The following is a 57,671-nucleotide window of genomic DNA, read 5'->3' on the forward strand; positions in this document are numbered from 1 at the left end:
CGGTTTAATTGCAGGCTCCTGATCGGGCTTGCCAATCGCCAGACCCAACACAGGATACGTGTATTCAGGCAAATTCATAAGCTCGATAAGCGAGGCGACATCATTGAGCAGCGAACCGAGAATCACACAGCCAAGGCCAAGCGAATATGCGGCAGTTTCCATCGCATGCAGCGCGAGTACGGCATCATTCTGTGCTTGTGCAAACCGGTAACTGCCATTAAGCGTGAATTCGTCACTGTCGGTATCTACGCCCTTAGCGCGTGCGATGGCCGCATTGCGATGCTCGTCAAGAATGAACACATACAGTAGGGGAGCAGTTGCGATGTACTGTTGATGTCCGATTTCAGCGAGTTTCTGCTTGAGATTATCATCGGTGATGCGAATCGCCGACCAGTCGTTGAGAAACTGGCTGGACGCGGCATGTTGTGCGACAGTTTCCAGCGTGGCAATAGTGTTGTCGTCGATTGCTTCCGGCTTAAACGCGCGGATGGAACGACGATTGAGTAACGTGTCAACGGTGTCGTTATGAATCAGATCATTGGTCATAACTGTATTGTCGCGCGTGCGCTAGGCGTAGTGCAATATCCATACGCTTTCGGCGAGATTCACCGAGCTGTCGACTCACGCTCGATCACAGTGGTGTCTAGCATGTGAATGCGTTGTGGAGTACGACCTTCCAACTGATCGAGCACCATGTCAGCCATGCAAATGCCGAACTGTTCGATCGGCTGATGTACGGTAGTTAATTGCGGATGCGACGAGATCGCATCTGGGCTATCGTCGAATCCAGCAATAGCAAGATCGTCAGGAATACGTACGCCGTGCGACATCAGATACTGCATGGCACCAACTGCAATGCAATCATTACCGCACATGAGAGCGTCGATGTGATGATCGGCGAGTAGTGACGAAGCTGGTCTATTTGAGGAGCCTTCGGCTAGACGGGACAGTAGTTGTTCGATAGCAGCGCTTCCACTGCCGCGACTCCAGTCAGCGGCGGAGACGACCAGTGACGGGTCAAAATCATCTCCCATAACAGTTCTGAACCCTGCAAGACGTTCAGTTGAGCAGGGAAGAAAATCTGGTCCACAAATATACGCGATACGTCGGTAACCATTGTCGCGCATATGTTTAGTCAATGCGCACGAAGAGGCTGCGTTATCGATGTCAACGGTTGGAAACGGTGATTGTGAGCCATATCCAACTTCCGAAATGGCAATAGGGACGTTCAGCTCGCGGAATGTGTTGAAGAGCGCATCATCGGTATGAAATGAGTTGAGAATCCAGCCGTCTGCAAATCCACTCGATGCCAGACGCGCGATGCGCTCGCATGCTTGCGGCGTGTCTGCAATCAGCGTGACCAGCTGGTATCCAGCGTCGCCAAGTCGTTGGTTAGCGGTGACCATGATGGTGCTGATGTTTGGATCTGTGATGATGGAATCTGTTTCGCCATGTACAACGAAGGCGACGGTTTGCGTACGTTGCCGTACCAACGATCGTGCCGCATTATTAGGCGTGTACTGCGTGGCTTTGACGGCTGCGGCGATACGCCGGGCTGCTTTGGCGGACACATGCGGATTGCCATTGAGATAGCGCGACACGGTGGCGTAGGAGACGCCAGAGGCTGCTGCGACGTCCATGATGGTAGGCTTACGCGTCGGCTCGACAGACTGTTGGGCAATAGCTGGCGCGTTGAGTGTCTCAGTGTTGTCTTCGCTGACAAGAGTCATGACTGTCCTTTCGTATGACCATGCTATTGCTGCTTCCTGTTGGTGATTGTATCGCGAGGACTATGTGAGTTTGTTCATGGTCTGGTGCGCTGCTCCGACACGCCATAGATTTGTAAACCTTTACAACAGTGTTATTCTCATGCTTGTAAACGTTTACGAAAATACTATCAACAAACCAAAGTAAGGTTCACCGTAGTCAAAGAAGACGGCCGATTCGCTCTATCGCAGAATGATTCGGACGGAAAGGGATAACTATGAACAACAACGTCAACGGACGTCGTGCACGAATTGCACGAGCGGGAGCATTAGCCACAGTGTCTGCACTGTTCTTAGCGGGCTGCTCTATGGGAGCGCCATCATCATCGACCACCAATAATGCACAGTCTGGCGGCAAGCTGACGGTATGGGTTATGCAGGGTGATCAGAGTGCGGATACGTTGAAGGCGATTAATGATAGGTTCACCAAGGAGACGGGTGCCAAGGTTGATGTTCAGACGCAGCAGTGGACTGATATCAATACCAAGGTGACGACTGCGCTGTCTACCGACACTCCGCCGGATGTTATCGATTTTGGTAACACGCAGGTGGCGGGTTTTGCTGATAGTGGTGGCATTATGGATTTGACGGAGTATGCCGACGATATTCGTCAGGGTAACACGTGGCTGTCTGGTCTTGAGGAGCCGGCCACTATTGATGGCAAGTTGTATGGCATCCCCGCGCTAGGTGCGGCTCGTGCGGTGGTTTACAACAAGAAGGTGTGGTCTGCGGCGGGTATTGACAAGGCTCCGACTTCGTATGCGGAGTTGGAATCGGATTTGCAGAAGCTCAAGGATGCGAACGCCGGTGGTGATTTCACCCCGTTCTATTTGCCGGGTCGTGATTGGAAGTCTGCTGTTCAATGGATTTGGGATGCGGGCGGTGATTTTGCCGAGCAACATGATGGTGCGTGGTCTAGCAGTTTGTCCAGCGAGAAGTCTTTGAAGGGGCTTGATGATTGGGTCCAGTTCCAGCACAAGTGGTCGTCCGAGGCGTCTCGTGCGCTTGACACGGATAGTCCCGATATTTCGCAGCTTATGGCCGAAGGCAAGGTGGGTGCGATTATCAATAACAGTGCGAGTATTCGTACTATTCGCGAGTTCAATCATGATATTCAGGCCGATGATTTGGGTTCGTTCCCGATGCCGGGCTTGAGTGGTAAGAGTCAGCCGTCCATGATGGCTGGCTCGGTATGGGGTGTCGCGCAGAAAAGCCGGAACAAGGATCTCGCGGTCAAGTGGATCAAGATCGCTGCAAGTCCCGAGATTCAGAGTGATTACGTGTTCGGCAAGGATGGCTGGATGCCCAACTATGTTGAAGGTCTTGATAAGGCTATGGCGTCTGACGATTTTCCCGCATACCTGACTGGCTTCTTCGAGTCCGCTAAGCGCACCAAGGCAACGCCGGCGTCGCCGCAGTGGCTGACCATCGAGAACGACGGTTCCTTGCAGTTTTTCAAGGACATCGCCACCGGTTCGCAGGACGCGGCAACGGCGGCCAAATCGTTCGATGATCATGCGAACAGCTTGTACTCGAAGTAGTAGGGAACAACTGTCATGAGTATGGTTCAATCGACGGCGCAAGCCGTTCCTGCGGTGAGACGTCGCCGTAATTTGACGCCTGTGTGGCTGTTGACCCCGGCCGGTGTGATCATCCTCGCGCTGGTCGTGGTCCCTCTGATCTTCTTGATCTTCACGTCGTTCACGGACTTCAATCAGAAGACTCTGTTCACTGGATCATTCAACATCGTCGGCTTCGACCAGTACCAGACCGTGCTGACGGACCCCGAGTTCTATAAGGCGCTTGCCCGCACGTTCGTGTTCACGGCCGTGCTCGTGGCTGGTAGCGTGCTGGCTGGTATGGGTGTGGCTCAGTTGATGACTAAATTGGGGCCGGTGATGCGTTGGCTGGTCACGTTCGTGCTGATTTTCGCGTGGGCCATGCCGAACGTTGCCTCCTCGGTGGTGTGGAAGTGGTTGTTCCAGCCGGGTTATGGCGTGTTCAACTGGCTGCTGACTCAGACTCGTTTGTTTGGGGATGTGACGAACCTGTCGTGGACGGATAACACGTGGCTTACGTTCCTGGAGATCTGGCTGTTGATTGTCTGGCAAGCCGTGCCGTATATCGCGATCAACCTGTATGCGGCGACCACGCAGGTGGATAAGTCCTGTCTTGAGGCAGCTCAGTTGGATGGTTGTTCGAAGTTGCGCTGCTACTGGCAGATCACCGTACCACTGATCAAGCCGAGTCTGATGGTGATCACGATGTTGTCGGTGATCTGGGACTTCAACGTGTTCAACCAGATATGGCTCATCTCCCAAGGTGGGCCGCGGGAGACGACCGCGACGATCGGTATCTTCACGTATAAGAAAGCGTTCGTGTCGTTCGATATCGGTACTGGTGCCGCCGCGAGCGTGCTGGTCACGATCATCCTGCTCGCCTTGACGAGTGTGTATATTCGCTACCTGCTCAAATCCGGGGAGGACCTGTGATCATGAACACCACAACCGTAAACCGCGTTGCCGCTCCGCGTGCCAAGCGCAATGCTTCCACGGAAATCCGCCGCATCGGCACGATCATCCTGGCCGTCATATTCTGCATCGTGTGGATTTTCCCGGTCTACTGGATGTTCGTCACGTCGATCAAACCACGCAACCAGATCATGACCGAAACCCCGGTGTTCTGGCCCGGCAAACTGTCACTGGACAATTTCGTGGTGGCCGTCACCCAAACCTCGTTCCTGACGAACCTCAAGAACAGTGTGATCGTCACCGCCATCTCGATTGTCCTGTCGATCATTCTCGCGTTCTTCGCGTGCGCGGCGTTAACCCTCTACCGGTTCCGCGGCCGCAAGGCGATCATGGTGTTCGTCTTGGCTATCCAGATGACCTCGGGTGGTATCATCCCGCAGTTCATCATCTTCAACCAGTTCGGCCTGTTGAACAAGTACAGTGGTCTGATCCTCGCGTACATCGCGATGGTTCTACCGTTCGCGATTTGGAACATGCGTGGCTTCTTCCTCAACATCCCCAAGGATATCTTCGAGTCCGCGGCTGTCGAGGGAGCTAACGACTGGCAGATCCTGTGGAAGATCACCTTCCCGCTGGCAGCTCCCGGCATCGTGTCCACGTCCGTGTTCGCGTTCATCAACGCGTGGAACGACTACATGACCGCGTACACGTTCATGAAGGACCAGTCCAAATACACGCTGCCCGTGTGGCTGTCCTCGTTCTCCACACCCACCATGGGCACCGACTTCGGCGGACAGATGGCCGCATCCGTTATCTTCTCCCTACCCGTCGTGATCTTCTTCATGATCATCCAACGCAACATCATGAAAGGCGTCACCACCGGAGCCGTCAAATAACCCAACCATCTGGGAAAGTAATCGAGCTACAGATTATTCATAACTCAAGGAATGATCATGAGTACACAACACAATCACGGTCGAGACGATGCTCAACAGCTAGCTCTCATACCGCAGCCCACACAAGTAACATATGCTGACGAAATAGTGCCGCTTGGCTCGCAGGTGATAATCACATGGACGACATCAACTACACCGTTCACTGCGATTGCAGACACACTCGTAACGTTAATCGAACAGATTCAAAGCGAGTGCGACGCTCTCGGCATCCCGGTGCGGTCATCGACACGTCAGTATACTGTGTTTGAACAGGCCGAGCTCGATAGCACCGTGATTGTGCTAGACATCGACCAATCGCGCGCGTCCAACGCTTATACGCTCGAGATTACGCCAGCCACAGATCAACAAGAACATGTCAGAGTCGCAACTGCAGCTCGTGTACACGTGAAAAGCGGTGGATTAGAAGGACTGCGCTACGGTGTGCAGACATTACGTCAGATTCTGCACCAATCGAATGGTCGTGTGCCATGCATGCTTGTTGATGATAAACCAGCGTTTGCTTTGCGTGGCTACAGTCTCGATGTGACGCGTGGGCGCGTGCCAACGCTTGCGTTCCTCATGTGGTTTGCTGATCAGCTTGCCTACTACAAATACAATCAACTCCAACTCTATGTAGAGCATACGTTTGCTTTTGACGAGCTTGCTGAAGCATGGCGTGGCTCTGATCCACTCACTGCTGATGACATTGTGCAATTTGATGAATACTGTGCGCGACTTGGTATCGAACTAGTTCCATCACTTGCCACATTCGGTCACATGTACATGAACCTGCGTTCACGATCACATCGGGAACTTGGCGAGTTTCCTGAACAAGCAGATCGTCCATTTGGATTCATTGAGCGTATGGAACATCACACGCTCAATGCTGCTGATCCGCAAGCATTAGCATTTGCTCAACGGCTGATTGGCGAATATGCGTCGTTGTATCGTTCTCGACTGTTTAACATCGGTGGCGATGAAACTTTCGACCTCGGTCGAGGCCAGTCCGCAACGGTTGGCGCGATGAGCGGCAAGAGTGCCCTATATGCGAGATTCGTAGCGGGATTGTGCGACCCGTTAGAAGGCATGGGGCGTCGGCCGATGCTCTGGGCTGATATAGCGCTTGAATCACCGGATGTGCTCGATCTGCTACCAGATGACGTTATTATGCTCAACTGGATGTACGAGCCTGAGATTGACGAGGAACGTATTGTACGGATTGCTCGCACTGGCCGGACGCAAATCGTATGCCCAGCAGTACGCGCGTGGAGTCGATTCTTGCCAGATTATGAAGGCGCGTGGTTGAACATACTGCACATGGCACAAGCTGGTCTGCATTATGGCGCGTATGGTTTGCTCGTCACTGACTGGGGTGATTACGGAGCTATTAACGATCCTCGTATGAGTGTGCCTGCAATGTGCTACGGGGCACAGCAAGCATGGAGTCCCGGTTCAGTCGAATTTGAGGACATGAATTGCCGCGTGTCAACGTTGGCTTTACCGACGCTGTCTGCTGCACATGGTTCGTCGACTGGCTCAGAATCGCGCGAACATGTATGTTCTTGTACGTTGTCGACCGACTTGATGAGCGTGCTGTGTGAAGCGTCGCAATGCGTGTCCTTCCCGTGGGATCTTGCAGTGCAATGGCTTGAGCTCGATGCTGGCAATGGCATGATTAATGATGACGTTGCCGACTATGTGGAACGTAGTCATGCTGGAACTGTGTCGTTAGAACGTGGTGTAGGGTGTGCTCTTGCTCGACGTCGTCTATTGGAAGCTCATGCTGAGAAAATTAAATCATGGCAAGATGCTAATCGCCGACTGCAGTGCTGCGAATGCGGTTTGACCGGTGACCTAGCATTTATACGTGTGCTCATTGACGGGCAGCGACTATTCAACCAGCTGGGCGTAATGTTGCTGGCTATGCCATCCGACAATGGTATTGATCATGATAATCCAATGAAGATAGCTGCATTACAAGCTGAGCGTGATCAATTGGCTGCGCAACTTGAATCGTGGCTTACCGCATATCGCACCACATGGTTGGAGGTCGGTCGGTATGCTGAATTTGATCGGATTCGGCATGTAATTTGGTCGTTCAGCGATATATTGCGTGCCGGCTCGTATTAGATTCGTTTGCCATCTTGGCTCCCCTTGTCAGGGAGCCAAGATCGCGGCACTAGCTTCATATACTGAAATGCCAGCCAGAGTACATCAGAGTAAACCAAGCACGACGAGTCCAACAACATATGTTCCTGTGATAGCGCAAAACATGATGTCAACGGGCTTCACGTGTAGTGCGTGCCAGCGCGTGCGGTGGATGCCTTCCTCGTAGCATCGCGCGTCGAGAGCGAGACTGAGATTGTCGGCGTGACGAATAGCGCCGGCAAACATTGGCACGCACAGTGCGGTCATTGCTTGTAATCGTGCGGTGAGTGAGCCAGTTTCGATACTGCCGCCACGCGCGGCTTGTGCGTCCGCAATCGCTTTCGCTTCCGCGCCGAGAGTCGGTAGGAACCGCAGTGCAAGACTCATCACTAGTGCGATTTCCTGCGTATGCATGCCAAGATGACGCAGTGGAGACAGTAATGAACCGAATCCATCAGTGAGTTCAGTTGGTGTAGTGGTTTGCATCAGTATTGCGCCGAGAATAATCACGAGCGCAAAACGCAGCGCGTACAGGATTGCGATAGTGATGCCATCGTCAGTAATCGGTATCGGGCCGAGTTGTATGAGCGTGTTGCCGGTGCGCACGAAGAATATGTTGAGCGCTCCCATGACGATAAACATCGCGAGAAACATATGCACGGAGGCAAGCAATCGCAACGGATTGAGTCGACCGGCGGCAATGATCGCGCCGACCATGATCGCGCCGAGTGCAAGTTGGGCTGGCGTATTAATTGCGAACGCCGTGAACATCAGCACAAGGAACGTGACCATCTTGGCGCGCGGGTCTAGCTGAGTGACGATGTTGCTGCGATGACTGTGCACGGTATTAGCTTCGGGGATATTGGTTTCGGCTTTCATCTCATGAACGGTGGCATTGGGAACGGCAGTGTGCTTGTGCCGATTGCCTGCTGTTGCTTGCGTACCGATCGCCGTACCGATCGTAATAATACGATCAGCTACAGCATGTGCTTCATCAAGCGAATGCGTGACAATAAGTACAGTCACACCCTGCTTGTGCAGAGTCTGAATTAACTCATGAATACGTGCGGTTGCAGTCTCATCGAGGCTAGCCGTTGGCTCGTCCATTACCAGTATGCTCGGTCGACATGCGATAACACCAGCAATCGCCACGAGTCGTTGCTGACCACCTGACAAACTGAACGGTGAACGATCGGCAAGATGCTCGATATGGAGTAATTGCAGTGCGTCATGCACGCGTGCGCTGATTTCAGTTTCGTTGAGCCGTTGGTTGCGAGGACCGTACGCCACGTCATCGGCTACAGTGTCGGCAAACAGCTGCCGTTCAGGATGCTGCATAACGAAACCGACCGTGCGGCGTAGAGTTTCACGTTGTTTACGGTTGAGCATGCGCGGTGATCGACGATGCTGGCTGTTATGTGTGTGTTGATCGGTTGCGACAGGAATATTGGCAACCGTGATCGACCCTTCATTCGGCTGATCGAGTGCGCAAATCAGCCGTGCCAGTGTGGACTTGCCTGCACCGTTTGCGCCCATAATCGCTACGGTTTCGCCTGCATTGACCGTCAATGAGAGATCGCAGATCGCAGGCGCATCTGAACCGGGGTATTGGTAGGTGAGATGATCAATAACGATGGCAGGCTGCAAGGATTGCTGAGTGTGCTGAATCTGTGTGGAATGCACGTGGTGGTGTGCAGATTGAGTCGGTTGTGCGGCAATAGGGGAGTCCGCCGCTATTGTGTGCTCAGATAATTCAAGGATGTGTGACTCATCCGAATCATGGTTGTGCGGTTCATGGGCATGCTCCTGCCTATACATCTCATCTTCGAGGGACTTCTCACGCGATGGCATAATACCGGTTTCAGACCATCGCGTGAACGGAACAATCCCATTGCGATTATCATCATTTCGGTTATCGACGTTGACAATGTTCCCATTGACCATGTGTATTATGCGATCAGCTCGCATCGCTTCATCATGGTGATGCGTCACATGCACGATTGTCGTGCCGTGTGCGTGCAACTCGTCGAGAATACGCATCACTTCTGCGCGCGCAACAGGATCAAGCATCGCGGTCGGCTCATCTAGTATGAGCATGGAAGGATGCATCGCCAACATACCGGCAATAGCGATGCGCTGCTGCTGACCACCACTCATGCGCGTCGGGTCGTCGTATCGGTGAGCAGTCATATCTACTTGTGTTAACGACTCATCGATACGTCTGCCGATTTCAGATCGATCTGTGCCGAGATTTTCCGGTCCGAATGCAACATCGTCTTCGCTGATTGTAGTAACGAGTTGATCTTCCGGATTTTGGAATACGGCACCGATATTGCGGCGCGCGGCACGATATTCAGCAGGATTTGCGCCTGCGTCACCATCGCTATTGAACACGTCATGACCAAGCAAAGTGATATGTCCAGCGTCTGGCGCGCTAAGGCCAGCAATAAGTCGTGCAAGCGTAGATTTACCGGAACCATTCGGTCCGGTAAGACACACGTATTCACCGGCGTGGATAGTTAGGTTGACCTCGTTTAGAGCCCAGCTTGCGCCGCCGTCGTAGCTGAATCGAATATCGGTGAGGATTGCTGCGTCAATCATACTGAGCCTTGAGAAAAATGAATGAACAAGAACGGAAATTGTGGGCATGGACTGCTTGCTGACATACGAAAGTTGTGGGTCTGCACTGTTCACAAACAAGATTGTGGGTGTGGACTGTTTATGAAAAGAGTCGTATCGACAGTTTCGTAGACAGTCCACACCCACAACTGAACAATAGCCGTCAGTCGATGCCCACAGTCAGCTATGGTAGGACTTTAGCGATCGAGCAGGTTGGTGATCGGCTTGTAAATCAGGAACGTTACCACACCGTGGATTGCGAACTTGAGTAAATTAAACGGCAGCAGCGCTGGCACGATGAGAGCAGCAACTTGAGCGACGGTCATGTGTGCGTAAATCGGAGTGACAATAAGATTGCCAACAATCGCAACGATCAGTGCGCATACTGCGCCGACGATCAGACCAATGATAGCGCCATTACGAGTACGATTCTTGCGGTAGATGATCGCGGCCGGCACAGACAGGAACAATGCGACGAGCACGGCCATCAACGTACCCCACGGATCGAGGAAGAGATGCGGTACGAAACCAAGTACGCTCACGATCGCAGCAGCAGCCGGTCCGAACGCGAAGCCAGCGATTAACGCGACGATGCCTGACGGATCGTATTTCAGCCATTGAATGCCCGGAATGATTGGAAATTCAAGGAAACTTGTGGCCATTGCCAGTGCGACAAACAGTGCGTACATGGCAATGCGTCGGGTTGACCAACGACCGGAGTCAGCTACGCCTGTCGAATGTGCAGTATCCGGACGCGACGAAGTAGTGGAATTAGTGGTATGTGAAGAGACACTCATATTGAGCTCCGTTTCTTCCATCCGGACTCTAACCGTTGGCCCCGGATTTACACCGGATCAGCCGCTTGCGCGGGTCGCGGGCTTGCGCTTAAGACCGGCCGTTATGGAATCGACCGTGCGGTTACCGCCAGTAAGGAATTTCACCTTCCCTGAAACTTACGTTGCCTATGTATACGCTACAGTCTGGATTTTTATGTGCCGCATGTTCACTGTGCGGAATACGGCAGTCTGTGGTCGGGTTAATATACGTGCCGTCCGTTTTAGTAACAGTCACATGTTCAGTGGCCTACGTTTCCGCGCTTAGCTTACGTTTGAAACCATGCTTATCGGTTTGTGCACCGTTTGGTTTGCGATACCGGACGCGATATCTGACGCTGTTTTTTAGTCTGATATTTAGTAATATGCACCGTTATTGACCTCCGTTATTGACCTCTATGCATGGCGCGTGATTACGCGCCATTACACTGTTCTATGCAGGTTGATCAGCTATGATAAGTGCTACGAACGTGTGGAGGACTGATGAACCATGAAGACAATGAGCCGAGCAATAGTCGACGGGGCCAATCGGGGGTTGCGCATCGCAACCACGTCGAACCCGAGCCACGAGTTTCAGCGTATTCGCCAGACGATTCTAGCGGCGAACGTGCAACGCTCGTCGGCCGAACAGGTCAAACAAGCGATGGCAGAAGCAGCCAGTCGAGTGATCAACACACGTTGATTGCTCGCGCATCCTACTGGGAGGGCAATGTTCCTTCTCCAGAGGATATGGCTGCGTTTAAAAAGGTTGAGCCGACTTTCCCCGAGCGTATTATGCGTATGACTGAACAGACCGTGGATACGCAGAATCGGGCGTTGAAGACGACAACTACGCTTGAAGCGTGGGCTACGGCTATTACTGTAATTGGTTACACTGTATTACCGTAGGTGTTGGCTGGCGTGCTCGCGTTTACTGGACATGATGTTACCGCGTCTATTGCAGCGCTTGCAGGACTCGCGGAAACTGGCCCGAAGATCATTGACGCCATCAAAGAACATTCCGACAAGTCCAACAAGGATGAGTAACATCATTTTCGGTGTCTTTGACTCGTATACGTCAGATTTGTATGAGCACTCCCGTGCGCACTTAGCCGGTGCTGGATTCTAAGCCGGTCTCCTACATGTCGAGCGGGGTGTTTTTTCTCATATTCGTTGGCATATGGAAAGCCGCCCCCGTCACCACTTTCATGCCCACATTTTGCGGGAAAGAGCGACAATAAGAGAACAATAGATGAAAAACAAAAAGCCGCTCAGCCCTACTCTCGTAAGGCTTTGCGGCTTATTTCCGCCGAAGCGGAATAGTGGAGATGCGGGGAATTGAACCCCGGTCCGATAACCGAACCCTCAGTCTTCTACGTGCGTAGTCTGCTGGCCGTGCGGCAATTTTTCTGCCCCCATCTCTGTCGCAGACAACCGATGGCGAGCATATTCGCAGTTAAAGTCCCGATGCAACCCTGCAACTCAGCTACATCAGCAAGTCTTCTAAACGACGCTCAGCATCCTCCCAAAGACGAAGAGAAGTGAACGGAGCGGCTGCTCACTGGTTAATCCTGGCGCGAAGCTCAGGCAGCGAGAGCGAACTCAGTGCGGTTAGATTTAGCACTTATTCTTTTGCCGGGGTCATCCACGAGTGGACCCGGCGTTCTCGGCACGCTTCCCTGCGACGAACAGGTCACCGTCGAAACCGATCATCCCCAATCTTGAATTATCAAGCTTCCGCTTACGCGGACATTTCAATATACATCGTTACGTGACGAATGTCAATTCTCAGCGGTGTGGATTGGCTTGCTTTCTACTGACGGCTTTCTGTGCGAGGAAAGCACAAAGAGAGTTACCAGCAGAAAGCAAGGCAATCCACGACATAAGTGAGCTGTAATCAGCTTTCGGCAACCGCCTGAATAGCGACCGCCCCTACAAAGTTAATTGGCTGGCTGAAATTCGGCTGGAAGAACAGGTCTGCACCTGCCAACTGGTCAATCGTAAAACCAGCCTCAATCGCAACAGACACAACATTAGCCGCTTGTGAAATGTCATGTTTCGACAGGAACTGTGCGCCGAGAATACGTCGTGTGACCGGACTCCATACGATTGTGGCAGTCACTGGTGTGGTAGTGAGCATAAAGTCCGGTCGATAATCCTGAGTGATCGTTGCAGACCGAGCTGCTAATCCACGCCGTTGCGCACCACCCAGCGTCAAACCGGTCGCGCTCATCGCTAAATCGTATAGCTGCACTGCACTTGTCGCCTGTGTGCCAGCGTAGCGTTTTGTAGCGCGGTCAATATTTTCGCCGATAAGCAGACCTTGCCGCACTGCGTTTGTAGCGAGCGGAATATAGTCGTCGGCACCGGTTGGATTGTAGCGTACGGTCGCACTGTCGCCAGCTGCAAACACGTCCTCAAGTACGATGTTATCTGGCAGTGAAGCATGCATGTAATCGTCAATAACAATCGCACCATTAGCCAACATGCGCAGTTGATCGCGGAACAGTGCAGTATTCGGACGGAATCCTGCGCCAAGAATCGCCACATCAGCCGTATATTCGCCTCGCTCGGTTACCACGGTCACGCCGCTGCCGTCCACGCCGTCCGAGCCAACCGCCGACCGGAACGCAATAACTTTCTGTCCCAGTGCAAGCGTTACGCCATGCGATTCAAACGCGCGTTCTACATCGTCACTGATCGCAGCGTCGAAATTGTTTGCTAACACGCGGGGCAGCGCATCCACCAGTGTTGTTGCCACACCGATTTCGCTGAACTGTTCGGCTAATTCTGCGCCGATGTACCCCGCGCCGATCACGACCGCCGATTTCGCGCTCTTCGCGCGCTCTTTAATCGCCAGCGCGTGATCCCAGTTCTTGCACAACATGACTGTGCCTGCTGCCATTGCCTCGTCTAAGCCATCAATCGGTGGAATTACCGGTGCAGAACCGGTGGTAATCACTAGCTTGTCGAACGTGTATTCGCTCACTTCGCCGGTTTCCAAATCCTTCGCATGTAGCGTTTTACCGGTTACGTCAACGTCGAGCACATCGTGACGTATGTGCATAGTGGCACCAGCCTCAGCGAGTGCTTCAGGCGACGAGTAGAACATTTTCTTCGGGTCAGACACATGATCGCCAACCCACAAGGCAATGCCGCAGGACAGGAACGACAGTGAGCTGTTGCGCTCAAATACGTGCACTGTCCAATCTGGATGTTGCTTAAGAATTGATGTAGCGGCGAATGTTCCGGCGTGCGTGCATCCGACGATAGCGACGGTAGTCATATAAGTGCTCCTTTGCTTGGGAGGGCGTCATTGTCAGGACACTATTGTGCCATTACCTCGCCCGTTTCGCGGGTAGGTGCCAGTAATCCCGCGCGTCGCGAGTGGATAGGCGGATAGTAGATCCAGAGCTTCCACAACGAATATCAGTGAATCGATTCCATATTTTATTCCACAATATGCAGTTTCTCGAACAAGCTGCATGTTTTGTGCGGTATGGTATATCGGTTAATGTTTGCGCTCCCAGCGAAACGTGAGTGGGAACGCAAACAAAATACTCCAGCGGAACATTCCAGCGGACACTGTGAAAACAGCGGAAACAGCGGAAAAGAAGGGTCATCATGACGGATCTGACCACCAAGGCCATCCATGCAGGTTACGATCGCGCGGCTAATGCGCGCGCAGCAAATGTGCCGATCTACGCGTCGGCGGCATTTGATCTGGAGAATGCTGAACGTGGTCGCGCACTGGCTGCTGGCGAACTGGATGGTTTCGAGTATTCGCGTGTCGCAAATCCGACTGTTGACGTGCTCGAACGCCGTCTCGCCGCGCTTGAAGGCGGTATTGGTGCGGTAGCTGTTTCCTCTGGTATGGCCGCTGTTTCTTACGCACTGATGTGCGTGGGGGAGAGCGGCGGCCGCATCATCGCATCAAAGAACTTGTATGGTGCATCGGTTGACGCACTCGTTGATTTTCTGCCCGAGTTTGGTATCCACGCAGATTTCGTAACTGACATCAACGATCTTGCGGAAGTTGAGTCGAAGATTGGACCGGATACGCGCGCAATCTACACGGAAACCGTCGCCAATCCGAGCACGGAAATCGCTGATCTTGAGCCGCTCGCAGATCTCGCGCACCGACACGGTATCGCGTTGATCGTAGATAATACGGTACCAACTCCGTATCTGCTTCGGCCGATCGAATTCGGTGCCGATATTGTCGTCCACTCGACTACGAAAGGCATCACCGGTCACGGCAACGCAATCGGCGGTGCTATTATCGACGCTGGACACTTCGACTGGGCCAACGGCCGTTTCCCGCAGTTTACTAGGCCGCAGCAAGTCATCGCCGACGCTGACGGAAAACCGCGCACGTTCGCTGGGGCGTTTGGTAGCGAGGCGTTCATTCGTCGCATTCGTATCAAGTATCTGCGTACGTTTGGCGCGGTACAGAGTCCATTTAACGCGTATTTAACGCTCGTTGGTCTTGAAACATTGCCTGAACGCGTGTCCCGTCAGGTAGCAACTGCCACGACGGTTGCACGTCATTTGACGCGCACGCCGCACGTACTCACAGTCAACTATTCAGGACTTGGAGACACGCCGCAGTACGCGCTTGCCGCAAAGTATTTGCCACACGGCGTCGGCCAGATTCTCTCGTTCACAGTAGATGGCGATCGTGCGAACGTGCAGCGTATTCTCGACGGTACCAAACTGTTCTCGTATGTGCCGAATATTGGTGACGCACGCTCACTGATTGTCGATCCGGCGAATATTACGCATCGTGAAGTACCGGATGATGTGCGTCGCGCGGCTGGAGTAACGAGTAACTTGATTCGTTTGTCTATCGGCTTGGAAAGCGCTGATGATTTGATCGCCGATCTCGATCAGGCGATCGCAAACGCGTACTGAGCATACTGATTGGACGTATTGAGCAGCAACTGACTTATGTTGCGTGTGCAGTAACTCGCTACGAGTAGCTCTCGGCTCTCCTTGCCAGGGGAGCTGTCGACGAAGTCGACTGAGGGGTAGTCACATCTTCGGAACGTTCTAAGGGTGTTGCCACCCATCAGTCATTTACGCTGGCTGCTAAGGGGTAGCGACTCATTAACGTATTAATAACGCAGAATACTAGTCAGTTACGAGTCGAGTCGCGATACAAGTTGTAGCCGATCATAACCAACGCATATAGCCACGCCGCACGCATGCTGGGCGATGTCAGGTATGCTCAGAATCGTTCAGTTTCATACGACATCTCAAGGGGGTGCATCATGACGAGGTTCAACACACAGCTGGTCCACGGACTGCCAGTGAACGATAACAATACTGGCGCCGTCAACCCGCCAATTTACAACTCATCCACTTATGCTTACGAATCGGTCGACACGATGCCCCGCTGGGATTACGCTCGCAGTGGCAATCCGACTCGCGACTTCCTCGAACGGCAGATTGCGCAGCTTGAGCATGGCACACGTGGTTTTGCGTTCGCGTCCGGACTTGCGGCGATTCACGCGGTATTGTCAATTTTTAAGCCGGGCGATCGTATTATCGTCGGCAAGAATATTTACGGTGGTACGTATTCGCTGTTTAACGAGTATTTTGCTGAGCGTGGCATTACGTTTGAAGCAGTTGATACTGCGGATTATGACGCGCTTGACGCTGCGGTGTCCGGTCGTGCTCGTGTGACGTTCGACGGGCGTGAGCTAGCTCAGACGAGTGCTGCGAAAGCCGTGTATTTCGAGGTACTCACCAATCCGCTGTTGCAAGTCAACAATGTGAACCGTATTTCGGCGATCGCTCATCGTTATGGTGCTATTTCGATCGTGGATAATACGTTTGTGACGCCGTATTTGCAGCAGCCGTTGGATTTAGGAGCGGATGTGGTAGTTCATTCGGCTACCAAGTATTTGGCTGGTCATTCTGAAGTGACTGCTGGCTTGGTTGTTGTGCTGGATGATGAGATTGGTCGCAGTATTTACTTTGCACAAAATCGTTTCGGCGGTGTGCTTGCTCCGGCGGAGTGTAACGATGTGCGTCGCGGTATTCAGACACTTGCGTTGCGTATGGATCGTCAGCAGGAAAATGCGCAAGCTATTGCCGAATATCTGCTGGTACATCCTTTGGTTAAGTCAGTGCATTATCCGGGTGTGCGCGCAGATCGTGCGCACGTACTTGCTGAAAACGGGCTTCGTGGTTTTGGTGGCGTGCTGTCGTTTGAAGTGGTGCCCGGTGTGGACCCGGGTGTTGTGCTTGATAATCTGCACATTTTCCGTCTTGCGGTAAGTCTCGGTGCGGTAGAAAGCCTTGCTGAGTTGCCGTGTCGGATGACTCATTTTGAACTGCCAAAAGCTGAACGTCTCAAAGTGGGTATTACTGATGAGCTGGTTCGTTTGGCTGTCGGTATTGAGGATGCATCTGATCTGATCGAAGACTTGGGGCAAGCGTTCGACAAGGCGTATGAAGCGTACCTTAAGAATCACGCCGAACTCGATACCTTCAGCCAAGTCGCCTCCGGCGTTTTTGCGTAAGCCTTGTGACGATTGCGTATGCGCGCACAGGTAGTTGATGAAAGCGCACGCGTTGTACGTTCGGGTAGTACGTTCGTTTGACATGGTCACTTTGAAGATTGGGAAGCCGCAATAGGCGGAATAATCGGATAGATTGGAGTGACGTTTTTCCATGACGCAAGGCACACTGAATCAGCAATCGCAGGTGACGAACGAGGATAGTAATACCCGTGGTACCAGCGATTGCGAGTCGCGTATACTCGACGGATTTGCGACGCGTAGCGTCCACGCTGGCTACACCCCGGACGATAACCGCGATTCCTCATCTGTGCCGTTGTATCAGTCTGTGGCTTATGGCATGGAAACTGCTGAACGTGGAGATGCGCTCGCAGGTGGTGAAACTGCGGGTTTTTCATATTCGCGTGTGGCGAATCCAACTGTTGCTGTACTTGAGCAGCGTCTCGCTGCGTTGGAAGGTGGGTCGAGTGCGGTCGCAGTGGGCAGCGGTATGGCTGCCGTATCGTACGCACTGCTGTGCGCGGCAGAAGGTGGCGGACGTATTATTTCGCCTACTGATTTATACGGTGCGTCGGTTGATGCGATGGAAACGTTCTTCCCTCAGTTCGGTATTCACACAGATTTCGTGCACGATATCAACGATCTAGCAGAAGTCGAGTCAACAATTGGTCCAGATACGCGCGCGATTTTCGCTGAATCGGTCGCCAATCCATCCACGGAAATCACAGATCTCAAACCGCTCGCTGATCTTGCGCACCGTCACGGTATTCCACTCATCGTTGACAACACAATACCCACACCATACTTGTTGCGCCCTATCGAATTTGGTGCTGATGTTGTCGTTCATTCGACTACGAAAGGCATCACCGGTCACGGCAATGCGCTCGGCGGTGTGATTATTGACGCTGGACATTTCGATTGGGCTAACGGGCGCTTCCCGCAGTTTACAGCCAACGAACTTGTCGTCAGTGACGAACGCCACGGTCAATGGCATAGTTTTGCCTCACGATTCGGCAAGGACGCGTACATTCGCCGCATTCGTATCAAATATGTGCGCACGTTCGGCGCAGTTATGGCCCCGTTTAACGCATACTTGTCTCTCGTCGGACTCGAAACAATCTCTCAACGTGTTCGCCAACAGACTGTGTCTGCGTTGGCCGTTGCCGAACATCTACGCACACTACCGCACGTCACTCACGTCAACTATTCCGGTCTTGCGGATCATCCACAACATGCGCTCGCCGAACAGTACTTGCCGCACGGCGTCGGACAAATCCTCTCGTTCACAGTCGACGGCGACGAAACCAACGTGTATCGCATCCTTGACCATACTAAACTCTTCTCATACGTGCCGAACATTGGTGACGCGCGCTCATTAATCGTCAACCCGTCGCGTATTACACATCGTGAAGTTCCCGAAGTATACCGAATTGCTGCTGGAGTGAGCGATAATCTCATCCGATTATCGATCGGACTAGAAGACGTGGCTGATTTGAACGCCGATCTCGACCAAGCCATCGCGAACGCTTACTAACGCGTGTTTCGATACTCATACACCACTAGCGAGGAGCTATGATGAGCAACCTGCAGCAGCTTCAGGATGAACTGGAAACGCACTACCGTTGGTTTCACCAGCATCCAGAACCGTCGTATCAAGAGTTCGCAACGACCGAACATATTCGGCAGATTCTCACCAGTCACGGTATCGAAATTCTCGACAGCGGACTGAAGACCGGACTTATAGCACGTATCACAGGTACTGCAGAACCTGACACAACGCTAGGTGCAGGACACGTTATCGCTATCCGCGGTGATATTGACGCGCTGCCGATCACGGAGGACACTGGACTGTCATACGCATCACTCAACCCCGGATGGTTGCACGGATGCGGGCACGACTATAACCTCACTACCGCGCTCGGTGCCGCGCTACTGCTCAACGAACGTCGAGATACGTTTGCCGGAACCGTCAAAGTAATTTTCCAACCAGCAGAAGAAGTTGCCGCCACCAAAGACACTCCGACCGGTGCAGTAACCGTACTCAACACCGGTGCACTCGACGATGTCGAAGCATACTACGGTGTACACGATACGAATACCGCTGAACCCGGTGAATTTGCGATCGCTACAGGTCCAGATTCTGGTGCCGTTGACAAGTTCCGCATGCGCATTCATGGACGCGGAACACACGCCGCTCATCCTGACCGCGGTATTAATCCAATTCGCACGCTCGGCGCACTCATCGACGCTATTCAGTCCATCGCTGGGCAAGACGTTGACCCTACACATCCGCGGGTTGTCACCCTCACACACGTCGAATCCGGTAGCACATGGAACGTTATTGCTGACGACGCATTCCTCGAAGGCACCGCACGCACCGCATTCCCAGAAGATCGTACGATCATCCACGATCGAATTGCCGCGCTCGCAAACGGACTTGCTGCCGCCTACGATACTGCGATCGATTTTCAATGGGAGTACGGTTCACCATCTGTCGTTAACGACCCGCAATGGGCCGCATTGGCTGCCGGAACTGCCGCTGACCTCGGCTTATCTGTCGTGCCACCAACACCGAGCCTTGGCGGCGAGGACTTTTCCTACTACTTACAGCATGCGCCCGGCGCGTTCATCCGTATCGGCGTCGGCAATGCAGAACGGCCCATGCATGGCGCAACCTTCTACGCGAACCTTGACGCGCTTGCCGACGGTGCAAATCTACTGGCGACTGTTGCTCTTCGCACGTTGGCACAACTTGATGCGTGAGAATGCTCGACGAACCGTATATTTGACGGTGCGTATGCGGGTGCGTGCGCACGTACACGCATGTGTACTATGCTGGGCGATTCCTGCGACGGGCTGATAGGATAGAACTTGTAACCGGCATCGAAGACGGTGCCGGCAGACAATAAGGAAGGGGACCCCCATGCTGGGTGGTGAAGTCACGAACCTATTACTTGCAGCTGTCGTCATTGTTGTTGTCATTATTGTGCTCGCTTCTGCGATTTTTGTTGTACCGCAGCAGCAGGCGTATATTATTGAACGATTCGGTAAATTCCACAAAGTACAGTTCGCTGGTATTCACGCGCGTATTCCGCTCGTTGATCGCATTGCCACGAAAACTAACATGCGCGTCAGCCAGCTCAACGTGCAACTTGAAACCAAAACACTCGACAACGTGTTCGTTACTGTGGTCGCGAGTACACAATTCCGTGTGAACGCTGAAAACGTGGCTACCGCATACTACGAACTGCGCGACCCTGCAGGACAGCTACGCTCATACATGGAAGATGCATTGCGCTCCGCAATTCCAGCATTAACCTTGGATGATGCATTCGCCCGCAAAGACGATGTTGCGTTCGACGTGCAGAAAACCGTCGGCAATGAGATGGCACGTTTCGGCTTCACTGTCGTCAAAACGCTGATCACTGCGATTGATCCGTCGCCTCAAGTGAAGAATGCGATGGATTCTATTAACGCCGCACAGCGTGAAAAGGAAGCCACTCGCCAGCGCGCAGAAGCACAGCGTATTCAAATCGAAACGCAGGCTGCTGCAGAAGCTGAGAAAACTCGCCTGCAAGGTGAAGGTCAGGCCAACTATCGTCGTGAAATCGCGAACGGTATCGTTGACCAGATCAAGAGCCTGCAAGCCGTCGGCATGAACATTAACGATGTCAACAATGTTGTGCTGTTCAACCAGTATCTCGACGTGATGCGCTCGCTGTCTGAGTCGAAGAACGCGAAGACAGTCGTACTGCCGAGCGCAACGCCTGGCGGTTATGAGACGCTTTACCGGCAGATTACTGAAGCTATGCTTACTGCTAACGAAACTAAAGGTGACAGTGACACGGACGCCGGAGTGAGTTCATCAATCAAGTAACGGTGTGCCCAAATTTCGCTGCTGAAGTGGCTGCATACCAGTTTCATTTGAAGCGTGCCGGGTGCCCAGATACGCGTCTGGGCACCTACAATGGGCACTATGGGTAAGATGATTGTCAATTGCCTGCCGCTTACGGATGCGGAAAAGCAGAAGTTTCGTGATGCAATCGCCGGAACTAACACGAAGCAGGAGTTTGTTGGTATTTCCGCACAACGCGGCATGATGGGATGGAAAGCAAGCGTACCAGATGAGCTGCGCGCAACAGCCACCGCTGTTATCGGCAACATTCCTCCCACTGACTGCGTCCAGTATCCGCAACTTGACTGGTTGCAAACGTGGAGTGCAGGCGTTGACCCATATCTCAAACCCGGTGTGTTGAACGATCATGTGCAGGTCACCAATGCGACCGGAGCATACGGCCAGAGCGTTGCCGAGCATCTGTTCGCCATGATGTGGTCGCTCATGAAAAACATCCCCATGTATGCGCGCCAGCAGAGTGAAGCTCGCTGGCATGATCTGGGAACTGCACTCACACCAGTCGGAGCAACGGTGCTCATCATCGGCACTGGTGATATCGGTTCGCATTTCGCGACATTATGCAAAGCAGTTGGCGCGCATACGATCGGCGTGCGACGCAAAGCTACCCAACCTGCAAACGGTATCGATGACATGCACGGATTCGATGAACTGGACTCGCTATTACCTACAGCTGATGTAGTGGCGATGGCTGTGCCAGCTTCACCAGACACTACGCATCTCATTGACGGGCGTCGACTCATGCTCATGAAATCTACGGCAGTACTACTTAACGCTGGACGTGGGTCAGCTATCGACCCGATCGCGTTAGCGCGAGCGCTTTCTGAAGATCAACTGCATGGCGCAGGATTGGATGTCACCGAGCCTGAGCCATTGCCTGCTGACAGTCCACTGTGGCATGAACCGCACTGTTTGATTACACCGCATGTAGCTGGTGGTAATCACTTGGCTTCTACTGAACAGCGTATCATTGCGATTGCGCTTGATAATGTGCGTCGTTACGCGCATGATGAGCCGCTCGCTAATCGGCGACGCTAAACGGTGCGGTGAGAATGAACAATGACAAGCATGCATAACATTGCTCGCGTGGATGCGAATAACGATAGTATTATCCGCATCCGCGCTACGGTTACCGGCATGGTTCAGGGTGTAGGATTCCGCTACTACACGGTCGAGCAAGCGCGCAAGCTTGCTGTATCAGGCTGGGTGTGCAACCGGCTTAACGGCTCAGTGGAGGTTGAAGCGCAAGGTTCTCGCGCCGATATCGCTCAGTTGATTTCATGGTTGAAAGTCGGTCCGCGATGGGCTCGCGTAGATCAAGTTCAAGTTACTGAGATCCCATGCGAGACTGGCCGTGATGCGCGCACGCGTTTTCGCGTTGTTGCCGATTACTAGGATTCTCGTGCGTGTAGTGGCGGTTTTCTCTCGCTGACAGTGGTCTCAGCGAGAGAAAACCGCCACTATATGATAGGGCTTAGCTCGCGAGGAATGCGGGGATAGCTTCGGCAGCTGCATAGCCTGCTCGATACATGCGTTCTAGCCCTTCAAACGACTTACTGAGCGTAGATAAACCGTATAAGCTTTCAGGCGCAAGAATCAGTACGCGCCCATCCTGCTCATACTGTTTCGCCAACGCGACCTCATCGTTATACGTCTGATATCGGTTCAACAGTCGCTCGGCCGCAGCCGGATACGTATGACGCAAAATACGAGCTGGAGCAATATCCTTCTTCTGCTCTCGTAGCACATCTTTTAATCGTGTCAAAATCAGTACCACGCGATCATAACCATCGTCCAGCGCTTTCTGAACCGGCACAGGATCGGCAATACCGCCATCGAAATACGGCACTCCATCAATTACATACGGCTCGCACGCCACCGGTACTGCGCTGGAGGCTTTCATAATATCGAAATCGTCATAATGCACGTCAGACTTGTCAAAATACTTCGCTGAGCCATCGCGTGCATCGCAAGCGATTACCGTAAATCCAGTCGGATTCGCTTCAAATGCCTCAAAATCTACCGGATACTCACCATCATGATTACTTAACGTGCCGTATACGTAATCAAGATTCGCAAAATTGTGGTTCTTCACAAACGAGTCAAAGCTCGCATACTCTTTGCGAAACGCATACTCGGTGTAAAACTTGTGATTACGGCCGTGCTGACCGGCGATAAACGACACCATGTTCGCACTGCCAGCGGAAACGCCATAGCAGTGGTCGAACGTAATGCCTCCCTCTTGACAGCGGTCCATCACGCCGGCGCCGAAAATCGCGCGGAATCCACCGCCAACGTCGATCAATGCCGTTCTGTGCTGTGACTCAGTCATGATCATCCCCTCTCATGCATCTGCTCCTGAATCTATATAAGGTCGAGCTTACGTGTTGCGTCGGGACATGTTAGTCGATACGTGACTTTTGTATGCAAGTATTGGGCGGTTGCCGACCAGTTATCTAGTGCATCTCATCTAGTGTTCTAGTGCGTCAACAAATCATGTGAAAGCGTCGCAATACGCTCGCTTGAATCGGAATTTGCAAGTTCAACACTGCCAGCAGCATCATCCGGCGCAAGCCGTCCCAACGACTCAAGTACAACCCCAAGGTGCCGTATCGTACCCTCGTTACCGTCAATAATTGCCGTTGATGAGGGCAACAGTTCGCGAAAATAGTTGCGATAAAACACGAAATGCGTGCATCCGAGCACGACCGAATCAACCGCAGACAAGTCATACTGGTCAAAATAACGGTGCAACGTACGCATCACAAGATCATGATCATTGAGATGTCCCTGCTCGACAATTTCCACCAAATCTGGGCATGGCTGAGGATAAATCGTATTCGTTGCTTTGAACCGGTCCATCAGCGCGGCGAACTTGTGCTCGCGTAACGTGAGCGGTGTCGCAGCTACGATCACACGTTGCGGAACATGAGATGGAACGTGAGTAGTAGAAACACTGCTATGTCCAGTCTGATCATTGTGGTGAGTGTGAACATCGTGAGCATTGTGACCACTGCGATCACCGCGATCACATGCGACTTTCAACGCTGGCTCCATACCAATAATCGGTATGTCATACTGCTCGCGTAAATCATTCACCGCCGCTGACGTGGCTGTATTGCACGCGATCACCACAGCTTTCACACCCTGTTTCACGAAACGTTCCACGATGGCGAAACTCAGTGCGCGCACTTCATCAGGCGTTTTCGTACCGTACGGTGCGTTCGCTGAGTCACCGAAATAGAGGACTCGTTCGTGCGGCATATCGTGTACGAGCTGTCGCACTACTGAAATACCACCTAATCCGGAATCGAACACGCCGATTGGTGCCGTTGAAGCCATCGCTTTGCCCTTTCCTTGTTTCAGACATTCAGATATATGGACGTTCCCCAGACTACTCCGCTTATCAGCCGCTAGAGTGAAACCATGAGTATTCCGCACGTTGTGTACAAGGCCCACGCTACGGGCAATGATTTTGTTGTATATGCTGATCCGACTGGCGTTTATGAGCCGACTGCTGATGAAGTGCGTTTTCTGTGCGACCGGCATTTCGGTATTGGCGGCGACGGGCTGATTCGTCTTGCACATCCAAGTGATGTGTCTGATGTGACTGCTGAACGTGCCGCTGAAATGGCGGCCGATGGTGCCGACTGGTTTATGGATTATCGCAATGCTGACGGTTCGCTCGCGGAAATGTGCGGCAATGGTACGCGTGCGATCACGTTATTTGCACAGCGGCAAGGGTATGCACAGCCGGCCGGGGGAGCACCATTTCGGCTTGGTACACGGGCTGGAGTGAAAACGTTGACCTCACTGGGGGCTGTAGACGGGTTTGGTCGTGACGTATTCCGCGTGGATATGGGTGCGTGGAAGCGTGGGGAAACGGATGCGTTTGACGTGACAATTCCCGGCACAGACGGTTCAGCGAAGGGCACGTTCGTTGATATGGGCAATCCGCATGTAGTAGCGGTGATTGAAGATTCGTTCGCGACGCTGCCGCCGGTTGAAGATCTTGATTTGACGGTGAAACCAGTAGTGGCCCCTGTCTTGGAATCGGATCAGAACGTTGAGTTTGTGCGTATTGACGATATTGATGAGAGTACCGGTAGTGGAGAGGCTACCATGCGCGTCAACGAGCGCGGCTGTGGGGAGACATTGTCGTGTGGCACTGGCTTATGCGCGACCGGTATTACGCTTCGTGCGAAAACGGGTATTGATCATTGGACGATTACTGTGCGCGGCGGCACATTACGCGTTGACGTAACTGATACCAACGTTACGCTCACCGGTGCTGCAACACTAGTCGGTCGTATCGAACTGCTGTAGCAGATAGCAGGGCCGCTCACTTCGCCTACAGGCAGTCCACTGGACTGCCTGTTTAACGGCTCAGCGCGATAACACACCGTCATTTAGTGGTTTACGTTGTGGTGCGTGAGTGTGGTGACGTGTGTGGTATCAAGGCGTACTGAGGGAAGCGGTACTCAGTACCGCGACCGAGGTGCAATGAAGATAGCACACCGTCGTTCGTCGGTTTATGTTGTGGTGCGTGAGTGTGGTGACGTGTGTGGTATCAAGGCGTACTGAGGGAAGCGGTACTCAGTACCGCGACCGAAGAACAACGCAGATAACACACCGTCACCGCACTCACGCAAAGATGGCTGCGCCGTCCTTGACTAATATCACGACAATAATCGCGATAATCCAGATCACGTCAACAAGCAGATCGTAGTTGAGCCGGTAATAGGTGCGCAATGTGCGGGTGCGAGCTGGTAATCCTTGTACGGTAACGGTGGCGTGGCTTAATGCCATGAATTGGATGGTGGTGGAGAACATGAGTGCGAGGCACCACGGGCACAGGGCGTTGATGACGAACAGTGATTGTGTGGTGAGCCAGTACGAGTAGGCGATTGCGGCGAGTCCGCCGAACCATGTGCAGGCGGCGAACCAGCGTGGTACTTGTACGCGCGCGAGCCCGATAACTGCGACGGTGACGAATACCGATTCGGCAGCGATGCCGAAGAACGCGTTGGGGTAGCTGAGCCCCGCGAATTTGATGATTTCAGATTGCCATGATTGGGCTACGGTTGAGCAGGAGAGTACGGCGTTGATATCGCAGTCGAGAATTTGGTTGGGATTGCGCGCGAGTTTGAGTGTTTCAGCTGACAGGACGAATGAGACGACCAGTGCGATAGCGGATGCGATGAGCATAATCAGATACGTCCATGTGGAAGCATGTCGCCATCCGCGTGGCGTATCAGTATCGGCAATGACAGTGCTGTTTGTATCCTGTTCGCTGGTCATATTCGGTGTCCTTTTGTATGTTGTGGCATGTCTTTCGGCATGGTGATGACCTGTTTCAGATTACGATGGTCGTATGACTCGTATTGTTATACCTGCTGAACCGCCGCGCACGGGATGGGATATTCACTGCCACACGGTGTTTTCTGATGGTACGCAAACGCCTGATGATTTGGTTGCTGAGGCGTCGCGTATTGGTTTGGAAGGCGTGGGTATTTCCGATCATGATACGACTGCTGGTTGGTCGGATGCGCAGACTGCGTCGAGAAAGTACGGATTGCCGCTTCTGCGTGGTACGGAAATTACTGCGGATGATGAAGGCGTGTCAGTGCATATGCTTGCGTTTCAATATGATCCGCGGAGTCGTCATATTTGCGAGTTGTTTGAGACGACGCGTGCTTCACGGTTGCAGCGAGTGAAGCGCATGGTGGAGTTGTTGTCACAGGATTACCCGATTACTTGGCAGAGTGTACTTGAGCAGGTTCGTGAGGGGGATAGGACGACGGTTGGTCGCCCCCATATTGCGGATGCTCTGGTGGCGGCTGGCGTGTATGAGACGCGTTCGGATGCGTTTGCTGATGTGGTGAGTACGAGGAGTAAATATTATATTCCGACGCCGTCGCCGAGCACGCATGAAGTGGTTCGTGCAGTAGGTGAGGCTGGTGGTGTGACGGTGATTGCTCACCCGGGTGACCCGAGTCGTAACGCACGGCTGCTTTCAGATGAGCAGATTATTCGGCTGATTGGTGATGGTTTGGATGGTCTTGAAGTATGGCATCGTGGTAATCCACCGCAACAGCGTGCGCGATTGCTTGATATTGCGCGACGCTACGATTTGCTCGTGACGGGCGGCTCTGACTGGCATGGTAAGGGCAAACCGAACGTGCTGGGTGAGTGCCTAACTGATGCTGCTACGGTTGCTGAGATCGTACGCCGTGGTGCCATCCCTCTTTGGCGCTAAAATTTTGGCGCCAAAAATGGCTCCCCTTGTCAGGGGAGCCAAGATAAACCTTCCTAGTCAGCTACGCTGACAGGCAAGCCAAAAGTGGCGGTCACAGTGCGCCGAAACCTACGGCATGCTTGGTCTGCGAGCCGATAATTGCATATCCGAGTGCGTCGGCTGGCACAACAATGTGACGGCCTTTGTCATCGGTCAGCTGAATTGGCTGATGATCGGCGATGGCTTTGCCGATCACCGCGTTCACTTCATCCGCATCCTGATCGGTGCTGAACGTGACAGCGCGGGCCACGTTGCGAATACCCAGTTCGATATCCATAATGCTCCTTACTGTGTCGTCGCCGATAGATACCTCGATCGGCGTTTATACTGTGAACTATTGTGCCAAGCGGGGCGCCCGACGGCACGGGTTACGCTTTCGGCGTGGTCTCGCCAGTGTCATCGTTATCGTCGGCATCTCCTGACTCATCGGTACTGCGCGTCGCGCTTACCGAAGATTCAACCGCATCAGACGGTGTGCCCGTTCCTGCGCTGGGAGCCACTGTACGCACAATGCCGGTGCGTGAAGCCAGCCCAAGCTGAGCATCACGTAACGCTCGTTCCTCTTGCTCAAGCAGTGGGATAAGCATGGTTTGTGCATCCTGATCGTGCGGCGCAGATTGCGTGTGCAGACGATCTCGATACGGTTGGGAGCGGTATACCGGTTGACGATCTCCGGTCGTATCGTCATCAGACTGTGCATTATTCGACGACTCAGTCGCGAACATCGCTTGCGCTTCAGTAGGACTGATAGCCATCGTCGGTGTGCTCGACGGTGACCATGACTGCGGCGATACTGAAGCCTTCGGCGTAGACGTAGGTGTATGGTCCTCCGTCGAGTCCGATACAGCGTCGCCAGCAGTCCCAGCAGTAGCAGTAATATGCCCGGAACCAGTGCGGTCCATGTCTCCGGTTGCATCATTGACCATAGGGGAGTCATTCGTCACATCAACCTGATGAGCCGCAGCTTGCTGCATACGCTCATGTGCTTGTGCTAGTCGCCGTTCGCTCTCGTTGAGCAACGTGCCTACCGTAATCGTGGATGGCGGACGATGATCGTCAGTGCGATCATCAACATCATCTGCGGCATAGTTCGCGCGCCGTGACGACGACGGGGACGACGAAGATACTGTGGATGCAGATTGTTGCGTAACCACACCCAACTGATGTGCTAGTCGATCCACTTGCGCTTTGAACTGCATAATTTTGACATTATCCGCACGGTTCAATGCCTGAATAAAGTCACCAACTTGTTCCATCTGCAGCCACAGGTTGGCGCGCAACATAATCAGATCGTCAAGTCGAGAACCCATCATGCGACCGTACGCTGCCAATACTGCGTTACGATGTTCCTCGTCTAGCTTGGCGAAAATCCAAGCCAAATCGCGCGCAGGATCGTTGACTTGCATACCTTGCCAGTTGGTCACCGCGGTGATCGTTGACCCCGAATACAGTACGTCACCGTCTACGAAACCACCGTGTACAAAACATGTATCGAACGACCATAAACCGTCTGTGCCGATAATACGCGACCAACTGCCAGTGATCTCCGGTGGAATATGACCAGCAGAACGCAATCGCGCGATCCAACTGGACAGTTGCGCATGAATACGCGCAGTATCAAACGCCGGGTATCCAGCCGTGCGTACCATCGTGGCCGGCAGACGGTGAATCGCGCCGATTGCAGTACCTATCGCCGAACAATCATCTAACGTGAGCAGATCAAGATTACGTGCCACGCCATCAAGATGGTTGATCGCCATCACCGCAGTCAAGCCAGTAGGTCCCTTACCTGAACCGTCTTCAAACGCAGCAACTTGATCAAGTGAAAATCCCAATCCGCCAGGTTCACGCGCTTGTCCCAGTGTGCGCGCCGCTTTCACACGAGCGCTCAGTCGTGTCCGTCCGGCATCTGTGCTGGACGCAAACACGTCATATTGCCGACCGGTGACATCTAATATAATCGCCTGATCAATACTCGCAGCCGCATCTGAGGCGTTCGCGGAACTGGCAGCACGCACTCCGGCCACGGTAATCTTCGGCATAGCTGCACAGGCGAGGGCCGCCAACTGGAATTTGCTTCGTTCACTCACAGTTACACCCTAATACATCCCGTGGTGTAATTGGCAACTATTCACGCCGTAATTGCATGGAGAAACACGCGAGATCAGGTTCACTTAGGCAGTGTGACTGACACAATGGAGCGCATGAATGCGGCAGATACCATGCTCGAAGGGCTCGACGAGGCGCAGCGTCAGGCGGCGACTACGTTGCACGGCCCTGTGCGTATTATTGCGGGCGCTGGCGCAGGCAAAACGCGTACGGTTACGCGGCGTATTGCCTACGCGTGCTCAAGTGAGCAGTGGGACCCATCTGGCGTGCTGGCTGTGACGTTTTCTGTAAAAGCTGCTGCTGAGATGCGCGAACGGTTGCGTCAACTTGGTGTTGGTGACGCGGTGAGCGCGGCAACGTTTCATTCGGCCGCGTTACAACAGTTGCGGCGTGTCTGGGAGGATGTGTGTGACGGTCCGTTCCCGCATGTTGCTGACGATGGTGAGCCGAAACGCATTATTGACGTAGCGTTGCGTCGCGCATGCGGTGATCTTGAAACTGACGAGTTGACGTTGCGTAATGTGCACGATGAGATTAACTGGGCGAAAGTGTCGCTGATCGCGCCCGCTGATTACCCACGCGTGTGCGCGGCGTTGCATCGTCGTCCGCCTGCTGAGCTTGATGCGCAACGTTTCGCTGATGTGATTGACTGTTACGAGCAGGAAAAAACTGCGCGTGGTTTGATTGATTTTGACGATATTCTGCTGATCTGCTGCCATGTGCTTGACGAGTTTGATGAAGCGGCGGCTTTGATCAGACAGTCGGTTCGCTGGCTGACGGTGGACGAATATCAGGATGTGTCGCCGCTGCAACATCGGCTGATGATGCTATGGCTGGGCGAGGGAGAGAATCGCAATGTGTGCGTGGTCGGTGACCCTGCACAAACTATTTATTCGTTTGCGGGAGCGAGTAGTTATGATTTGCTTGCCTTCGCTGACCAGTTTGGTTCACTCGCTGCTGATGTGAGTCTTACCACTGACTATCGTTCTACGCCGCAGATCGTGGGGTATGCGAATCGTGTGCTCGCTCAGTCGCCGAATCGTGCAGATTATTTGCGACTGACTTCGGCACGTGAAGATGGTGTACGCGTGGGGCACACGGTCTATGAGTCGGATATGGATGAAGCGCGTGGTGTTGCTGGTCGTATTGCTCGCATGGTGTCGCGGGGAGTTGATCCTGCGGATTGCGCGGTGCTGACGCGTATTAATGCGCAACAGCCGGTGATTGGTGCTGCTTTGCGTGGAGTCGGATTGCGATATCGCGTGCGGCGTGATGCCGGATGGTCGGCGGATGCGATGGGTGGGGACCCGGTTGCGCGTCAAACGTTGCTTACCTCTTTGGGGGCGGATGATACTGCGCGGCTAGGCGCGGTTACGATATCGACGATTCATGCCTCGAAAGGCTTGGAATTTAAGCATGTGTTCGTGATTGGCTGTTCGGAAGGATTACTGCCGTACGGCTCACCTATGGATGGCGATGCACTCGAAGAAGAGCGGCGTTTAACCTATGTGGCTGTCACGCGTGCTGAAGACAGTCTGCACGTCTCCTATGCACGCACTAAAGACGGTTTCAGTGCGCGCCCGCGAGTCCCAAGCCGATTCCTCTAATGACTCGCCAACAACTACACTCCCATGGTGCGGTAATTTCCCCATGATGCGGTAAAACTCCCATGATGCGGTTTGGCAAAATGGCTTAATTCCGCCATTCTTTGATATGCGACCATTTTGCGTTTACCGCACCATGAGAGTTTTACCGCACCATGAATCGGGGAACTCCTAGTCCTTGTTCGGCTCAGCGGTATCGTCGCCGCCTTCTTCGCCGAGCAACTTGCTCAGTTCAGCATCCCAATCAACGCTAGAGGATGATGTGCCGGTATTCGTAGCAGAATCTGCTCCAGCAGTATCATCATGTACACCATCATTGCCAGCTGCATCCGCGCCAGCCGAATCCCCCGGCAATACCGGTAACAAATCAGGATGTCCCCACTTCGCATCACGTGCGTCCATCCCATCTTGAGTGCCAATCTGCTCCCAGAGAGCTGCCGCTTCACGCATACGTCGCGGACGCAACTCCAGACCGAGCAACGACTCAAACGTCCGCTCTGCAGGACCACCAATCGCACGCTCGCGACGAATCATCTCACGCAGCTGTTCGATATGCGCGATATGGGCCATACCAGCACGCCATACCACACAGTCAACCCAACCTTCCACCAACGCAAGCAGCGTCTCCAGCGATGTCTTCGCCTCTTTCTGTTCGGGCGTGTCGGCAATACCAACTTTAGTTAAGTTCACTGCGCCAGAAATCGACTCCGGGTCCATCGCGCCTGCTTCGCGCAGTTGCTCCTCCATCGCATCCAAATCAATATTCACGCCACGCGCATACTTGCCAATAAGCGCTTCAAATCGCGGCATAAGCCACGGTACTGAAGCGAACAGACGCGCATGAGCAACTTCGCGCAACGCAAGGAACGCCATAACCTCGTCCACTGCAATATCAAGCGACTTCGCGTATTCCTCAACATTCTGCACGATCAAACCGCCTGCCGGATTGGACAGCAGTGCAATGCCTTGATCAAAACTGCCGTGCACTTCATGCGACAAGTCGCCAGCAGCATGACCCAACTGCATAGCAAACGAAGTATTGCCTAACAGTCGCATCAACTGTGCCGGGTCTTTCATACCTTCCGGAATCGGAATCGACACAGGGCCAGCAAACACACCAGCAATCTCACCCTCAAACGAGCCACCAAGCCGTTCTGAAATCACCGACGCCAGCGCTTCATTCATCGACTCAGCCACCGGGGCTGCAAACTTTGCCCACGCGTCAATCGTGCCCTCAACCCAGCCGGCACGAGTCAATACTTCAGGCTCGCCAGCTACTGGATTCATTTCACACACCGTATCGAGCCACAGGTTCGCTTCACTCATCGCACGACGTGCCGCAGCACCGCTCTGCGCACTCACTGTTGAAAGCGAGCCCTCGCCGTTCGCTTGCTGCAATGCGATCGACTTTGCTAGCTTCACGTTAATCGGCCCCTCAGCAACCGTCTGCTGCATCTCACTCGGTGTGTTGAGCCCACCCGCTGTAAACGCTTGCATCAGCGCCTGTACTTCGCTTGGCTTCGGCAACTTGGATGGGTCCTGACTCATCAGTTGATCTTTAATCGCATCAGGTAGGTCATTGAGCTGTTTGAAGGCCATCTCGCCTTGAATTGGGCCAAAACATTCGATCAGCCACTGGTGGATTGCGTTCTCGTCCATAGTCCGTTCCCTGCTTCATGTGTTAACGTCAGTTGGTTCCATAGTATTGGAGGTATGCCGAAAATGCACCTGAAACGCCAGCCTCACGCCAAAGGCATATTTCATAACGACCGTCGCACGCCACGCGTGTCATGGTCAACGTTCTTGCGTCACCCCGTGGCTTCGATCAAGTCATATCTTGGTATCGGTGTGGTGGTGCCGGCGCGATACTTTACTGGTGCGTTTGCTGTGCTGCTGTCGATTATCGTGCTCTGTTTGCCGAGTGCGTATGCGGTCGAAGGCCCGGGGCCGACTGCCGATGTGCTCGGTGAGACGGACGGCAAAACCGTTATTACGGTTACCGGAGCCGACACACATCACGATTCCGGCAAATTGTTACTGGTTACCGTGAACGCGTCTGGCGTGCCGGGCTATCCAGTCACCAATGCGGAAACATTGTTCGCATGGCTTGACCCGAATCATACGGTTATGCCGCAGGAAGCTGTGGTCCCGGTAGGACAGAGCGCTGAAGAATACCAGCGTGAAAGTGAGCAGGAGATGACATCGTCGCAGGATGCGGCAGCGGCTGCGGCACTTGCATATGCGGCAACGCTTGGTGTGAACGCGGATGGTGTGAACGTCACTATGCACGTCGATGATATTGGCGGACCGTCTGCTGGCATGATGTATGCACTTGGACTCATCGACAAGCTCACTGCTGCCAACGAGACAGGCGGTGCGACGATTGCTGGCACTGGCACGATGGACAAGTCTGGCAAGGTTGGTGCGATCGGCGGTATTCGACTCAAAATGATCGGTGCGAAACGCGATGGCGCGACGTGGTTCCTTGCTCCTGAATCAAATTGTGATGAAGTCGTTGGCCATGTGCCCGACGGCTTGCGCGATGTGAAAGTCGCGACACTTGATGAGGCGTATCAAGCGCTTGCCGCTATCGGCGAGGGCAAAGGCGACACGCTGGCTCATTGCACTGTGAAGTGAAAGTTGATATTGGCCTATTGTGCGGCGCGTCGAGATATTTTTACGGTTTTATTGGCGTTATACGACCGCTCCGTGAGACGCGCCGCGCGTGTTAACGTGGCTGTTCGCCTCGGTTTGCTAATGTATGTCCCGTGAATCAAACGGCATCTGATAACGCTGAAGAGTTCGGTTTCCACGCGGGCGACATCGTCCAAGAGTGGATGTGGGACGAGGACGTGGATGATTCTATCCGCGCCAAGATTGAGAATTTGACTGGCGAAGATCTGGTCGATGAGGATTACGATTCCGCTGTTGACGGCGTCATTATTTGGTGGCGTGACGGCGATGACGAGGATGAGCTATCCGACACCATCGTGGATGCGTATGCGGTACTTGGTGATGATGGCCCGCTGTGGGTGCTAACGCCTAAGCCGGGACGCCCGGGCGCAGCGAGTTCCAGCACGGTGCAGTCTGCTGCAAAAACTGCTGGTATGAACGCTGCGACTCCGCTGACGATCAGCAAGGACTGGAACGGCATTCGCCTGCGAGCTTTCGGCAAAGGCCGCTGAGCTGGTTTCGAATGCAGACAATGAGCACAAGTGAAGTAAGTAGATAAGCGTAAGGCCGTCAACAAACTCATTGCTGACGGCCTTACGCTTATCCCACCAAGTGGGCGATGAGGGGCTCGAACCCCCGACATCCACCGTGTAAAGGTGGCGCTCTAGCCAACTGAGCTAATCGCCCGCGAGCTACTACTGTAGCGTATACGGTAGGACTGGCGCGACACGCCAATAATTTCAGTATGTACGCGCGTTGCTGGTCGTTGACATCCATGAGTCGAAACTGCAACGTACAGTAAAGTTGTTAACACTATCCACAGGAGGTCGATATCCGATGGCGCAGGAAGCTGAAGCCGAACGCGGTGGCTCATCCATCGCCCGTGCCGGGAAACGTAAGTTGGGATACGATACCGGGCAGGTTGATGCGTTCCTGAACCGAGCACACGCGCTGTATGACGGTGATGCAGCTTCGTTGACGCAGCAGGATATTCAGAACGTATCGTTTGATCTAGCCAAGGATGGCTATGATATTGCGCAAGTTGATGCTGCACTGTCGCGTTTGGAACGTGCTGTAGTAGATCGTCAAACTTCTGCGCAGATTTCCGATCAAGGGCGTGTTGCGTGGCGTGCACAGACCGAAGAGTTGTACCGCCAGATTGCTCATCACGCCGAGCGTGCTGAACGAGAGCGTTTTGCTGACGGTCGCAAAGGTCAACCATCATATGATCGTAAACAAGTGGATCGCTTGATTGACGATGTGGTAGACAAGGCTACCGCTGACTTAGATCTCAGCGGTGCTAGCCATAACAATACTGATAGCTTGGCAAATATTACGTCCGTGACCGTGAGTAATGCCGTTTTTACGCAGCGTAAAGGCGCTCGCGGCTACGATGAGCGACAAGTAGATTATTTCCTCAATGCGTGCGTGCAATTATTGAGTCGTTTGGAATCTTTTGCACGAGTATCTGACCTAGTACAAAACGATCAAGATAGCGAAACGCAGTTTGCGCCGCAACAAGAAAGCAATACGCCGCAAGGCGCTGTTGCGCCGCTATTCCCCGCGGCAACTGCTACGGCAACTGCCGCTCAGGATGCTGGTGCGATCATGCCTGCATCTGATAATGCGTCGAGCGATTCGTCGTTTGATGCACTACACAAAGCGGAACAGGCAATTTTTGCTGCTCCTGCAGCATCAGCTGCTGTCAGCGCACAGGCTTCAGTTGCAACAGCAACGGAATCTAATGTCGTTGATACGCCTGCTGCCCCGCAGCCACCGTCATTCGCTCCGCATGACCATGATCAGTCTGCTGCCTCGCAGCCGGCTGAACCAACGCAGCCAGCTGTCAATGACTACTTTGCTGGTCAAGGTGATTCATCGTTGGCGCAGCTTGCACACATGGCTGAGGAATCGCAAGAGAGAACTGATGCTCCGAGCATATTCCGCCCACATATGCCAGCGTTAACAACGCCGATGGTACCTGACGCATCAACTGTACTCGCGTCCGCTGCTACTTCGTCGGCTGAAACGGAAGCTACCGATAAGACTACCGCCGACAAGGTCGAACCGAGCGTTGCGCCGCAGCAGAATGTCACCTCACATGAGTCTGCTAACACTGCTTCAGCTAACGTGACGGATATGCCGGTGTCATTCGCGCCGGCAGTCAAGCCAGCACATACAACGCCACGCGGCAGAGTCAGCCAATCCGTAGCACAGCCGGTCGCCGTCGTATCTACGCCGTCACAGCCGGTAGCACCGCAGCAGTCTGTGTCCCAGCCGGTGCAGCCAGTAGTGCCAGTACAACCGGTACAAGAAACCGCACAGCCGTTGCAGCCAATTGTTGTACAGCCAGCTGTTGTACAGCCAGCGGTATCGTCAACGCAGCAAACTGTGCCGCAAACTGCACAGCAAAACAGCGCAAACGATGCTCACGACAAGGATGACAGTGGTGTATTCCCATCCTTGTTCCCGCAAATCGACACTGACATCCCTGATTTGTCGTTCCCGTCGCTGTATGGCGATGACGACGACAAGAAGTAATTACACGGCCGGCGACATACCATCGCCGGCCGATTGCATGCTGATATGTCATGCCGTACGAATACGCATCAATAAGTAAATCAAAGTAACCATCGTCACATCATAAGAGGAAGGCACCGTGAAACAACAGGCATCAGTCGTCATCCTCGGATCTACTGGATCCATTGGCACGCAAGGACTTGACGTTATCTCACGTCATCCTGAACGATTCACTGTCACTGGTTTAGCGGCTGGCGGCGCACATGTGCAGTTGCTTGCGCGTCAGGTTGCACAATTCCACGTACCGCAGGTCGCGGTATACGATCGTGCTGCAGCCAAACCACTGCGCGAAGCACTTGACCGATTGGGTGCAACATACGCCAGTGTGCAAGCCGGTCCAGATGCGGTTATCGGCCTCGCTGGATGTGGTGCAACCGTGGTACTCAACGGTATTACGGGGTCAATTGGCTTAGCTCCTTCGATTGCGGCATTGCAAGCGGGATCGCAACTTGCATTGGCGAACAAAGAGTCAGTGGTTGCTGGTGGGCATTTGTTGTTCAGTGCCCAAACTCGTGACAATCAGATTAATCCCGTGGATTCTGAGCATTCCGCAATCTGGCAGTCACTGCGTTCTGGCACGCACGGTGAGGTGAGTAAGCTGATCGTCACTGCATCTGGTGGCCCGTTCCGTGGCTGGACGCGCGATCGCATGACTGATATCACGCCGGAACAAGCACTACATCATCCGACGTGGCATATGGGTCCGGTTGTCACGATTAACTCGTCGACATTGATGAATAAGGGCCTTGAAGTGATCGAGGCGAGTCGCCTGTTTAACGTGCCGCCAGATCGTATTGAAGTGACCGTACATCCGCAGTCGATTGTTCACTCGATGGTTCAGTTCTGTGACGGCGCGACAATCTGCCAAGCATCGCCACCGGATATGCGTCTTCCAATTGCACTTGGTTTGTCTGCTCCTGACCGTTTGCGTAATGTGGCTGCTGCGTGCGATTGGACGAAGGCTGCAAGCTGGACGTTTGAACCGTTGGATGATGAAGCATTCCCGGCTGTTTCCTTGGCGCGGCATTGCTTGAGAGCGTCGGAAAAGCATACTGCGGTGCTCAACGCGGCAAACGAACAGGCGGTTCACGCGTTTCTCGACCATCGTCTGCCATATTTGGGTATTGTCGATACAGTGAAGCGTGTACTTGACGACATGGATAGCGAATTGCGCGGCGCGCCACTGTTTGAATCCGTGGAGGAAATGAGTCAGATCGAGCAAGAAGCCCGCCGACGCGCTGACGATCTGATAAACAAGCAGTAGTGCCATTCAGTGATATCACAGATAACGGGCCGTGCGAGATGCGCCGGCCCGTTATCATGACCGTATAGGGGATTGAACCAGATCATGAATCCGTCGAATAGTGCCGCGAATAGTGCCGCGGTGAGCGAGCCGCCAGCCGATAAGCCGTTCCGTAAAACTGGTGCCGCTGCGATTAGTGAATCACCGTTGCATCCACGTCGTAAGTCTCGCCGCATCATGGTCGGTCCTGTTCCAGTCGGTGGTGGCGCTCCTATTTCAGTGCAGTCAATGACGAACACGCTGACTGCCAACGTGCCTGCCACGCTTCAACAAATTGCTGAACTGACGGCTGCTGGTTGCGATATTGTGCGTGTTGCTGTGCCGAGCCAAGATGATGCAGACGCGTTGCCTGAGCTCGTGCGCAAGTCGCCAATTCCGGTTATTGCCGACATCCATTTCCAGTCAAAGTATGTTTTTCAGGCGATTGACGCCGGTTGTGCTGCGGTTCGCGTCAATCCTGGTAATATTCGCAAATTTGACGAGGTCGGCCCCTCTATTTGTAGAGCGGCCACAGATGCTGGTATTTCACTGCGTATTGGCGTTAACGCTGGCTCACTCGATAAAGACCTGTACGCTAAGTATGGCGGTCCGACGCCTGAGGCTCTGGTGGCGAGCGCGTTGAAGGAAGCGCACATGTTTGAAGATGTTGGCTTCCATGATTTCAAAATTTCAGTAAAGCACCATGATGTTATTACGATGGTGCAAACGTATCGGCTGCTCGCATCAAAGGGTGATTGGCCGTTGCATCTTGGTGTGACCGAAGCTGGTCCCGCGTGGCAGGGTACGATTAAATCGTGTCTCGCGTTCGGCGCGTTACTGGCAGAAGGTATTGGTGATACGATCCGTGTGTCGCTGTCTGCGCCTCCAGTTGAAGAGGTGAAAGTCGGTTGCAAACTGCTTGAGTACATGGGTTTGCGCCAACGCAAGTTTGATATTATTTCCTGCCCGAGTTGCGGTCGTGCGCAGGTGGATGTTATTCAGCTGGCTTCCGCGGTGACCGAAGGACTGAAAAATATTACGGCTCCGATCCGCGTGGCTGTTATGGGCTGTATTGTGAACGGTCCTGGCGAGGCTCGTGAAGCTGATCTTGGTGTTGCTTCCGGCAATGGTAAGGGACAGATTTTTATTAAGGGTAAGGTTATTAAAACTGTTCCTGAAGATCAGATTGTCGACACGCTGCTGACGATTGCGAACGATCTCGCTGCGCAAATGGAAGCAGACGGTCAAGTGCCTACGGGCGCAACCGGTCCAGTTGTCATCCCGATTCAACATCCAAATCGGTGATACAGCACACTGCAGCGCCGACACGGCCGTGGAGTCTCGGCCGTAGGCTTATGTTACGGTTACCAATCGCAGTGATTCTGCTTGGCGCGTTGGTATATATTTCGAATGCGACTACAGTCCCGTGGAATAATGAGCCAACCGGTCAGACTATTGCCACGCTGAGTGCTGATACAGCGGTAACCTTCGATAATCCTTCGCATATTACGTTGCATACAACCGGTGATTTCGCAGTAGAAGAGCGCGATATTACGTTCGATGCAACTCGCCCGTCTACCGGTGAAATTCAACGTATTCATATGCGCATTCGTATGCCTCAAACTCGCGAAGGTGGACCTCAAGTTCCGAGCAGCGGTTTGTCCGGTATTGTATTTATGCATGGAGCTGGGCATGGGGGTACGCCTGACGATTCGTTTGGTGATATTGCGTCCAGTATGACATCGGCTGGTTTCGTTACCGCTGTTATTGACAAGCCGATTTGGTCTACGAACGATCTGACACGCGATTATCCAGCATCAGCTGCTGCCTACGATCAGGCCGTCAATCTGTTGCGTGCAATGCCGCAAGTTGACGATACTCAAGTTGGCATATACGCGACTTCCGAATCCACATGGATTGCCAACTATCTGCTCGAACAAGACGCTCATATTGCGTTTCAAATACTGCTCAGCCCGATGGTGTATACGCCACGACAGTCGCTCGGCTTTCTTGCCGCACAAGATTTCGCTCTCGTTGGCGCGAACGACGGTTACCAGTCTATCGTGCGCCGCGTGTTCAACGCGGACACAAGTCTCCTTGGATTTACAAACTTCGACTTGCAGGGCTTACTTAATCCTCGTGCGTATGCAATACCCACGTTCGTAGCGTACGGGTCGAAAGATGTGATGACTGCACAAGTTGACGGCACGCAGACGATATTGGAACTGGCACATCAAGCGGGTAATCGCAATGTGACTGTGCGTTCCTACCCTATTGCAAATCATGTCATGCGATTGGGCAGTAATGAGGAAGTTGGTACGCCGTTCGCTGACGAATACGTTACTGATATCACTAACTGGGCTGCTGGCATAACTGCAGGGCTGACGCAGACGAGCGAACGTGTGGCAGGCGGAACGATCTATCAGTCGATTGCTGTGCCAGACGACTTACAGTCACGGCGTGGATTAACTGTATACGGCCTTGGACTGCATGTTTCGATGATCGTGACGTTGCTCGTTGACTTGGTTGTGGCGATTATCGCAATGATTCGTTCGATACGATGGCGCATACACATGCGACGAGCGCTACGGCGAGGCGAGGAGATTCTAAGGCAACCGACGACCGCGCTCGGTTTCTCACATGGATTCGGTACCGCATTACTGACCTTAACCTTGACTACATGGGGCACAGTGCTTCTGTTTGCAGCAGGTCTTGGCCAAGTGATTATGGGCGTAGTCCAACTCGCATGGGGTTCAGCTCCTGATGAGCATCCCGGTATTATGCAATGGAGTTGGCCAGTTATTCAAGTTGTTTGTACGCTCGTAGTATGGGCGTGGAGTGGCGTATTTGCGAGATTAATCGAAGTTGCTTCTGACCGTGGTATTCTCGCATGGCCACCACGTAAAGGGTCCATACATGATATTGTTACTGGCCGTGAACCGGTGCTTGCTTCCACTCGGCTCGGCCGCGTATTGTTCTGGACCACTGTTGCGGCTATGCTGCATATCCTGCTCTTTTTCGCATTCTGGGGCTTATTCGTGTACTGACATTCGCGTGCGATACCTCGGGAAAGGATGATGCTATGCCGCTCTACCGCGATGAAGCCGTGGTATTACGTACTGCCAAACTTGGCGAAGCTGACCGTATTATCACCATGCTCACGCAGCGACATGGTAAAATTCGTGCCGTTGCTAAAGGAGTACGCAAAATAAAATCCCGCTTCGGGGCTCGGCTTGAACCATTCATGCGAGTCGACGTGCTCATTGCAACAGGCCGCTCCCTTGACGTTGTTTCACAAGCTGACTCGATCGCCGCATATGCAGCACCAATTAGCGCCGACTACGATGCGTACGTGGCTGCCGGCGTCATTGTAGAAACCGCTGACAAACTTGTGTCTGCTGAACATGAGCGTACGGACGCTCAATATCAGCTGTTAATCGGCGCGCTCAACGCGCTTGCCAAACACGCGCATCGAGCTGACAAGATCGGCGACTCATACGTGATGCGTGCGCTCGCGCTCGCTGGATGGTTGCCGCGATTATCCGCGTGTGTAGTGTGCGGAGAACCGGTGGGAGTGCCCGCGTATGTGTCGGTGGCTGCTGGCGGTGTAATGTGCGCGTCTGATCGTACACCGGATGCGCATCGAGTTGAATTGACGGTATTACGTCAGTTTGCAGCATTGGTTCGTGGAGATTGGACGGTGTTGGATGCGGGGGAGTTGTTGCCCGAGACTCGCCGACTGGTGGAGGAGTGGAGCGAATATTATATGGAGCGTCCGATTCGTTCGCTGCGCTTGCTACATTAGCGCTTATGGCTTTTGAGAACGTCGACTACACATCGCTGGATATTCCGGCAGCACCTTTTTCTAATCCATCTATTATTCCTGATTTTCCAAAGAACAAGGTGCCACGCCATGTGGGCGTGATTATGGACGGTAACGGTCGGTGGGCGAAACAGCGTGGCATGATTCGTACCAACGGTCATCAGGCTGCTGAGCCGGTCGTGTTCGATACGATTGCAGGCGCGATTGAAGCGGGCGTACGCTATTTGAGTTTGTACACGTTTTCTACTGAGAACTGGAAGCGTAGTCCGCAAGAAGTACGTTTTCTGATGGGTTTCTCGCGTGAGATTATTCACCGCCGTGTGGCTCAGATGGATGACTGGGGTGTGCGCGTACGCTGGTCGGGCCGTCGGCCGAAACTGTGGAAGTCAGTGATTGACGAGCTTGAAGTTGCGATGGAACGCACGAAGAACAATAAGGTTATCGACGTCGTGTTCTGTATTAATTACGGTGGTCGTGCGGAAATTGCGGACGCGTGCGCAGCAATTGCGCGCGAAGTGCGCGACGGTCGACTTTCTGGCGATCGCGTGACGGAAAAGATGATTGCGGATCATCTGTACAATCCGGATATTCCTGACTGTGATCTTGTGATTCGCACGTCTGGAGAGCAGCGTACTAGTAACTTCCTTCCGTGGGAGGCTGCGTATGCTGAACTTGATTTCGTTCCCGAATTATTCCCTGATTGTGGCCGCGAAGTGTTATGGCGTTCGATTGATCACTATATTCACCGCGATCGCCGTTTTGGAAACGCCAAATAGGCGCCATTTACGTGGCTCCCCTGACAGGGGAGCCACGAACAACTACTCAAGTCCGATGGACTTCAAGTGGTGAATTTTCAGCGAATCTACCTTGAGTGAGCCGGACTCAGCCACGAGTTTGATCGCGCGTGGTCCTTCCGCTGCGTACACGTATGAGCTCAACACTTGATGCCCGTGGTTCACATATACTTCGACTGAGCCACGATCCACGAATACACGCAGTTCCAGCTTGCCAGTGAGCTCGTCAACATCCAACGGTGCAGTCCGGTACCCACGGTCACCATATGTCATGGCACTGCGATCGACTACTACGCGACCAAGCTGGTCATCATAGCCGATCGCCGTATACGCGCCGTTTTCAGTCGCCTGTACACGCAATCCTGCACGCTCAGCAGTAGATGAATCTAAATCAATAGTCATCTCGATTTCTACAGCTTCAGCATCATCCAGCAGGAGTTTGTCGCCGTCCTGTTCCAGCGTAATCGTGCCGAGATCAATCGTATTCTCACGTAACTCTTCAATCTCTGCCACTGGTGCAGTATGGATATCACCACAGCGATCACCGAGGGTAATTTCGCGTGGAAGCGTGAGCTGACCGCACCAGCCGTCAGCTTGCATAGGAACTGGCTCGATGAACGGGCTCATCCAGCCGTACATGATCTGGCGACCGTTACCAGTGACCTCATCTGTATCGCCGGGAACTGTATTGAACGACTGTGGTGCATAGAAGTTGTGCCCGCAATCCCACGGGCGAAACTCAGTTTCTGGAACGAACTGTTCGCCCGGCGTCCACGAACCGATCTGATAACCGGCGTTGTTCACGTTGCGATTATCGAAGCCGTGCTTCTTCGCGCCCATCGCCGAGTAGCCAAGAACCCATTTCTCATTGCCTTGCGCATCGTTGATTGGGAAGAAATCAGGACATTCGAGCATGAACACGTCTGGATCAGGATGCTCAAACAATACAGTTTTGAACATCCAGTTGATCATGTCGTCTGACGTGTATAGCCACATTTGGCCGCGCTTTGCAGCTGAGGATACGCCGAATGTCATGTACCATGTACCGCCAGTTTTCCAGACCTTTGGATCACGGAAGTGGTGGTTGACTTGTTCTGTCGGGCAATCGACAACCATACCGAGCTTGGTGATATGCGTAATCTCATCGTTACCTGGCTCGGCAAGCATCTGCACCTGCCAGTCGCCGCTTGTACTATCGTTGCTGTCAATCCAGCGGTGACCAGTGTAGTAGAAGCGCAGCTTGCCGTCATCGCCGATTACAGCAGAGCCAGAGAATACGCCGTTTCTCTCTTGCTCAAGACTTGGTGCGAAGGCGATCGGTTCGCGACGCCATGTCACCATGTCAGCTGAAGAAACATGTCCCCAATGCATTGGTCCCCACTGAGTACTGTAGGGGTGGAGCTGATAGAAAACGTGCCAACGGCCCTTGTAGAAGCACAAGCCGTTAGGATCGTTAATCCAGCCGCCGTTGGAAGCGATGTGGAATTTCGGATACCAGCGGTTATTACGCGTCGCGGCGAGCGCAGTAACGCCAGCTTCAGCTTTGGCAAGTTGTTCGTCATGGTCAGCGAATGGAGTGTAAATGGGAGCGTCACTCATCTATGAGGTTCCTTTCGTGAGGTTTTGACGCTTGATATTGTATGGAGTCAATCGTTTGACGTCAACTAGTCACGCCCCGCGTGTCGAACCGGTTCGTGGCATGGTGGCGTAGTTGGTGTAGCTATGCCTTCACTGCAAAATCGCTCATTGCTTGATTATGCGCGTACAGAAGCTTTTTCGATTAATGCACAATGGATCTGCGCTGGTACTGTTGCATCAAGTGGCGGCAGAGGTGTAGTTGTCTGCGGCATAACCAAGGTGTCAGGCACTCCGCCTTCGATGAGGGATACGAGTTTCATGGTTGCCCAATAGCCCATTTCGTAATGTGGCAGTTCAACGGTCGTTAATCGTGGGATCAATGTTTGTGCGAATATTTGATGGTTATCAACGCCGATTACTGACACATCTTTACCAATGATGAGGCCACGTCGCGCTGCACATTCGTACACGTACCATGCGCGCGCATCGTTAAAACAGAAGAATCCGTCTGGATGCTCGCGATCAAACAGATCACTTACTGCACGCAATGCAGTCTCGTCGTCATCAACGTTGACAACAAGCCGATCATCAAACTGAATATTGCCATTGTCAAGTGCTTGTCGGTATCCAGCGAATCGTCCGTGTTGCGCGAATGTTGTGTCAGGCGCTCCAATATAAGCGATGCGACGACACCCAGCAGCAATGAGTCGAGCAGTTGCATCAAGTCCAATAGTGAACTCGTCCGGTTCTATGCTAGAAAAACGCCCTTGTTTGTCGGTAGCGTCCACCAGTACGAGTGGGTAGTCTACAAGCGCTTGTGGTACGTCGGTGTACTGATTAGACATCTTCGCATAGAGTACTCCGTCCACGCCATACCGTGCGAGCATTGCGATGCTATCCGCTTCGGCGCGTTGATTGTCGGCGTTGACGGTCAGCAGCATGTATCCAAGAGCGATCGCAGCTTCTTGTGCACCGAGAATAATACCGCCGGCGAACGGGGTAGTAGCAATATGTTCACTGACGAAACCGAGAATACGAGTACGCCCAGTACGCAATGACCGTGCCAGCGGATTCGATATATAACCGAGGCGTTGTGCAGTGTCGCGCACTTGTGCTGCGGTTAGTCGGTTCACGCGTCCAGCGTCACGACCATTGAGTACCAGCGATACGGTGGAGATTGAGACACCGGTTGCGGTTGCAATGTCCTTCATTGTCGTCATATGTCACACGATACACGCGAGATGAGCGTAACGGTGTTATGCACTAAAACGTGGTTGTTGCCCGCGTTGAGATTGCGGCGTATCTTTCCAGATAATGTATGTAGATAGATGACTTTGTGATTAGGAAAGTCTTTTAATGCTAATTGCACTATCTGATTGAACAAAAGGACATCCAAAGGTGCTCCAAATAACTGCTGGTCGAATGTACCATTAAGTTACTTGACTGCAATCGTTCGATGCATGGCCAACCATACAATAAAGCAAGTAAGTATGGGCTACTGGGGAGAAGAGGTAGAAATGGCGCGGGATGCGGCATCGGATACACAGCAAGCGCAACCAGAACAACAACTATCCCATTGCTCTCCACAAGCAATCCAAGTGCGCGGCGCACGCGTGCACAATCTCAAAAACATCAACATTGACATTCCACTCGGAGAGCTGGTTGGTATCGCAGGCGTATCTGGTTCAGGTAAAAGTTCGCTCGCACTTGGCGTACTCTATGCGGAAGGCTCCCGCCGCTATCTTGAAGCACTGTCAACTTATACTCGCCGTCGGCTCACGCAAGCAAGCCGCGCACAAGTAGATGACGTACGATATGTGCCGGCCGCATTGGCGTTGCACCAGCGGCCGGGCGTGCCATCTATTCGTTCAACGTTCGGCACGATGAGTGAACTGCTCAACAGCTTGCGTTTACTGTTCTCACGTTGTGCCACGCATGTGTGTCCGCAATGCGGTACTCGTCACGAACCGACGCTTGATGTCGCTGCGGGCCTGCCGCTTACCTGCCAGCAATGCGGCAAACAGTTTTATGCTCCCGGCGCGGAAGATCTCGCGTTCAACTCTGGTGGCGCGTGTCCAACCTGCTCTGGCACGGGCATTGTACGCGAAGTTAATCGTGCAGCACTCGTACTTGACGAGAGTAAATCCATTGATGACGGTGCGGTACTGCCGTGGGGCTCTCTCATGTGGGATCTTATGAAACAAGTGTGCGGCGCAATGGGCGTACGCACGAACATACCATTTCGTAACTTAACGCCTCAAGAACGTGACATTGTGTTCAACGGTCCAGCTATCAAGAAACATATCTTGTATCGGCCGAAGAAAGGCGATGATTTCGCTGAACTGGACTTCACGTATTACAACGCCGTGTATACGGTTGAAAATGCGCTCGCGAAAGCCAAAGATGAGAAGGGACTTAAGCGTGTGGCTCGATTCTTGAAAGAATCATCATGCCATGATTGCAACGGCACTCGGCTTAATAAAACTGCACGTCAACCTCACATACTTGGCATTAATCTTGCGCAGGCGAGCGCGATGACACTCGATACTGCGGTATCTTGGGTGCGCGGCGTGCCGGATACGCTGCCGCACGATATGCGGCAAATGGCTACTAATATTGGCGAATCATTCCTCGATACAGCGCGTCGACTGCTTGAACTTGGACTTGGCTACCTGTCCCTTGATCGTGCTGGCTCAACACTGTCGACAGGTGAGCGTCAACGTGTGCAATTGGCTCGTGCGGTTCGCAATCGTACGACTGGTGTGTTGTATGTGCTTGACGAACCGTCGATTGGTTTGCATCCAGCGAACGTCGAGGGGCTGCTTGGTGTGATGCATGATCTTGTTGCAGATGGCAATTCTGTGGTTGTTGTTGATCATGATGTGAACGTGCTTAAAGCTGCAGATCATCTTATCGAGATGGGACCGGTTGCCGGTGCAAATGGCGGTCATGTGATTGCGCAGGGCAGTGTACGGGACGTCTCAAGCAATCAGCACAGTCGTATCGCACCGTTCTTGTCGGCGGACGGTCAAACGCGTATTCGATCGCGCGTTGCGCAAAGCAGTATGTTTGCGCTTGGTCGTATTCATCTTGAATCTGGTCAACTCCATACGGTTCATCCGCTCAGTGTTGATATACCGCGTGGCCGTTTGGTTGCGGTCACTGGTCCGTCTGGTTCGGGTAAAACTACGCTGGTATTAGAAACGCTTATTCCTGCGCTGAAAGCTCAGGCTGCTGGAGAACCGCTGCCTGCGCATGTGCACAGTATTGATGCTGATGGTATTGTGCGTGCGAATCTGATTGATGCTACGCCGATCGGTGCGAATGTGCGCTCTACTGTTGCCACATATTGCGGCGTGCATGATGAGTTACGTCGCGCATTCGCGCGTAGTGATGAAGCCAAAGCGGCGGGTCGTAAAGCTGGCGATTTCTCCTACAATACTGGCAAACTGCGTTGTCCTACTTGTGATGGCACGGGAACGATTTCACTTGACGTACAGTTTTTGCCTGATGTGACGATCGCTTGTCCGGATTGTCGTGGCGGACGGTATGCGAGTGAAGCGAATTGTATTCACTGGATTGCTCAAGATGGTCGCGCGTTCACGTTGCCGCAGATGATGGCGATGAGCATAGATGAAGCGTTAGCAGTGAGCACGAACTTGCGGCGCGCGCACAGTGAACTAGAGACGTTGCATGATCTTGGTTTGGGATATCTCACGTTGGGGGAGCCGACTCCATCACTGTCGGGTGGGGAAGCGCAGCGACTCAAACTCTCCAGTGAGATGGGTCGCACGCAGTTGGATGCGGTGTTTGTGTTCGATGAGCCGACTATTGGATTGCATCCGCTTGACGTGCGCGTACTACTTGGCGTGTTTGATCGGCTGGTTTCGGCTGGTGCGACGGTAATCGTGATCGAACATGATCTTGACGTGATCGCTAATGCTGATTGGATTATCGACTTGGGACCGGGTGGAGGCGAGCGTGGTGGTCGTATTGTCGCTACTGGTACGCCTGAACAGATCGCTGCTGAACCGGAGAGCTTGACTGGACAGTACTTGTCGGTGCATTAAGCGGAAAACGTTGGAAGTGCAAGGAACGTATACGAGCGTATGTAAGGCACGTATAGTTTACGCAGTCTGCAACTACGCTACGCTCGAAACCGTGAGGTAAGTTCGACCTGAACTACTAGACTAGTGACAGTTTGAGCATTGAATTTGAGGAATGAGGGAAACGGATTCATGTCATACGAGCATCCGAACCGGAATAACGAGACTATTCGTGACGTTGAACGCAACATTATGTCGCGTCCGCCGGAGCATAACACGACCAACATGGACCTCGACCGGATGACGCTCATTCTTGACCTGTTCGGCCATCCTGAAGAGTCGTTCCGTGTCATCCACGTTACTGGTACAAATGGCAAGGGGTCTACTGCGCGCATGGCTGAAGCAATTTGCCGAGCGTACGGTATGCGCACTGGTTTGTACACGTCGCCGCATCTTGAACGTATTAACGAACGTATTGCCATTGACGGTCAGGAACTATCCGACGACGATTTCATTGATATTTGGGATCAAGTCAAAGATCTTGTTGACCTTGTGGACGCGAAAATGAACGAACAAGGTAAACCTCGCATGAGCTTCTTTGAAGTACTCACGGCAATGGCAATCTGGAAGTTTGCTGACGCTCCGGTTGACGTGGCGATTGTTGAAGTTGGCATGGGCGGCCGTTTGGACGCGACGAACGTGCTCAACGCTGATGCTGCGGTGATTGGGCCCGTCGATATGGATCACATGATGTGGCTTGGCGACACGGTCGAAAAGATCGCTGCAGAAAAAGCTGGCATTATCAAGCCGGGTTGTACCGCGATTATCGGCGCCCAGCCACACGAAGAAGAAGTCATGCCTATTCTCGAAGAGGCGGCTCGCTGCAATCATGCCACGCTCGTACGTGACGGTTACGAGATGGAAGTTGTCTCACGCATGCCGGCTGTCGGTGGACAGGTTGCTACGTTATCGACGCCATTAGGCACGTATACAGATGTACCGATTGCCAAGTTTGGAGAGCATCAGGCGCATAATGCGCTCGCCGCGCTTGCTGCTGCCGAAACGGTTATTCCAGTCTCCGGCGCACTAGACGGTGATCTTGTCGGCGAAGCGTTAAGCGGTGTGAAGATTCCAGGTCGTATTGAACAAGTGCGTACGTCGCCAACCATTATTATTGACGGCGGCCATAACGTGAACGCGGCTGAATCGTTACGTGCAGCTATCGAAGAAAACTATGATTTCCAGCAGCTTGTTGGCGTTGTCGCGATGATGGGCGACAAGCAGGTCGAAGAATATCTCGGTGTGCTTGAACCGGTGTTGAACAAGATTGTGGTCACGGAAAATTCGTGGCGTGAGCGTGTCATGCCGGCTGAAGAACTGGAAAAAATTGCGGTGCGCGTATTTGGACGTGACCGTGTGATTCGCGAAGATTCTCTGCCTGATGCGATTCAAAAAGCTGTGGACATGGTTGACGTGGAAGATGAATTGGGTGTCGGCTACGGTCATGGTGTACTGATTTGCGGCAGTTTCGTCACGGCCGGCGATGCGCGTACCTTGCTTAAGGAGCGTATGAACACAGATTTAGCGAAGCCGAAAGCTGAGCGTGTTGAACCTGACCTTGGAACTGGTCCAATCGTTCGCGAAGACAATGCGCGCGATACCGATGATGCAGCTGATCGTGATTTTGCAACGGATGCGAATCCTGATTTTGATCTGGACGATTTTGGTGATTTCGGACTGTCAAAGCTCGCGAAACAAGCTGCTGAAGACGACAATGCTGCGGATGCCGAAAATAAGAACGCTGACGATACGGACGCTGCTGACTCTTCATCCAAGTAGACCACACCATCTGTTGAGCCAACCACGATATGTATCTTAAGGAACTCACACTTAAAGGATTTAAATCATTCGCTTCGCCCACCACGTTGCGCTTTGAACCCGGTATTACGGCTGTCGTCGGACCAAACGGTTCCGGCAAGTCGAATATCGTCGACGCGCTAACGTGGGTGATGGGCGAGCAAGGTGCGAAGAACCTGCGCGGTACCTCAATGGAGGACGTGATTTTCGCGGGCACATCATCGCGTCCGCCGCTCGGACGCGCGCAAGTGTCGCTCACTATCGACAACACTGATCACGCGCTTGACATTGATTATACGGAAGTAACCATCTCGCGTACCATCTTCCGCAATGGTGGTTCTGAGTATGCGATCAACGGCACATCTTGCCGACTGCTCGATATTCAAGAACTGTTAAGTGATACTGGTCTCGGCCAACAGATGCATGTCATCGTCGGTCAGGGACGACTTGACGCTATTCTCAAAGCTGACCCGAGCGGCCATCGCGCGTTTATCGAAGAAGCTGCTGGCATTCTCAAACATCGCAAACGCAAAGAACGCGCACTACGTAAGCTCGCCAATACGGAAGCGAACTTGTCTCGGCTGGACGATCTACTTGGGGAAATTCGTCGTCAACTCGGCCCACTCGGTCGTCAAGCGCGCGTCTCTCGCCGAGCAGATGGTATTCAAGTTACTTTGCGTGACGCTCGTTCGCGTATTCTCGCTGACGACGCTCACCAGTCAGCCAGCGAACGTGAACGTGTACGCACTGAACTGACTGAAGTTCGCACGCAGCTGGGAACCACACGTCAGCAGCTCGCGCATCTCAAAGTACGCATCGAACAAGTTGAGTCGATGACATCCGCAACGTCACCTGCGATTGCACAAGCGAATCAACAGTGGCATGAGCTGTCACGTATTCACGAACGGTTGCAGTCACTGGCATCCGTGGCTGATGAACGTGCGCGATCGCTTGATGAGCGTATCGTCACCAATCTCGGTGAAGACCCAGCGTTGCTAACTAGTCGCGCAAACGAACTCGACGCGCAGCATACGCAGCAACAACAAGTAGCGCAAGAAGCGCGACTCGCGTTCGACAAAGCTACCGAGTATCGTGCAGATCACGAGAAGCGTCTTGCATCAGTGCGTCAAACATTGACTGAGTTGCGTCGTACAGCACAGCAACGGGAAACGAGAATCGCGAATCTACGCGAAATGATCGCGCGAGAAGAGTCAGCTGTACAACTTGCTGCAACGCGAAGCAATGATTTCACCGTACAGCGTGACGAATTAGTACATCGGCATGATGCGGCGGTTCGTCAACGCGACGAGCTGGAACGAACGATGCACGATGATGAAGCTGATGATGCAACGAGCGCGTTAGATGAAGCACGCCGCACATTGTCCGCCGCACAGGATGCACTCAACGAAGTACAAGATCAGCAGCGTGAGCTTAATGCGAAAATCATTTCACTGACGGCCAAAGCTGATGCGTTACGAGACACGTTAGACAGTCGCAATGCAACTGGAGCGCTCGAACGGGACTCCGGCGTGGATGTACTTGCTCGGCTCTCTGACTGCATTCACATTGAAGACGGTTGGGAAGAAGCTATTGCGCATGCGCTTGGCGCGTTTTCGGGCGCACTCGTTGTGGCACAACGGTCGAATATGTTGCATGCGCTCGAACGAGCGCGTGAAGACAAGCTTGGCCGAGCTGTAGTACTCACGCCGAGCACTGATGACCAGTACGATATTGCAGATGACAGCGGCAGTGTGCGTTGCGCGGCATCGCTGGTAACTGCAAATTCGGCTGCATCAGATCAGACACTGGCTGATGGTGTGGTGCGCGCAGTTCGCTCGTTACTTGCGGATGTGGCAGTCGCTGAAACATTGGAACAAGCGGATGCGATTATCTCGACGTGTGCGGCAGATGATCAGCCGGATCAACATAAGGACGGTAGGGTAGTGCCGTCTCGATTCAGGGTTGTCGTTACGCAAGCTGGTGAAATCATTACTGCAGTGGGCGGAGCAGGTGGTTCTTCGTCCTCGCATAGTGATCTTGCACTCGTTGCGCGACGTGACAAAGCACTCGCACGAGTCAACGAACTGCGCCAACAACTTGCCGCACTTGACACGAAAGTTGAGCAAGCTCGTGCTCAACGCGATCGCGCACGGCTCGCTGTCGATCACGCTGCAACCGCGCGTGCCGAAGCTCGACTTGCTGCCAAACAGCAACAGCAGATGCTCAACACTACTCATGATCGCATCGCCGATCTTGAACGGCAAATACGCGCATTTAATAACAAGATTGCCGCAAGTGATGAATCGCGCGACGATCATCAGCTCAAAGTTGATGATCTCAATCGTGCGCTCGCTGCCGCGCAAGCTGGCGATGGTCCAGAAGATGACGCTGACGAATTAACCGCGCACGAACACGAACTGGAACAGGCGTTGACCTCGGCTCGTGAGCAAGAGATGACTGCGAAAATCGCTTGGAATGATGCTAATCGTAAGAGCGATTCACTCGAACGACAAGTCGGATTGTTACGTGACCAAGCGCAAGAAGCTGCTACACGTCGAGCGCGACTGACTGCGGAAAATGACAAGCGCCGCGAGCAGGCGGCACATATTCGACAAGTTGCTGCGCATGCGCGAGCGGTAGCGGAACTTGTCAATCAGTCGATTACTGATGTTGCCGCACATCGTGACGAATTGCAGCAAACCGCATCCAGCCATGACGAAGAATTAAAAACCTTGCGCGCGCAACGCGATGAGCTTGAACCAGTCGTTAACGATCTCGATAAGCGTGAGCATACGCTCGATGTGACTAGAGAGCGACTCGCCACCGAATACGGGCAGACTAGTCAAAAGATTGCAGACGAACTGGGCGTGAGTGTGGACGAGCTTATCCGTGAGTTCGGGCCTGATCAACCGGTGCCAGTATTGGACGATAATGGACTGCCAGTACCGATTGAGGGTGACGTTGACACTGACGTTGCTGATGGCTCTGCTATCGAGACAGGTGACGATAGCCACGAACCGCAATATCGTACAGTCCCATACGTGCGCAGCGAACAGATCGTACGATACGAGAAAGCGAAACGCGACCTATCAGCGCTCGGCAAAGTTAACCCGCTCGCTGCGGAAGAATACGATGCATTACAAACGCGCAACCAGTATTTGCACGATCAACGTGATGACGTGGCACATTCGCGCGATGATCTCATGCAGCTAGTTCATGATTTGGATGCGACTATGGTTGACGTGTTCCGCCGCGCATTCGACGATACGGCTACCGCATTCGAGCAAGTGTTCGCCACGCTGTTCCCGGGTGGTACTGGTCGGCTGCGTTTGGAAAATCCAGATGATCTGTTGACAACTGGCGTGATCGTCGAAGCATCACCAGCTGGTAAGCGAGTCAAACAGTTGAGCTTATTATCTGGCGGCGAGCGATCATTAACTGCGCTCGCATTACTGTTTGCGATTTTTACCGCTCGGCCAAGCCCGTTCTATGTTATGGATGAGGTTGAAGCCGCGCTTGACGACGTGAATTTAACCCGTTTGATCAATGCGTTACGTCAACTGCGTGAGCATGCGCAGCTAATTATTATCACGCATCAGCAACGCACCATGAGTATTGCTGACGCGCTATACGGTGTAACCATGCGTGCCGATGGTGTGACTGCCGTAGTGAGCCAGCGACTTGTTAATCGTTCCTAGCTTTTGCGCTGCTGATGCGCTTCGCGGGTCGCTAAGCGCGCCCGCTCACTTCGCCTACGGACAGTCCACTGGACTGTCCGCTTCACGGCTCAGCAGCAGCGCACCATGAGTATTGCTGACGCGCTATACAACCATGCGTGCCGATGGTGTAACCGCCGTAGTGAGCCAGCGCTTAAACGCAACCCAGTAAAGAAAGGCTCCCCTTGTCAGGGGAGCCAAGACCGGTATGAATTACTTTGTCATATCGCGGTAGATTGGGCTGTTCTGCCAGTTGAACTCGAAGTTCTTCAAGTTCTTATTCGCCACGCCGTTCGCGTTCGTGTAATACAGCGGCACGCTCGGCAGATCATTGAGCAGAATCTCCTCAGCAGCCTGATAATCTTTAATCGCTGCGTCCGTCGACGACTCCTGATTACCCTTCGCGAGCAGAGCATCAAACTCAGGATTCTTGTAATCACCCGTGTTTGCGCCGTTACCATCAGCTGCGGAAGTCGCATACAGTGACGTCAGATAATTCTCAATCGACGGATAATCTGGCGACCAACCCATACGGTGCGGCTTGTGTAGCGTACGACCATCGGTTACTTCACTCAGTTCAGCGCCGGTGGCAAAAATCTGCGTAGCCGCATCAATACCGAGCGTGTTCTTGATCGAGTTAATCACTGCATCCCACATGCTCTTCATGCCGCCATCAGTGTTGTACGCAATCTCAAACGTGCCATCCCACGGTGAAATCTTATTAGCCTCAGCCCACAGCTCCTTCGCCTTATCAGGGTTGTACGAGAGGTTCTCAACACCCTTGAGTGACTCAGAATGGCCGTTAATAGCCGGAGCTGTGAAATCAGTAGCAGGCGTGCACAGTCCAGACATAATTTTGTCGCAGATCTGCTCACGGTTGATCGCCATCGAAATAGCCTGACGACGCAACTGGCCTTCCTTACCCGGGCCAAAATGCGGATAATCTTGCGTGATCACAAACAGTGAGATCGATGAACCAGCTTTGTTATACACTTGCACATTCTTGGCGGTCTTCAAGTTCCCAGCTACCGTTGCAGGTACGGAATCCATGACGTCAAGGTTGCCAGAAAGCACATCAGCATATGCTGATTGTGGGCTCGTGTACAGGATAAAGTTCACGCCAGCATTCTTCGCGGGGAAGTTACCCTTGTAATCAGGATTCTTCACCACGTCGATTTCCTTGTTATGCTCCCACTTAACAAACTTATATGCGCCGTTACCGATCGGCTTCTCAGCAAATCCCTTCGGGTCTTTAAAGAATGCTTCCGGCAGTGGAGCAAAACCAGTGTAGCCAACCTTGATCGGGAAATTCGAGTCCGGGGTCGACAGATCAACAGTGAATGTATTGTCATCTACGACTTTAAGACCATCAAGTTGCGCGTCTGAGGCAACGCCTTTAGCCTGCAGCTTGTCATAGCCTTTGATATTCGAGAAGAAGTTTGCGTTGATCTGTGCGTTTGTTGCGTTTGCGGCGTAGCTCCACGCTTTAGTGAACGATTCTGAGGTTACTGGCGTACCATCAGTGAACTTCCACCCATCCTTCAGCGTGATCGTGAACTGGGTGGCATTATCGTTAGATTTGATTTCCTTGGCAACCTCGTTGACTGGCTTGCCACTGGCATCGAAGGCGACCAGTTGCGAGAAGATCAAATCAAGCACCTTACCGCCGGTCGTAGCATTCGTGTTGCCGGGTAACAGTGCCGTGGCTGGCTCGGAGTTCATAGCGGTAATCGTGCCGCCATCGGCCGATCCACCGGTCTTGGACGCGTTATTCGATTGTGCACCGCAACCGGCTAACGCGAGCATCATTGCAGTTGCTGCGGCGATCGCCGACAGCACCTTGGAAGGATTGATATGCATGGTTCTCCTTTCCTCTGACTCCATGCCGATGATTTAGGCATAGTGTCTTAACAATTCCTGTATGTTACGGGAATATGTCCGAGGGAAGAACGCATTGTTCACTCTGTAATACGGCGCAATAGCGGAGTGGCGGAAATGTCTCACTGAGCGTCGCTCAGTGAGACATTTCCGCCACTCACAGGAACCGTGAACGCAGTAGCCGAACTCTGACGCGGGATACTATCAAGACCTACTTGCGCAATGAACGACGCACATGCTGTACCGCAGACAGGGTGCTGTAGAACACCTTATGCAACGGCACATCGCGTCCAGGGGCGACCGGTGTTACTTCCTCGGTGAATTTGGTCTTAAACTCATTAAGACCTTTCAACGATGGCGCAAAATCAGAACCGATGCCCATCAGATCGTATGCGGTAATACCTTGTGCACCGAGCATGCAGCACTCCTGATACAAGAGCTTGTCAGTCACATGCAGTCGCATCACCTCAGAGCGCATGCCAGCATAGTAACGCACCGCATGCGTACCGTTGACTGTCACAATTGACCATGCGACGACATGCCCATCGATTCGCGCTGCAAACACGCGACAGTGATTCTCACCGAGTGCGCCGATCATGTCCGCATAGTCGCCAATCGGTGCCGGAGTAAACCCATCACGGGCACCAGTCTCAACCATCACATCGTAATATTGCGAGAAATCAGCGAGCGCTTGCGTTGTCTCATCCGCGCACTCAGCGGGGCATTCGCGCAGTGCCTTACGCACGTCGCGACGTCCGCGACGCTTCATGCGCGCAAGAATCGCATCGTCGCCACCGGTTACGTCAATCACCACAGTTTGATCGTAGGGAACTGTCGACAGCACTGGTACCGTGCCGTCAGCAAACCATAAATCAATGCGCAGGAACACGACGTTATGGTCGCGTTCGCGCACTGCTTTCGCCAGTGCGTCCATGACTTCGCGTTCTTCTGCCTGACTTGGTTTGGTAATCCATGTTGGCCCATGTAATGAGCGTAGATAGTGATAGCCGTGCGTTTCAAAATCGATGAACGAAATGAACGCGATCGTCTCGCTGTCGCGGCGGATGAGATATGCGCCCCACGGTGTACGGCCTGGAATATCGGCTTGGTAGCGTGCCCAAATATCGGTTTGTTCGATAGGCAGTGTGATGCCAGCGTCGCTAGCGGCCTGTTCCAGCTCGGTTGTAGTAACGGATTCAAGCGTAATCAATGAAAAACTCCCTGCTCAGTTGCCGTTAGAAAGGTTGAACATGCGTTCGACAATATGGTCGTCGCCTTCGAATGGCACGTGCTTGTTGTGATCCTTGATCCAGCGTTCGTTGCCCTTGCCAATAATGAGGAGGACATTGAAACGATCGGCATGGGCGCGTGCGTCGTAGACTGCGTTCATAATCGCGGTTGGACGGTCGGAAATTACCGTGGAGGTCATGTTCGGCACAGTAATGTAAGACTGCATTTCCATGCAGATATCGATGAACGGTTCAGTGTCGGTGTCTTCGGCGGTGAAAATGAAGTTGTGGATACGCTTTTCAGCGGCCTTCACAATCTCCTTGCGTCGATCGTATGCTTTGTTGCCGGCTGAACCGGTGATCAGTGTGATACGCGGGTTGTGTGCGCCGTATCGTTCATATACAAAGTCAAGCAGTGCGGTGACGGACGCGTAATTATGCGCGTAGTCAACGATTGCGATGGTGTTCGATTGGGGGTCGCGGAACTGTTCCATGCGGCCAGCGATACGAACTGATTCCATTGCGTGTAGCGCGTTCGTTGCATCGGTCGGTACTCCGGCAGCATGGGCGATGCTGACGGCTGCAGCAGCGTTGAGATAATTGAAATCACCGTCGATGGACAGGTGATATTCGCCCAGATCAATCCCGTCAATTGCGATATGGTACGCGCTGTGCGCATCGTCGGATGGCCATGCGATGGTATTTGCCGCAGTGCCGCTATCTTTACCCTCGTTATGCAACGCGAACGAAGTCGCAGTGACATGGTGCACGGCTGTGTCCTGCTGAACGAGATCGACGTGAGCCATGTCTGCGCCATACACAAGTTGTTTTGTATTCGCAATAATCTGTCGCTTGCAGTACAGGTAATCCTCGAACGTTGGATGCTCGATCGGACTGATGTGATCGGGGGAGATGTTGAGGAATCCGGCTACGTCAAACGTCAATCCATACACGCGGTCGACTTTGTATGCTTGCGAAGAGACTTCCATCACGAGATAACGCATACCATTATC

Annotated in this window: 43 protein-coding genes, 1 tRNA gene, 1 other RNA gene and 1 riboswitch (2 of these 46 cut by a window edge); of the genes, 27 read left to right on the plus strand and 18 right to left on the minus strand. The window is 53.1% G+C overall.

Going from position 1 to position 57,671, the window contains the following annotated elements; genetic code table 11:
• Together BHAP_RS01110 and BHAP_RS01115 are read right to left on the minus strand one after the other, a co-directional pair.
• A protein-coding gene (locus BHAP_RS01110; protein ID WP_211279661.1) for a nitroreductase family protein crosses the window boundary here: on the minus strand, positions 1-534 show its 5' portion. It extends 234 nt beyond the left edge of the window; only the first 534 of its 768 coding nucleotides appear in the window; it begins with the start codon at positions 532-534; its stop codon lies off the left edge, out of view.
• 71 nt (positions 535-605) lie between these two features.
• Positions 606-1,730 carry a LacI family DNA-binding transcriptional regulator gene (locus BHAP_RS01115; protein WP_094728792.1) on the minus strand — a complete coding sequence of 375 codons (1,125 nt, stop codon included), beginning with the start codon at positions 1,728-1,730 and terminating at the stop codon, positions 606-608.
• A gap of 254 nt (positions 1,731-1,984) precedes the next feature.
• Between BHAP_RS01115 and BHAP_RS01120 the strand changes: the two genes are divergently transcribed.
• Genes BHAP_RS01120 through BHAP_RS01135 form a run of 4 tightly spaced genes read left to right on the plus strand, consistent with a single transcriptional unit; the run spans position 1,985 to position 7,302 of the window.
• Positions 1,985-3,307 carry a sugar ABC transporter substrate-binding protein gene (locus BHAP_RS01120; RefSeq protein ID WP_094728794.1) on the plus strand — a complete coding sequence of 441 codons (1,323 nt, stop codon included), beginning with the start codon at positions 1,985-1,987 and terminating at the stop codon, positions 3,305-3,307.
• A gap of 15 nt (positions 3,308-3,322) precedes the next feature.
• Positions 3,323-4,258, plus strand: a complete 936-nt coding sequence (locus BHAP_RS01125; RefSeq protein WP_169713138.1) for a carbohydrate ABC transporter permease — start codon at positions 3,323-3,325, stop codon at positions 4,256-4,258.
• Between the two features lie 2 nt (positions 4,259-4,260).
• Positions 4,261-5,133, plus strand: coding sequence for a carbohydrate ABC transporter permease (locus BHAP_RS01130; RefSeq protein ID WP_094728796.1), 873 nt, complete (start codon positions 4,261-4,263; stop codon positions 5,131-5,133).
• A gap of 57 nt (positions 5,134-5,190) precedes the next feature.
• The gene (locus BHAP_RS01135) at positions 5,191-7,302 is read left to right on the plus strand and encodes a beta-N-acetylhexosaminidase (RefSeq protein WP_094728798.1); all 2,112 of its coding nucleotides are present in this window, start codon (positions 5,191-5,193) and stop codon (positions 7,300-7,302) included.
• Between the two features lie 84 nt (positions 7,303-7,386).
• Here the strand turns inward: BHAP_RS01135 and BHAP_RS01140 are convergent, their stop codons facing one another.
• Both BHAP_RS01140 and BHAP_RS01145 read right to left on the minus strand, forming a co-directional pair.
• The gene (locus BHAP_RS01140; RefSeq protein ID WP_094728800.1) at positions 7,387-9,921 is read right to left on the minus strand and encodes an energy-coupling factor transporter ATPase; all 2,535 of its coding nucleotides are present in this window, start codon (positions 9,919-9,921) and stop codon (positions 7,387-7,389) included.
• A gap of 215 nt (positions 9,922-10,136) precedes the next feature.
• Positions 10,137-10,736: an ECF transporter S component gene (locus BHAP_RS01145; RefSeq protein ID WP_094728802.1), complete on the minus strand. Its 600-nt coding sequence runs from the start codon at positions 10,734-10,736 to the stop codon at positions 10,137-10,139.
• 5 nt (positions 10,737-10,741) lie between these two features.
• Positions 10,742-10,897, minus strand: a riboswitch (FMN riboswitch).
• A 358-nt stretch (positions 10,898-11,255) separates the two neighbouring features.
• Between BHAP_RS01145 and BHAP_RS01150 the strand changes: the two genes are divergently transcribed.
• Positions 11,256-11,660 carry a hypothetical protein gene (locus BHAP_RS01150; protein WP_094728804.1) on the plus strand — a complete coding sequence of 135 codons (405 nt, stop codon included), beginning with the start codon at positions 11,256-11,258 and terminating at the stop codon, positions 11,658-11,660.
• Positions 11,661-11,798 carry a hypothetical protein gene (locus BHAP_RS11575; RefSeq protein ID WP_158216397.1) on the plus strand — a complete coding sequence of 46 codons (138 nt, stop codon included), beginning with the start codon at positions 11,661-11,663 and terminating at the stop codon, positions 11,796-11,798. It begins immediately after the preceding gene.
• A gap of 273 nt (positions 11,799-12,071) precedes the next feature.
• On the opposite strand, the gene ssrA is transcribed toward BHAP_RS11575, so the two are convergent.
• Positions 12,072-12,468: a transfer-messenger RNA gene (ssrA, locus tag BHAP_RS01155) on the minus strand.
• 180 nt (positions 12,469-12,648) lie between these two features.
• Positions 12,649-14,037 carry an FAD-dependent oxidoreductase gene (locus BHAP_RS01160; protein WP_094728806.1) on the minus strand — a complete coding sequence of 463 codons (1,389 nt, stop codon included), beginning with the start codon at positions 14,035-14,037 and terminating at the stop codon, positions 12,649-12,651.
• A 338-nt stretch (positions 14,038-14,375) separates the two neighbouring features.
• Between BHAP_RS01160 and BHAP_RS01165 the strand changes: the two genes are divergently transcribed.
• The 7 genes from BHAP_RS01165 to BHAP_RS01195 all read left to right on the plus strand — a co-directional run bounded on the left by BHAP_RS01165 (position 14,376) and on the right by BHAP_RS01195 (position 22,586).
• Entirely contained in the window at positions 14,376-15,665 is a 1,290-nt protein-coding gene (locus BHAP_RS01165; RefSeq protein WP_094728808.1) for an O-acetylhomoserine aminocarboxypropyltransferase/cysteine synthase family protein, read from the plus strand.
• Between the two features lie 359 nt (positions 15,666-16,024).
• Complete coding sequence (locus tag BHAP_RS01170) at positions 16,025-17,281, plus strand: trans-sulfuration enzyme family protein (protein WP_094728810.1); 1,257 nt, start codon at positions 16,025-16,027, stop codon at positions 17,279-17,281.
• A 151-nt stretch (positions 17,282-17,432) separates the two neighbouring features.
• Positions 17,433-18,812 carry an O-acetylhomoserine aminocarboxypropyltransferase/cysteine synthase family protein gene (locus BHAP_RS01175; protein WP_094728812.1) on the plus strand — a complete coding sequence of 460 codons (1,380 nt, stop codon included), beginning with the start codon at positions 17,433-17,435 and terminating at the stop codon, positions 18,810-18,812.
• Positions 18,813-18,850: 38 nt separating this feature from the next.
• Positions 18,851-20,041, plus strand: a complete 1,191-nt coding sequence (locus tag BHAP_RS01180; protein WP_094728814.1) for an amidohydrolase — start codon at positions 18,851-18,853, stop codon at positions 20,039-20,041.
• Between the two features lie 160 nt (positions 20,042-20,201).
• Positions 20,202-21,155, plus strand: coding sequence for an SPFH domain-containing protein (locus tag BHAP_RS01185; protein ID WP_094728816.1), 954 nt, complete (start codon positions 20,202-20,204; stop codon positions 21,153-21,155).
• Positions 21,156-21,254: 99 nt separating this feature from the next.
• A complete protein-coding gene (locus BHAP_RS01190; protein WP_244569210.1) occupies positions 21,255-22,229 on the plus strand; it encodes a D-2-hydroxyacid dehydrogenase in 975 nt (324 codons plus the stop codon).
• Between the two features lie 30 nt (positions 22,230-22,259).
• Positions 22,260-22,586 (plus strand): acylphosphatase, encoded by a 327-nt coding sequence (locus BHAP_RS01195; RefSeq protein ID WP_094728819.1) that lies wholly within the window; start codon positions 22,260-22,262, stop codon positions 22,584-22,586.
• Between the two features lie 79 nt (positions 22,587-22,665).
• On the opposite strand, the gene BHAP_RS01200 is transcribed toward BHAP_RS01195, so the two are convergent.
• On the minus strand, positions 22,666-23,523 hold the full coding sequence (locus BHAP_RS01200; RefSeq protein WP_169713139.1) for a patatin-like phospholipase family protein: 858 nt from the start codon (positions 23,521-23,523) through the stop codon (positions 22,666-22,668).
• Positions 23,524-23,669: 146 nt separating this feature from the next.
• Positions 23,670-24,533, minus strand: coding sequence for a glutamate racemase (locus BHAP_RS01205; RefSeq protein ID WP_094728822.1), 864 nt, complete (start codon positions 24,531-24,533; stop codon positions 23,670-23,672).
• Positions 24,534-24,617: 84 nt separating this feature from the next.
• Between BHAP_RS01205 and dapF the strand changes: the two genes are divergently transcribed.
• Entirely contained in the window at positions 24,618-25,517 is a 900-nt protein-coding gene (gene dapF, locus BHAP_RS01210; RefSeq protein ID WP_094728824.1) for a diaminopimelate epimerase, read from the plus strand.
• Between the two features lie 318 nt (positions 25,518-25,835).
• Here the strand turns inward: dapF and BHAP_RS01215 are convergent, their stop codons facing one another.
• Positions 25,836-26,492: a vitamin K epoxide reductase family protein gene (locus BHAP_RS01215; RefSeq protein ID WP_094728826.1), complete on the minus strand. Its 657-nt coding sequence runs from the start codon at positions 26,490-26,492 to the stop codon at positions 25,836-25,838.
• A gap of 73 nt (positions 26,493-26,565) precedes the next feature.
• On the opposite strand from BHAP_RS01215, the gene BHAP_RS01220 reads away from it, so the two are divergent.
• Positions 26,566-27,450, plus strand: a complete 885-nt coding sequence (locus BHAP_RS01220; RefSeq protein ID WP_094728827.1) for a PHP domain-containing protein — start codon at positions 26,566-26,568, stop codon at positions 27,448-27,450.
• 91 nt (positions 27,451-27,541) lie between these two features.
• Here BHAP_RS01220 and BHAP_RS01225 read toward each other — a convergent pair whose 3' ends face one another.
• Together BHAP_RS01225 and BHAP_RS01230 are read right to left on the minus strand one after the other, a co-directional pair.
• Entirely contained in the window at positions 27,542-27,766 is a 225-nt protein-coding gene (locus BHAP_RS01225; protein WP_094728829.1) for a DUF3107 domain-containing protein, read from the minus strand.
• A 91-nt stretch (positions 27,767-27,857) separates the two neighbouring features.
• Positions 27,858-29,531, minus strand: coding sequence for a phosphotransferase (locus BHAP_RS01230; protein ID WP_094728831.1), 1,674 nt, complete (start codon positions 29,529-29,531; stop codon positions 27,858-27,860).
• A gap of 162 nt (positions 29,532-29,693) precedes the next feature.
• On the opposite strand from BHAP_RS01230, the gene BHAP_RS01235 reads away from it, so the two are divergent.
• Positions 29,694-31,205, plus strand: coding sequence for an ATP-dependent helicase (locus tag BHAP_RS01235; RefSeq protein WP_094728833.1), 1,512 nt, complete (start codon positions 29,694-29,696; stop codon positions 31,203-31,205).
• Positions 31,206-31,373: 168 nt separating this feature from the next.
• Here BHAP_RS01235 and BHAP_RS01240 read toward each other — a convergent pair whose 3' ends face one another.
• Positions 31,374-32,861: a zinc-dependent metalloprotease gene (locus BHAP_RS01240; protein WP_094728835.1), complete on the minus strand. Its 1,488-nt coding sequence runs from the start codon at positions 32,859-32,861 to the stop codon at positions 31,374-31,376.
• Between the two features lie 54 nt (positions 32,862-32,915).
• On the opposite strand from BHAP_RS01240, the gene BHAP_RS01245 reads away from it, so the two are divergent.
• Together BHAP_RS01245 and BHAP_RS01250 are read left to right on the plus strand one after the other, a co-directional pair.
• Positions 32,916-33,839 (plus strand): YlbL family protein, encoded by a 924-nt coding sequence (locus tag BHAP_RS01245; protein WP_094728837.1) that lies wholly within the window; start codon positions 32,916-32,918, stop codon positions 33,837-33,839.
• Between the two features lie 131 nt (positions 33,840-33,970).
• Positions 33,971-34,387: a DUF3052 domain-containing protein gene (locus BHAP_RS01250; protein WP_094728839.1), complete on the plus strand. Its 417-nt coding sequence runs from the start codon at positions 33,971-33,973 to the stop codon at positions 34,385-34,387.
• A 101-nt stretch (positions 34,388-34,488) separates the two neighbouring features.
• Here BHAP_RS01250 and BHAP_RS01255 read toward each other — a convergent pair.
• Positions 34,489-34,562: transfer RNA gene (locus BHAP_RS01255), tRNA-Val, on the minus strand.
• 150 nt (positions 34,563-34,712) lie between these two features.
• Here BHAP_RS01255 and BHAP_RS01260 point away from each other — a divergent pair.
• The 6 genes from BHAP_RS01260 (at position 34,713) to BHAP_RS01285 (ending at position 42,336) form a co-directional block, all read left to right on the plus strand.
• Positions 34,713-36,416 carry a DivIVA domain-containing protein gene (locus BHAP_RS01260; protein ID WP_094728841.1) on the plus strand — a complete coding sequence of 568 codons (1,704 nt, stop codon included), beginning with the start codon at positions 34,713-34,715 and terminating at the stop codon, positions 36,414-36,416.
• A gap of 118 nt (positions 36,417-36,534) precedes the next feature.
• Positions 36,535-37,719, plus strand: a complete 1,185-nt coding sequence (dxr, locus tag BHAP_RS01265; protein WP_094728843.1) for a 1-deoxy-D-xylulose-5-phosphate reductoisomerase — start codon at positions 36,535-36,537, stop codon at positions 37,717-37,719.
• 84 nt (positions 37,720-37,803) lie between these two features.
• Entirely contained in the window at positions 37,804-39,042 is a 1,239-nt protein-coding gene (gene ispG, locus BHAP_RS01270; RefSeq protein WP_094728845.1) for a flavodoxin-dependent (E)-4-hydroxy-3-methylbut-2-enyl-diphosphate synthase, read from the plus strand.
• 50 nt (positions 39,043-39,092) lie between these two features.
• Complete coding sequence (locus BHAP_RS01275; protein ID WP_094728847.1) at positions 39,093-40,784, plus strand: alpha/beta hydrolase; 1,692 nt, start codon at positions 39,093-39,095, stop codon at positions 40,782-40,784.
• A gap of 35 nt (positions 40,785-40,819) precedes the next feature.
• Complete coding sequence (recO, locus tag BHAP_RS01280; protein WP_094728849.1) at positions 40,820-41,542, plus strand: DNA repair protein RecO; 723 nt, start codon at positions 40,820-40,822, stop codon at positions 41,540-41,542.
• Positions 41,543-41,547: 5 nt separating this feature from the next.
• Positions 41,548-42,336 carry an isoprenyl transferase gene (locus tag BHAP_RS01285; protein ID WP_094728851.1) on the plus strand — a complete coding sequence of 263 codons (789 nt, stop codon included), beginning with the start codon at positions 41,548-41,550 and terminating at the stop codon, positions 42,334-42,336.
• 42 nt (positions 42,337-42,378) lie between these two features.
• On the opposite strand, the gene BHAP_RS01290 is transcribed toward BHAP_RS01285, so the two are convergent.
• Together BHAP_RS01290 and BHAP_RS01295 are read right to left on the minus strand one after the other, a co-directional pair.
• Entirely contained in the window at positions 42,379-43,953 is a 1,575-nt protein-coding gene (locus BHAP_RS01290) for a glycoside hydrolase family 32 protein (protein WP_094728853.1), read from the minus strand.
• A 155-nt stretch (positions 43,954-44,108) separates the two neighbouring features.
• Positions 44,109-45,152: a LacI family DNA-binding transcriptional regulator gene (locus BHAP_RS01295; protein ID WP_094728855.1), complete on the minus strand. Its 1,044-nt coding sequence runs from the start codon at positions 45,150-45,152 to the stop codon at positions 44,109-44,111.
• Between the two features lie 270 nt (positions 45,153-45,422).
• On the opposite strand from BHAP_RS01295, the gene BHAP_RS01300 reads away from it, so the two are divergent.
• The 3 genes from BHAP_RS01300 (at position 45,423) to smc (ending at position 53,533) form a co-directional block, all read left to right on the plus strand.
• On the plus strand, positions 45,423-48,002 hold the full coding sequence (locus tag BHAP_RS01300) for an excinuclease ABC subunit UvrA (protein WP_244569212.1): 2,580 nt from the start codon (positions 45,423-45,425) through the stop codon (positions 48,000-48,002).
• Positions 48,003-48,170: 168 nt separating this feature from the next.
• Positions 48,171-49,817, plus strand: coding sequence for a bifunctional folylpolyglutamate synthase/dihydrofolate synthase (locus BHAP_RS01305; RefSeq protein WP_094728857.1), 1,647 nt, complete (start codon positions 48,171-48,173; stop codon positions 49,815-49,817).
• 29 nt (positions 49,818-49,846) lie between these two features.
• Positions 49,847-53,533 carry a chromosome segregation protein SMC gene (gene smc / locus BHAP_RS01310; protein ID WP_094728859.1) on the plus strand — a complete coding sequence of 1,229 codons (3,687 nt, stop codon included), beginning with the start codon at positions 49,847-49,849 and terminating at the stop codon, positions 53,531-53,533.
• Between the two features lie 231 nt (positions 53,534-53,764).
• Here smc and BHAP_RS01315 read toward each other — a convergent pair whose 3' ends face one another.
• The 3 genes from BHAP_RS01315 to BHAP_RS01325 form a co-directional block, all read right to left on the minus strand.
• Positions 53,765-55,411 (minus strand): peptide ABC transporter substrate-binding protein, encoded by a 1,647-nt coding sequence (locus BHAP_RS01315; RefSeq protein ID WP_094728861.1) that lies wholly within the window; start codon positions 55,409-55,411, stop codon positions 53,765-53,767.
• A gap of 229 nt (positions 55,412-55,640) precedes the next feature.
• Complete coding sequence (locus BHAP_RS01320; protein ID WP_094728863.1) at positions 55,641-56,639, minus strand: lipid II:glycine glycyltransferase FemX; 999 nt, start codon at positions 56,637-56,639, stop codon at positions 55,641-55,643.
• A 15-nt stretch (positions 56,640-56,654) separates the two neighbouring features.
• Positions 56,655-57,671, minus strand: the 3' portion of a protein-coding gene (locus BHAP_RS01325) for a UDP-N-acetylmuramoyl-L-alanyl-D-glutamate--2,6-diaminopimelate ligase (protein ID WP_094728865.1). 552 nt of this gene lie beyond the right edge of the window; only the last 1,017 of its 1,569 coding nucleotides appear in the window; its start codon lies off the right edge, out of view; it ends in the stop codon at positions 56,655-56,657.

Origin of the sequence: Bifidobacterium hapali (genome assembly GCF_002259755.1) — a bacterium.
Taxonomy (GTDB): Bacteria; Actinomycetota; Actinomycetes; order Actinomycetales; family Bifidobacteriaceae; genus Bifidobacterium; species Bifidobacterium hapali.

Excerpts from the sequence above, each read along its gene's own strand:
- BHAP_RS01120 (WP_094728794.1), top strand. The coding sequence starts at position 1,985 with ATGAACAACAACGTCAACGGACGTCGTGCACGAATTGCACGAGCGGGA.
- BHAP_RS01125 (WP_169713138.1), top strand. The coding sequence starts at position 3,323 with ATGAGTATGGTTCAATCGACGGCGCAAGCCGTTCCTGCGGTGAGACGT.
- BHAP_RS01295 (WP_094728855.1), bottom strand. The coding sequence starts at position 45,152 with ATGACGACAATGAAGGACATTGCAACCGCAACCGGTGTCTCAATCTCC.
- BHAP_RS01305 (WP_094728857.1), top strand. The coding sequence starts at position 48,171 with ATGTCATACGAGCATCCGAACCGGAATAACGAGACTATTCGTGACGTT.
- BHAP_RS01315 (WP_094728861.1), bottom strand. The coding sequence starts at position 55,411 with ATGCATATCAATCCTTCCAAGGTGCTGTCGGCGATCGCCGCAGCAACT.
- BHAP_RS01205 (WP_094728822.1), bottom strand. The coding sequence starts at position 24,533 with ATGGCTTCAACGGCACCAATCGGCGTGTTCGATTCCGGATTAGGTGGT.
- BHAP_RS01260 (WP_094728841.1), top strand. The coding sequence starts at position 34,713 with ATGGCGCAGGAAGCTGAAGCCGAACGCGGTGGCTCATCCATCGCCCGT.
- BHAP_RS01220 (WP_094728827.1), top strand. The coding sequence starts at position 26,566 with ATGACTCGTATTGTTATACCTGCTGAACCGCCGCGCACGGGATGGGAT.
- ispG (WP_094728845.1), top strand. The coding sequence starts at position 37,804 with ATGAATCCGTCGAATAGTGCCGCGAATAGTGCCGCGGTGAGCGAGCCG.
- BHAP_RS01185 (WP_094728816.1), top strand. The coding sequence starts at position 20,202 with ATGCTGGGTGGTGAAGTCACGAACCTATTACTTGCAGCTGTCGTCATT.
- BHAP_RS01175 (WP_094728812.1), top strand. The coding sequence starts at position 17,433 with ATGACGCAAGGCACACTGAATCAGCAATCGCAGGTGACGAACGAGGAT.
- BHAP_RS01245 (WP_094728837.1), top strand. The coding sequence starts at position 32,916 with ATGCCGAAAATGCACCTGAAACGCCAGCCTCACGCCAAAGGCATATTT.
- BHAP_RS01225 (WP_094728829.1), bottom strand. The coding sequence starts at position 27,766 with ATGGATATCGAACTGGGTATTCGCAACGTGGCCCGCGCTGTCACGTTC.
- BHAP_RS01190 (WP_244569210.1), top strand. The coding sequence starts at position 21,255 with ATGGGTAAGATGATTGTCAATTGCCTGCCGCTTACGGATGCGGAAAAG.
- BHAP_RS01235 (WP_094728833.1), top strand. The coding sequence starts at position 29,694 with ATGAATGCGGCAGATACCATGCTCGAAGGGCTCGACGAGGCGCAGCGT.
- BHAP_RS01140 (WP_094728800.1), bottom strand. The coding sequence starts at position 9,921 with ATGATTGACGCAGCAATCCTCACCGATATTCGATTCAGCTACGACGGC.
- BHAP_RS01195 (WP_094728819.1), top strand. The coding sequence starts at position 22,260 with ATGCATAACATTGCTCGCGTGGATGCGAATAACGATAGTATTATCCGC.
- BHAP_RS01115 (WP_094728792.1), bottom strand. The coding sequence starts at position 1,730 with ATGACTCTTGTCAGCGAAGACAACACTGAGACACTCAACGCGCCAGCT.
- BHAP_RS01160 (WP_094728806.1), bottom strand. The coding sequence starts at position 14,037 with ATGACTACCGTCGCTATCGTCGGATGCACGCACGCCGGAACATTCGCC.
- BHAP_RS01215 (WP_094728826.1), bottom strand. The coding sequence starts at position 26,492 with ATGACCAGCGAACAGGATACAAACAGCACTGTCATTGCCGATACTGAT.
- smc (WP_094728859.1), top strand. The coding sequence starts at position 49,847 with ATGTATCTTAAGGAACTCACACTTAAAGGATTTAAATCATTCGCTTCG.
- BHAP_RS01145 (WP_094728802.1), bottom strand. The coding sequence starts at position 10,736 with ATGAGTGTCTCTTCACATACCACTAATTCCACTACTTCGTCGCGTCCG.
- dapF (WP_094728824.1), top strand. The coding sequence starts at position 24,618 with ATGAGTATTCCGCACGTTGTGTACAAGGCCCACGCTACGGGCAATGAT.
- BHAP_RS01170 (WP_094728810.1), top strand. The coding sequence starts at position 16,025 with ATGACGAGGTTCAACACACAGCTGGTCCACGGACTGCCAGTGAACGAT.
- recO (WP_094728849.1), top strand. The coding sequence starts at position 40,820 with ATGCCGCTCTACCGCGATGAAGCCGTGGTATTACGTACTGCCAAACTT.
- BHAP_RS01300 (WP_244569212.1), top strand. The coding sequence starts at position 45,423 with ATGGGCTACTGGGGAGAAGAGGTAGAAATGGCGCGGGATGCGGCATCG.
- BHAP_RS01135 (WP_094728798.1), top strand. The coding sequence starts at position 5,191 with ATGAGTACACAACACAATCACGGTCGAGACGATGCTCAACAGCTAGCT.
- BHAP_RS01240 (WP_094728835.1), bottom strand. The coding sequence starts at position 32,861 with ATGGACGAGAACGCAATCCACCAGTGGCTGATCGAATGTTTTGGCCCA.
- BHAP_RS01130 (WP_094728796.1), top strand. The coding sequence starts at position 4,261 with ATGAACACCACAACCGTAAACCGCGTTGCCGCTCCGCGTGCCAAGCGC.
- BHAP_RS01285 (WP_094728851.1), top strand. The coding sequence starts at position 41,548 with ATGGCTTTTGAGAACGTCGACTACACATCGCTGGATATTCCGGCAGCA.
- BHAP_RS01180 (WP_094728814.1), top strand. The coding sequence starts at position 18,851 with ATGATGAGCAACCTGCAGCAGCTTCAGGATGAACTGGAAACGCACTAC.
- BHAP_RS01165 (WP_094728808.1), top strand. The coding sequence starts at position 14,376 with ATGACGGATCTGACCACCAAGGCCATCCATGCAGGTTACGATCGCGCG.
- BHAP_RS01290 (WP_094728853.1), bottom strand. The coding sequence starts at position 43,953 with ATGAGTGACGCTCCCATTTACACTCCATTCGCTGACCATGACGAACAA.
- BHAP_RS01275 (WP_094728847.1), top strand. The coding sequence starts at position 39,093 with ATGTTACGGTTACCAATCGCAGTGATTCTGCTTGGCGCGTTGGTATAT.
- BHAP_RS01200 (WP_169713139.1), bottom strand. The coding sequence starts at position 23,523 with ATGACTGAGTCACAGCACAGAACGGCATTGATCGACGTTGGCGGTGGA.
- BHAP_RS01230 (WP_094728831.1), bottom strand. The coding sequence starts at position 29,531 with ATGCCGAAGATTACCGTGGCCGGAGTGCGTGCTGCCAGTTCCGCGAAC.
- BHAP_RS01150 (WP_094728804.1), top strand. The coding sequence starts at position 11,256 with ATGAACCATGAAGACAATGAGCCGAGCAATAGTCGACGGGGCCAATCG.